The 57,671-nt window shown below is 29.6% G+C and carries 61 protein-coding genes and 1 pseudogene (2 of these 62 cut by a window edge); 13 read left to right on the top strand and 49 right to left on the bottom strand.

Going from position 1 to position 57,671, the window contains the following annotated elements; genetic code table 11:
* From atpD to B2694_RS06660, 8 genes are all read right to left on the bottom strand, one after another.
* Positions 1-658, bottom strand: the beginning of a protein-coding gene (gene atpD, locus B2694_RS06695) for a F0F1 ATP synthase subunit beta (RefSeq protein WP_150844164.1). It extends 734 nt beyond the left edge of the window; 658 of the gene's 1,392 nt are visible here — the first part of the coding sequence; it begins with the start codon at positions 656-658; its stop codon lies off the left edge, out of view.
* Positions 659-749: 91 nt separating this feature from the next.
* A complete protein-coding gene (gene atpG, locus B2694_RS06690; protein ID WP_346885085.1) occupies positions 750-1,613 on the bottom strand; it encodes an ATP synthase F1 subunit gamma in 864 nt (287 codons plus the stop codon).
* A gap of 32 nt (positions 1,614-1,645) precedes the next feature.
* A complete protein-coding gene (gene atpA, locus B2694_RS06685) occupies positions 1,646-3,160 on the bottom strand; it encodes a F0F1 ATP synthase subunit alpha (protein ID WP_346869179.1) in 1,515 nt (504 codons plus the stop codon).
* A 38-nt stretch (positions 3,161-3,198) separates the two neighbouring features.
* Positions 3,199-4,242 carry a F0F1 ATP synthase subunit delta gene (locus B2694_RS06680; protein ID WP_346885084.1) on the bottom strand — a complete coding sequence of 348 codons (1,044 nt, stop codon included), beginning with the start codon at positions 4,240-4,242 and terminating at the stop codon, positions 3,199-3,201.
* Positions 4,243-4,244: 2 nt separating this feature from the next.
* Positions 4,245-4,724, bottom strand: coding sequence for a F0F1 ATP synthase subunit B (locus B2694_RS06675; protein WP_346885083.1), 480 nt, complete (start codon positions 4,722-4,724; stop codon positions 4,245-4,247).
* A gap of 130 nt (positions 4,725-4,854) precedes the next feature.
* Positions 4,855-5,103, bottom strand: a complete 249-nt coding sequence (gene atpE, locus B2694_RS06670) for an ATP synthase F0 subunit C (RefSeq protein WP_035135390.1) — start codon at positions 5,101-5,103, stop codon at positions 4,855-4,857.
* Between the two features lie 83 nt (positions 5,104-5,186).
* On the bottom strand, positions 5,187-5,867 hold the full coding sequence (locus B2694_RS06665; protein ID WP_346885082.1) for a F0F1 ATP synthase subunit A: 681 nt from the start codon (positions 5,865-5,867) through the stop codon (positions 5,187-5,189).
* 4 nt (positions 5,868-5,871) lie between these two features.
* Entirely contained in the window at positions 5,872-6,246 is a 375-nt protein-coding gene (locus B2694_RS06660) for an ATP synthase subunit I (protein WP_346885081.1), read from the bottom strand.
* Between the two features lie 821 nt (positions 6,247-7,067).
* Between B2694_RS06660 and B2694_RS06655 the strand changes: the two genes are divergently transcribed.
* On the top strand, positions 7,068-7,616 hold the full coding sequence (locus tag B2694_RS06655; RefSeq protein ID WP_035135384.1) for an NADH peroxidase: 549 nt from the start codon (positions 7,068-7,070) through the stop codon (positions 7,614-7,616).
* Positions 7,617-7,789: 173 nt separating this feature from the next.
* On the opposite strand, the gene upp is transcribed toward B2694_RS06655, so the two are convergent.
* The 9 genes from upp to B2694_RS06610 form a co-directional block, all read right to left on the bottom strand.
* Positions 7,790-8,419, bottom strand: coding sequence for a uracil phosphoribosyltransferase (gene upp, locus B2694_RS06650; RefSeq protein ID WP_035135383.1), 630 nt, complete (start codon positions 8,417-8,419; stop codon positions 7,790-7,792).
* Positions 8,420-8,439: 20 nt separating this feature from the next.
* The gene (gene rpiB, locus B2694_RS06645; RefSeq protein ID WP_346885080.1) at positions 8,440-8,889 is read right to left on the bottom strand and encodes a ribose 5-phosphate isomerase B; all 450 of its coding nucleotides are present in this window, start codon (positions 8,887-8,889) and stop codon (positions 8,440-8,442) included.
* A 14-nt stretch (positions 8,890-8,903) separates the two neighbouring features.
* Positions 8,904-9,953, bottom strand: coding sequence for an L-threonylcarbamoyladenylate synthase (locus tag B2694_RS06640; RefSeq protein ID WP_346885079.1), 1,050 nt, complete (start codon positions 9,951-9,953; stop codon positions 8,904-8,906).
* A gap of 28 nt (positions 9,954-9,981) precedes the next feature.
* Positions 9,982-10,728: a ZIP family metal transporter gene (locus tag B2694_RS06635; protein ID WP_346885078.1), complete on the bottom strand. Its 747-nt coding sequence runs from the start codon at positions 10,726-10,728 to the stop codon at positions 9,982-9,984.
* Between the two features lie 45 nt (positions 10,729-10,773).
* The gene (locus tag B2694_RS06630; protein WP_346885077.1) at positions 10,774-11,358 is read right to left on the bottom strand and encodes a hypothetical protein; all 585 of its coding nucleotides are present in this window, start codon (positions 11,356-11,358) and stop codon (positions 10,774-10,776) included.
* A gap of 32 nt (positions 11,359-11,390) precedes the next feature.
* Positions 11,391-12,467, bottom strand: coding sequence for a peptide chain release factor 1 (gene prfA / locus B2694_RS06625; protein WP_035135375.1), 1,077 nt, complete (start codon positions 12,465-12,467; stop codon positions 11,391-11,393).
* A 74-nt stretch (positions 12,468-12,541) separates the two neighbouring features.
* Positions 12,542-13,393 (bottom strand): peptide chain release factor N(5)-glutamine methyltransferase, encoded by an 852-nt coding sequence (prmC, locus tag B2694_RS06620; RefSeq protein ID WP_346885076.1) that lies wholly within the window; start codon positions 13,391-13,393, stop codon positions 12,542-12,544.
* 22 nt (positions 13,394-13,415) lie between these two features.
* On the bottom strand, positions 13,416-14,327 hold the full coding sequence (locus tag B2694_RS06615) for a DUF1385 domain-containing protein (RefSeq protein ID WP_346885075.1): 912 nt from the start codon (positions 14,325-14,327) through the stop codon (positions 13,416-13,418).
* A 76-nt stretch (positions 14,328-14,403) separates the two neighbouring features.
* Positions 14,404-15,003 (bottom strand): thymidine kinase, encoded by a 600-nt coding sequence (locus B2694_RS06610; protein ID WP_035135373.1) that lies wholly within the window; start codon positions 15,001-15,003, stop codon positions 14,404-14,406.
* A 229-nt stretch (positions 15,004-15,232) separates the two neighbouring features.
* On the opposite strand from B2694_RS06610, the gene rpmE reads away from it, so the two are divergent.
* Positions 15,233-15,442: a 50S ribosomal protein L31 gene (rpmE, locus tag B2694_RS06605; protein ID WP_035135372.1), complete on the top strand. Its 210-nt coding sequence runs from the start codon at positions 15,233-15,235 to the stop codon at positions 15,440-15,442.
* Between the two features lie 94 nt (positions 15,443-15,536).
* On the opposite strand, the gene rho is transcribed toward rpmE, so the two are convergent.
* From rho to B2694_RS06530, 15 genes are all read right to left on the bottom strand, one after another.
* On the bottom strand, positions 15,537-17,042 hold the full coding sequence (gene rho / locus B2694_RS06600) for a transcription termination factor Rho (RefSeq protein ID WP_346885074.1): 1,506 nt from the start codon (positions 17,040-17,042) through the stop codon (positions 15,537-15,539).
* 383 nt (positions 17,043-17,425) lie between these two features.
* The gene (locus tag B2694_RS06595) at positions 17,426-18,364 is read right to left on the bottom strand and encodes a sigma-54 interaction domain-containing protein (protein WP_346885073.1); all 939 of its coding nucleotides are present in this window, start codon (positions 18,362-18,364) and stop codon (positions 17,426-17,428) included.
* Between the two features lie 75 nt (positions 18,365-18,439).
* On the bottom strand, positions 18,440-18,856 hold the full coding sequence (locus B2694_RS06590; protein ID WP_346846991.1) for a DUF1934 domain-containing protein: 417 nt from the start codon (positions 18,854-18,856) through the stop codon (positions 18,440-18,442).
* An 86-nt stretch (positions 18,857-18,942) separates the two neighbouring features.
* Positions 18,943-19,923, bottom strand: a complete 981-nt coding sequence (locus B2694_RS06585) for a tRNA 4-thiouridine(8) synthase ThiI (RefSeq protein ID WP_346885072.1) — start codon at positions 19,921-19,923, stop codon at positions 18,943-18,945.
* A 180-nt stretch (positions 19,924-20,103) separates the two neighbouring features.
* Positions 20,104-21,126, bottom strand: a complete 1,023-nt coding sequence (locus tag B2694_RS06580) for a D-alanine--D-alanine ligase family protein (RefSeq protein ID WP_346885071.1) — start codon at positions 21,124-21,126, stop codon at positions 20,104-20,106.
* Between the two features lie 120 nt (positions 21,127-21,246).
* Positions 21,247-21,978, bottom strand: a complete 732-nt coding sequence (gene spoIIR / locus B2694_RS06575; protein ID WP_346885070.1) for a stage II sporulation protein R — start codon at positions 21,976-21,978, stop codon at positions 21,247-21,249.
* Between the two features lie 113 nt (positions 21,979-22,091).
* Entirely contained in the window at positions 22,092-23,270 is a 1,179-nt protein-coding gene (locus B2694_RS06570; protein ID WP_346885069.1) for a Ger(x)C family spore germination protein, read from the bottom strand.
* A complete protein-coding gene (locus tag B2694_RS06565) occupies positions 23,260-24,360 on the bottom strand; it encodes an endospore germination permease (protein WP_346885068.1) in 1,101 nt (366 codons plus the stop codon). The genes B2694_RS06570 and B2694_RS06565 overlap by 11 nt, the downstream gene beginning before the upstream one ends.
* 28 nt (positions 24,361-24,388) lie before the next feature.
* Positions 24,389-25,873 carry a spore germination protein gene (locus B2694_RS06560; protein ID WP_346885067.1) on the bottom strand — a complete coding sequence of 495 codons (1,485 nt, stop codon included), beginning with the start codon at positions 25,871-25,873 and terminating at the stop codon, positions 24,389-24,391.
* A gap of 64 nt (positions 25,874-25,937) precedes the next feature.
* Positions 25,938-26,138, bottom strand: a complete 201-nt coding sequence (locus B2694_RS06555) for a CLC_0170 family protein (RefSeq protein ID WP_346846984.1) — start codon at positions 26,136-26,138, stop codon at positions 25,938-25,940.
* A 232-nt stretch (positions 26,139-26,370) separates the two neighbouring features.
* A complete protein-coding gene (ispE, locus tag B2694_RS06550) occupies positions 26,371-27,213 on the bottom strand; it encodes a 4-(cytidine 5'-diphospho)-2-C-methyl-D-erythritol kinase (protein WP_346885066.1) in 843 nt (280 codons plus the stop codon).
* Between the two features lie 176 nt (positions 27,214-27,389).
* The gene (locus B2694_RS06545; protein WP_346885065.1) at positions 27,390-28,952 is read right to left on the bottom strand and encodes a DUF3794 and LysM peptidoglycan-binding domain-containing protein; all 1,563 of its coding nucleotides are present in this window, start codon (positions 28,950-28,952) and stop codon (positions 27,390-27,392) included.
* Between the two features lie 310 nt (positions 28,953-29,262).
* On the bottom strand, positions 29,263-29,499 hold the full coding sequence (locus B2694_RS06540; RefSeq protein ID WP_035134339.1) for a Veg family protein: 237 nt from the start codon (positions 29,497-29,499) through the stop codon (positions 29,263-29,265).
* Between the two features lie 412 nt (positions 29,500-29,911).
* The gene (locus tag B2694_RS06535; protein WP_346885064.1) at positions 29,912-30,388 is read right to left on the bottom strand and encodes a hypothetical protein; all 477 of its coding nucleotides are present in this window, start codon (positions 30,386-30,388) and stop codon (positions 29,912-29,914) included.
* A gap of 4 nt (positions 30,389-30,392) precedes the next feature.
* The gene (locus B2694_RS06530; protein WP_346885063.1) at positions 30,393-30,812 is read right to left on the bottom strand and encodes a hypothetical protein; all 420 of its coding nucleotides are present in this window, start codon (positions 30,810-30,812) and stop codon (positions 30,393-30,395) included.
* A gap of 585 nt (positions 30,813-31,397) precedes the next feature.
* Here B2694_RS06530 and B2694_RS06525 point away from each other — a divergent pair.
* On the top strand, positions 31,398-32,003 hold the full coding sequence (locus B2694_RS06525) for a hypothetical protein (protein ID WP_346885062.1): 606 nt from the start codon (positions 31,398-31,400) through the stop codon (positions 32,001-32,003).
* 124 nt (positions 32,004-32,127) lie between these two features.
* Here B2694_RS06525 and B2694_RS06520 read toward each other — a convergent pair whose 3' ends face one another.
* On the bottom strand, positions 32,128-32,325 hold the full coding sequence (locus B2694_RS06520; protein ID WP_346885061.1) for a hypothetical protein: 198 nt from the start codon (positions 32,323-32,325) through the stop codon (positions 32,128-32,130).
* A gap of 33 nt (positions 32,326-32,358) precedes the next feature.
* Complete coding sequence (locus B2694_RS06515) at positions 32,359-32,508, bottom strand: hypothetical protein (RefSeq protein ID WP_346885060.1); 150 nt, start codon at positions 32,506-32,508, stop codon at positions 32,359-32,361.
* 90 nt (positions 32,509-32,598) lie between these two features.
* Between B2694_RS06515 and B2694_RS06510 the strand changes: the two genes are divergently transcribed.
* The 3 genes from B2694_RS06510 to B2694_RS06505 all read left to right on the top strand — a co-directional run bounded on the left by B2694_RS06510 (position 32,599) and on the right by B2694_RS06505 (position 33,450).
* Positions 32,599-32,748 (top strand): hypothetical protein, encoded by a 150-nt coding sequence (locus tag B2694_RS06510; protein ID WP_346885059.1) that lies wholly within the window; start codon positions 32,599-32,601, stop codon positions 32,746-32,748.
* Positions 32,749-32,859 (top strand): IS1/IS1595 family N-terminal zinc-binding domain-containing protein, encoded by a 111-nt coding sequence (locus B2694_RS17835; RefSeq protein WP_422653203.1) that lies wholly within the window; start codon positions 32,749-32,751, stop codon positions 32,857-32,859. It abuts the gene before it with no gap.
* Positions 32,860-32,994: 135 nt separating this feature from the next.
* Entirely contained in the window at positions 32,995-33,450 is a 456-nt protein-coding gene (locus B2694_RS06505; RefSeq protein ID WP_346885058.1) for a hypothetical protein, read from the top strand.
* A gap of 63 nt (positions 33,451-33,513) precedes the next feature.
* On the opposite strand, the gene B2694_RS06500 is transcribed toward B2694_RS06505, so the two are convergent.
* Together B2694_RS06500 and B2694_RS06495 are read right to left on the bottom strand one after the other, a co-directional pair.
* Positions 33,514-33,720, bottom strand: a complete 207-nt coding sequence (locus B2694_RS06500; protein WP_346885057.1) for a hypothetical protein — start codon at positions 33,718-33,720, stop codon at positions 33,514-33,516.
* Positions 33,721-33,768: 48 nt separating this feature from the next.
* A pseudogene (locus B2694_RS06495) lies at positions 33,769-33,984 on the bottom strand (sporulation peptidase YabG); the annotation flags it as partial.
* Positions 33,985-34,488: 504 nt separating this feature from the next.
* On the opposite strand from B2694_RS06495, the gene B2694_RS06490 reads away from it, so the two are divergent.
* A complete protein-coding gene (locus B2694_RS06490) occupies positions 34,489-34,959 on the top strand; it encodes a hypothetical protein (protein ID WP_346885056.1) in 471 nt (156 codons plus the stop codon).
* Between the two features lie 399 nt (positions 34,960-35,358).
* On the opposite strand, the gene yabG is transcribed toward B2694_RS06490, so the two are convergent.
* The gene (yabG, locus tag B2694_RS06485; RefSeq protein WP_346885055.1) at positions 35,359-36,267 is read right to left on the bottom strand and encodes a sporulation peptidase YabG; all 909 of its coding nucleotides are present in this window, start codon (positions 36,265-36,267) and stop codon (positions 35,359-35,361) included.
* A gap of 206 nt (positions 36,268-36,473) precedes the next feature.
* Between yabG and adhE the strand changes: the two genes are divergently transcribed.
* Complete coding sequence (adhE, locus tag B2694_RS06480; protein ID WP_346885054.1) at positions 36,474-39,110, top strand: bifunctional acetaldehyde-CoA/alcohol dehydrogenase; 2,637 nt, start codon at positions 36,474-36,476, stop codon at positions 39,108-39,110.
* Positions 39,111-39,190: 80 nt separating this feature from the next.
* Here adhE and B2694_RS06475 read toward each other — a convergent pair whose 3' ends face one another.
* The gene (locus tag B2694_RS06475; protein WP_346846977.1) at positions 39,191-40,192 is read right to left on the bottom strand and encodes a CotS family spore coat protein; all 1,002 of its coding nucleotides are present in this window, start codon (positions 40,190-40,192) and stop codon (positions 39,191-39,193) included.
* 118 nt (positions 40,193-40,310) lie between these two features.
* Here B2694_RS06475 and B2694_RS06470 point away from each other — a divergent pair, with 118 nt between their 5' ends.
* Positions 40,311-41,450, top strand: a complete 1,140-nt coding sequence (locus B2694_RS06470) for a glycosyltransferase family 1 protein (protein WP_346885053.1) — start codon at positions 40,311-40,313, stop codon at positions 41,448-41,450.
* Positions 41,451-41,484: 34 nt separating this feature from the next.
* Here the strand turns inward: B2694_RS06470 and B2694_RS06465 are convergent, their stop codons facing one another.
* The 4 genes from B2694_RS06465 to B2694_RS06450 are packed head-to-tail and all read right to left on the bottom strand — an operon-like array spanning position 41,485 to position 44,560.
* Entirely contained in the window at positions 41,485-42,522 is a 1,038-nt protein-coding gene (locus B2694_RS06465) for a CotS family spore coat protein (protein WP_346885052.1), read from the bottom strand.
* Between the two features lie 18 nt (positions 42,523-42,540).
* Positions 42,541-43,305 carry a hypothetical protein gene (locus B2694_RS06460; RefSeq protein ID WP_346885051.1) on the bottom strand — a complete coding sequence of 255 codons (765 nt, stop codon included), beginning with the start codon at positions 43,303-43,305 and terminating at the stop codon, positions 42,541-42,543.
* Positions 43,306-43,315: 10 nt separating this feature from the next.
* On the bottom strand, positions 43,316-43,534 hold the full coding sequence (locus tag B2694_RS06455; RefSeq protein ID WP_346846973.1) for a hypothetical protein: 219 nt from the start codon (positions 43,532-43,534) through the stop codon (positions 43,316-43,318).
* A gap of 12 nt (positions 43,535-43,546) precedes the next feature.
* Positions 43,547-44,560: a CotS family spore coat protein gene (locus B2694_RS06450; protein ID WP_346885050.1), complete on the bottom strand. Its 1,014-nt coding sequence runs from the start codon at positions 44,558-44,560 to the stop codon at positions 43,547-43,549.
* Between the two features lie 136 nt (positions 44,561-44,696).
* Between B2694_RS06450 and B2694_RS06445 the strand changes: the two genes are divergently transcribed.
* Positions 44,697-45,830: a glycosyltransferase family 1 protein gene (locus B2694_RS06445; RefSeq protein WP_346885049.1), complete on the top strand. Its 1,134-nt coding sequence runs from the start codon at positions 44,697-44,699 to the stop codon at positions 45,828-45,830.
* Between the two features lie 170 nt (positions 45,831-46,000).
* Here the strand turns inward: B2694_RS06445 and B2694_RS06440 are convergent, their stop codons facing one another.
* Positions 46,001-47,068, bottom strand: coding sequence for a mannose-1-phosphate guanylyltransferase (locus tag B2694_RS06440; protein ID WP_346885048.1), 1,068 nt, complete (start codon positions 47,066-47,068; stop codon positions 46,001-46,003).
* Positions 47,069-47,299: 231 nt separating this feature from the next.
* Here B2694_RS06440 and B2694_RS06435 point away from each other — a divergent pair, with 231 nt between their 5' ends.
* From B2694_RS06435 to B2694_RS06425, 3 genes are all read left to right on the top strand, one after another.
* Entirely contained in the window at positions 47,300-48,427 is a 1,128-nt protein-coding gene (locus tag B2694_RS06435; RefSeq protein WP_346885047.1) for an LCP family protein, read from the top strand.
* A 155-nt stretch (positions 48,428-48,582) separates the two neighbouring features.
* Positions 48,583-49,746 carry an LCP family protein gene (locus B2694_RS06430; RefSeq protein ID WP_346885046.1) on the top strand — a complete coding sequence of 388 codons (1,164 nt, stop codon included), beginning with the start codon at positions 48,583-48,585 and terminating at the stop codon, positions 49,744-49,746.
* A 14-nt stretch (positions 49,747-49,760) separates the two neighbouring features.
* Complete coding sequence (locus B2694_RS06425) at positions 49,761-50,723, top strand: LCP family protein (protein WP_346885045.1); 963 nt, start codon at positions 49,761-49,763, stop codon at positions 50,721-50,723.
* A gap of 39 nt (positions 50,724-50,762) precedes the next feature.
* Here the strand turns inward: B2694_RS06425 and B2694_RS06420 are convergent, their stop codons facing one another.
* From B2694_RS06420 to dltA, 6 genes are all read right to left on the bottom strand, one after another.
* Positions 50,763-52,496, bottom strand: a complete 1,734-nt coding sequence (locus B2694_RS06420; protein ID WP_346885044.1) for a phospho-sugar mutase — start codon at positions 52,494-52,496, stop codon at positions 50,763-50,765.
* Between the two features lie 33 nt (positions 52,497-52,529).
* Positions 52,530-53,996: a lipopolysaccharide biosynthesis protein gene (locus tag B2694_RS06415; RefSeq protein ID WP_346885043.1), complete on the bottom strand. Its 1,467-nt coding sequence runs from the start codon at positions 53,994-53,996 to the stop codon at positions 52,530-52,532.
* Positions 53,997-54,007: 11 nt separating this feature from the next.
* A complete protein-coding gene (locus tag B2694_RS06410) occupies positions 54,008-54,748 on the bottom strand; it encodes an N-acetyltransferase (RefSeq protein ID WP_346885042.1) in 741 nt (246 codons plus the stop codon).
* Between the two features lie 258 nt (positions 54,749-55,006).
* A complete protein-coding gene (gene dltC, locus B2694_RS06405) occupies positions 55,007-55,237 on the bottom strand; it encodes a D-alanine--poly(phosphoribitol) ligase subunit DltC (RefSeq protein ID WP_346846963.1) in 231 nt (76 codons plus the stop codon).
* Between the two features lie 87 nt (positions 55,238-55,324).
* A complete protein-coding gene (gene dltB / locus B2694_RS06400) occupies positions 55,325-56,485 on the bottom strand; it encodes a D-alanyl-lipoteichoic acid biosynthesis protein DltB (protein WP_346885087.1) in 1,161 nt (386 codons plus the stop codon).
* Positions 56,485-57,671: the 3' portion of a D-alanine--poly(phosphoribitol) ligase subunit DltA gene (gene dltA / locus B2694_RS06395; protein WP_346885041.1), read on the bottom strand. The gene runs 331 nt beyond the window's last position; 1,187 of the gene's 1,518 nt are visible here — the last part of the coding sequence; its start codon lies beyond the right edge, outside the window; its stop codon occupies positions 56,485-56,487. Before dltA ends, dltB begins: the two co-directional genes overlap by 1 nt.

Here is a 57,671-nt window from a genome sequence, read left to right as displayed (position 1 = left end):
TTCTAGCTCCTGGTGACTCATTCATTTGTCCAAATACTAAAGCTGTCTTATTTATAACCCCTGAATCTAGCATTTCATTGTATAAGTCATTTCCTTCTCTTGTACGCTCTCCTACACCAGTGAATACTGATAATCCACCATGTTCTCTAGCTATATTGTTAATTAATTCTTGTATAAGTACAGTTTTACCAACTCCTGCACCACCAAAAAGTCCTATCTTTCCACCCTTTTGATATGGTGCTATTAAATCTATAACCTTTATACCAGTTTCAAACATTTCTGGTTCCACAGATTGCTCAGCAAAGCTTGGAGCTGGTCTATGAATTGTATAATAATTATTAGTATCAAGAGGACCTTTTCCATCTTTAGTTTGACCTAATACATTGAACAACCTTCCAAGGACCTGTTCTCCTACAGGCACTTCAATAGGTCTTCCTGTATCTATAGCCTTAACTCCACGCTTAAGTCCTTCTGTTGATTCCATAGATATAGTTCTAACTATATCATCACCTATATGTTGTTCAACCTCAGCAACTATAACTCTACCATCCATCTTAATTTGGATTGCATTATAAATGTTAGGCAATGAGTCTGTGTCAAATTTTATATCTATTACTGGTCCAATAATTTGAACTACTTTACCAATACGTTGTGCCATATTAATTCGCTACATCTAACTTATTAACATATAAGTTAAATATAACTCCTCCTATCTATACTTTTTATATAGGTTACGATATAATGGCTTATTAACTTTGTGCTTGAGCTCCACCAATAATTTCTGAAATCTCTTGAGTGATAGCCCCTTGTCTAACCCTATTATATTTTAACCTTAAAGAAGCTATTAATTCATCTGCATTTTGAGTCGCACTGTTCATTGTCTCCATTCTATTTCCCTGTTCTGAAGCCTTAGAATTTATCATTGCATTAAGTATCATTGCATTACAATAGGATGGTACTATTGACTCTATAAGCTCTTCTTTGTTACCTTCTATATCAAATTCATCTTCACCAATATGGTCTTCTTCGCTTTCTTCAAAAGTAAGAGGCAATAATCTACACTCTTTTGGTTCTTTTACTATTGGATTTTTAAACCAAGTATAAAGTATACTTACTTCTCCTACTTTTTCTTCACTAAACATATTGAAGCTATACTCAAAGATACTATTAGCTTCAGTAGCTGTAGGCACATCAGAGATAGTTTGATTATGTTTATCTAATGTCTTAATTCTATGTCTCTTAGCTAAGCTTTTACCTTTTTCACCAATAACTGCTATTAAATAATCCTCTTCATGGCCTTTAGTTATTTCTTTAAGCTTATCCATAACATTGTTATTATAGGCACCGCACATTCCCATATCTGAAGTTATAACAATGATTAATTTCTTTTTACTTCCATTGGATTGCATATATCTATTTTCTTTTGGCAGTGATGGAATTACTTCATTCATAACTTCTCTATAGCTTTTAAAATACGTGTTATTTGTATATAAGGATACCCTTACCTTTTTTAGTTTAGATGTTGCTACTAAGGCCATAGCCTTAGTAAGCTTTTTTGTATTCTCTATAGATTTTATTCTCTTTTTTAAAATAACTAATCCTGCAACGCCCATATTTTCACCTCCTAAAAATTTAGGTGATATCTCTAAATTTCAGTTAAAAATACTTTTTTAAATTCAGTTATGGCCATATTAAGTCTTTCTTTTATTTCTGAATCTAATTCTTGTTTTTCTTTTATAGAACTTGGGATATCTCTATAATGAGTACCTATATATTCTAAAAATTCCTTTTCAAAAGCTTTAACCTTATGAACTGGAATATCACTTAAGAAATCATTCACTCCGCAATATATTATTATTATTTGCTTTTCTACATCCATAGGAGCATATTGTCCCTGCTTTAATATTTCTATAAGTCTTTTACCCTTTTCAAGTCTCTTAACAGTTTCTTTATCTAAATCTGATCCAAATTGAGTAAAGTTCACAAGTTCTCTATATTGAGCAAGTTCTATTCTAAGGGTTGATGATACTTGTTTCATAGCTTTAATTTGTGCATTTCCTCCAACCCTAGATACTGATATACCTGCATTTACCGCTGGTCTTTGACCTGCATGGAACAAGTCAGATTCTAAGAAAATTTGACCATCTGTTATAGATATTACATTTGTAGGAATATATGCTGTAACATCTCCTGCTAAAGTTTCTATTATTGGAAGAGCAGTTAATGATCCTCCTCCTAAGTCATCAGAAAGTTTTGCAGCTCTTTCTAAAAGTCTTGAGTGAAGATAGAATACATCTCCTGGATAAGCTTCTCTTCCTGGTGGTCTACGAAGTAATAATGACATAGTTCTATAAGCAACAGCGTGCTTAGACAAATCATCATATACTATAAGTGCATCTCCACCTTTATACATAAAATATTCAGCCATTGAACATCCTGAGAAAGGTGCTAAATATTGAAGAGATGCAGATTGTGATGCCGTTGCAGCTACAACTATTGTATAGTCCATAGCCCCTTCAGCCTTAAGTGTATTAACTATATTAGCAACAGTTGACTGTTTTTGACCTATAGCTACATAAACACAAGTTACATTTTTGCCCTTTTGATTTATGATAGCATCTATTGCTAATGCACTTTTTCCAGTCTGTCTATCTCCTACAATTAACTCTCTTTGACCTTTTCCAATTGGAATCATAGAGTCTATAGCCTTTATACCTGTTTGCATAGGGCTTTTTACTGATTGTCTCTCTATAACTCCTGGTGCTTCTACTTCTACAGCTCTGTATTCTGAAGTTACTATCATTCCGTTACCATCGATAGGATTTCCTAGAGAATCTACAACTCTTCCTACAAGAGCTTCACCAACAGGTACTTCTACTACTCTACCCGTTCTTTTTACTATATCGCCTTCTCTGATACCTTCTTCAGAACCTAATAATACGCATCCAACATTGTCTTGCTCTAAGTTAAGGGCAATTCCGTATACGTTATTAGGAAATTCTAATAGCTCTCCTTCTAAACAATTATCTAATCCATATATTCTAGCTATACCATCTCCAATTTGGATTATAGTTCCAGAATCTATAGTGTTAATGTGACTTTCATATCTATCTAATTCTCTTTTTATAATAGATGTTATCTCACCTGGTTTAATATGCATGATTCCACCTCTATTCTCACCACGATTTAAAGCCTGTATTACATGTCATCTCTAACATATCTAAGCTTACTTTTTACTGTTCCATCAGTAATATCATTTCCTATTTTAACTAATACTCCACCAACTATACTCTCATCTATTTCTTCATGGATTACTATTTTTCTACTATAGAACTTCTCAAGTCCTTTAGTTAACTTAATTCTCTCTTCATCAGTTAGTGGAATTACAGTCCTAACTGTGGCATTAAGAATTTTACCTTTTTCATCTAAATCTATAATACACTCTTGAGATTTAGCCTTACCAATCTTACATTTTTCACTATTAACTATCTCATCAATTGTAGCTTTAGTAGTTACATCTTCACCTATAATAACTTTGATATCATCTTTGTAAGACTCATCTACTATATTATTTATGACAATTTCTCTACTATAGAAATCCATTAACCAACCTCTTAATTTTTTTGTTTCTTCTTCATTTAGAGGTTTATTTGTTATAATATCTGCTAATAATTCTTTATTAAGCTCACTAAAGTTATATCTACCTACGTTACCTTCTGATATATTCTTAAGATCCATAAGTTTAGTCTTAATAGTTCCATCTATGGTTTCATCTCCTACAGAGATTAACATTCCACCTAATAGAGATTTATCTATTTCTTCCTCTATTATTACTGTCTTTTCATAACGTTTTTCCAACTTACTTTTAATAGTTTCTCGTTCATTATGATTTAATGGAATTACAGACTTAATTTTAGCTACAACGGTATTATTATTTTTAAGGTATACTAATCTAAACTGATTATACTTTTCTCTCAGATAAAGTATCCTTCCTTTGTCAATAAGTAATAGTAAAAAACTTAAAAGTTCATCCTCTATCTTACCCTTAAATAATTCCTCAAATATTCTCTTTTTATTGTGCTTATTAATTTGAGGATTTCTGATAATCTTTATAAGTCCTTCATTATTATCCATTTCCTCAACTACTTCACCTAGTTCTTCCAAAACAGTTTCTATATTACCTGCTTCTTTACACATTTCATAAAGAGCTAGGGCATACCGCCTATCTAAAAATTCATACATTTTTAAATACCTACCTTAGCTATAAATTTATCAATTAACTCTCTGTGACTTTCTTCATTGATTTCTTTCTCTAAAGTTTTCTCAGCAAGTTTCATGGATAAATCAATAATTTCTTGCTTAATTTCTTTACTAGCTTTTTCTCTTTCCCTTTTTATTTCTTTAGTAGCTCGTTCTTTTATGTTAGCTACTTCTCTTTGTGAGTCTTCAACTATCTCAGCATATACTTTATCAGCTTTTTGCTTATAACTCTCTACTAATTTCAAGCCATCATTTCTATATCTTTTAACATCTTCATCATACTTTTGTTTTAATAACTTCGCTCTTTCTTCTTCATCCCTAGCCTTTTTGAAAGCACTTTCCACTTCTTCTTTTCTAGTATTGATAACTGCTAAAGTCTTATTAAACACAAATTTTCTTAGTATTAAATAAAATATAAAGAAATTGATGGTTGATGGTACTATAATACTCCAATGAATATTCATAAGCTACGTTCCACATCATCCTCTTAATTTAATCACAAATATATACTACACTACCTACTTTATCTTCTTAAAAATGCAACTAATTAAGATATGGAACTACACCCTCCTTCTCAATATTTTTACTAAGATATTAACCTTTTACTCCGAATAATATTAATAATAATCCAAGTAAAAATCCATATATAGCTGTTGCCTCTGATAAAGCTCCCCCTACTATTAAAGCACTCATTATTTTACTACTAGCCTCTGGTTGTTTTGCTATACTCTCTACTGCTTTACCAGTAGCATTTCCTGTTCCTAATCCTCCACCAATAACTGCAAGTGCTGCTATACCTGCTCCTAATGCTGACATTCCTGCTATAAAAGCTGCTGAATCCATTTATAATTCCTCCTCAAAAATAAATATTTTTTATATTTATAGTAATTTACTATTAATAATTTTTATTTAGTTAAATTTAGTTTTTAATGTTCTGCTGTAATCTTAATATTAATCATTGTTAACATTACAAAAATAATCATTTGTATGGTTCCATCAAATATATCAAAATAGAAATGGAACGGTATAGGTAATCCTATTGCTGCAATAAAATTTAATCCTGTAAGAGCTCCGTATAGAAGTTCCATAATCATTGTTGCTGCAAAGATATTTCCAAAAAGTCTTAGACTTAATGATATTGGAAGCATAATTCTCTCCATTATATTTATTGGTAACAATAATGGAACAGGAGATGCATATCCTTTAAAGTAACCCCAAAGACCTAACTTTTTAATAGTATGCCCTTGAATTACAAAAAAAGTAGTAAGTGCAATTCCTAAGCTTACACTAAAATCTGATGTAGGAGGCTTTATTCCAAATAACCCTACCATATTTAATAAAAATAAATAAATTCCTAAGGATCCTATGTAAGGAATAAAAGGACTTGAGCCTGGTCCCATGTTATCTTTAACTACATTAGATAAAAATTCTATTCCAACTTCTACAATACTTTGTACCTTACCTGGAACTTTTTTAACCTTTCTACTATATAGAATGGATAAACCCAAAGCTAATGCAATAAATACCCATTGTATAAAAACACTTGACATAACTTCATATTTATATCCAAAAATATTAATTGCAAACAAAGGTGCCATTTCTTCCATAACATCATACTCCTTTCTGGCTCTTCAAGCTAAAACCATAACATAATATAGCTAATAGCTGAGCCGTATATCCTGCAATAAAAATAAAAAAGCTCACCTCACTTTTCTTAATTATAGCGAGAGATATTCCACAAACAAGTCCTATTCTAACTATATAGGATAAAAGTATTAATAAACCTTTAAATCTCTTATCCTTCATAATAATCATTTCAGTTGTCAGTGAGTTAATAATAAAATTCACAAAACTACAAATTATCCCCAATAAAAAAAACCAGGATATCCAGTTAAAGAATAACATTAAAATTAATGAAACTATAATTCCTATAATAGAATCAAGTAAGCCAACAAGCTTAATAACCTCTGAGCACTCTTTATTCATTGGATTGGACCACCTCGCTTTTGCATATATGATATTATACATCTAGGTTCAAATCTTCTAAAACCTAAATTTTCACCAAATTAGGTCAAATTAGTTCTAAAGAAGTAAATAATCAATAATAGTACAAGTTCTCTCTGCTTTGCTACATTTTTTGAGGTTTTACAATAAAAGGATTATTTCAAAAGACTTTTATTCATTTGTCTGTTAAAACTGAAAATTTACAATAAGTAGTCAAAAGAATTTAAAATATCAATTATTTTCTGAATTAAAAGAATTCTTACTAAAATATTCCCCAATAAACTCTAATAAATCAATTTAAACCTCTACATTACACTTTATATATAAAAAAGTATATAATTGTATATTCATTGTATGCAATTTTTTATGCATTGTATTCATTAAAAAAACGGATGCTCCGTTTAATTTTACTTAATATTGATTAAATATTTATTAACTTATTCAAAATTCTAACTAATAAGGGCTACTCTTCTCTATAGAAACATTGTTTTTAGGCTTATTGCTTTACTTTTATCCTTTAAAGTTATTTTTATTGTATCTTATCGGTACTATTTCTATACTAAACTAAATTATAAATATTTGAACTTTATATCAAAATACAGAATATTATATAATCTTAACCTTATTAAGTAATATAATAAAGTTATAGTATTTTTTTATTACCTAAAAAAAATAATAAAAAATAATAATTTTCTCTTGATAATTATTATTTAATAGTATATAATAAGTTCATAAGATAAATACATCGAGAAAATCTAAAAACAAAAACTATTATAATATGAAGATTTAAGGAGGAAATATTTATGAAAAAATTTGTATGTACAGTATGTGGTTATATTCACGAGGGAGATTCAGCTCCAGAGTTTTGTCCAGTATGTAAGGCAGGTGCTGATAAATTTGTAGAAAAATCAGAAGGCAACCTAGCTTGGGCTGATGAACACAGAATAGGAATTGCAGCAGAAGTTGATCAAGAAGTAATTGAAGGATTAAGAGCTAACTTTACTGGAGAATGTACAGAAGTTGGAATGTACTTAGCAATGAGTCGTCAAGCAGATAGAGAAGGATATCCTGAAGTAGCTGAAGCTTATAAGAGAATAGCATTTGAGGAAGCTGAACACGCAGCTAAATTTGCTGAATTATTAGGAGAAGTAGTTGTAGCAGATACAAAAACTAATTTACAAATGAGAGTTGATGCTGAGCATGGTGCTTGCCAAGGTAAAAAAGACCTTGCTACATTAGCTAAAAAATTAAACCTAGATGCAATTCATGATACAGTTCATGAAATGTGCAAAGATGAAGCTAGACACGGTGCTGCTTTCAACGGTTTATTACAAAGATATTTTGGTAAATAACCCCCATTCCCCTAATTTAATAAAATTTACCTAAATAATATATGGAGCTCTAGTATTAACTAGGGCTCCTTTTTTTGTATACAATTTAATATGTTAATATTATTTTTATTAGAAAAATACCCTGATTAGAAATCTAAATCTAATCAGGGCAATGTTACAACTGTAATAATATACTACTTAGTTCCGAATAAACGATCTCCAGCATCACCTAAACCTGGAACAATATATCCATGTTCATTTAATTTCTCATCTATTGAAGCTAAATATATATCCACATCTGGATGTGCTTCCATAACCGCTTTTATTCCTTCAGGAGCTCCAACAAGACACATAAGTCTTATATTTTTAGCCCCTCTTTTCTTAAGAGCATTTATTGCATCTATAGCTGAGCCTCCAGTTGCAAGCATTGGGTCAGTTACTATAATATCTCTATCTTCTATATCTTGAGGTAACTTACAGAAGTATTCTACCGGCATTAAAGTTTCTTCATCTCTATACATACCTATATGTCCAACTTTAGCTGCAGGTATAAGCTTAAGCATTCCATCAACCATTCCAAGTCCAGCTCTTAATATAGGTACTATTGCCATTTTCTTTCCCGCAAGAACTTTACACTTTGTAATTCCTATAGGTGTTTCAATTTCCACTTCTTCTAGTTGCATATCTCTAGTAACCTCATAAGCCATAAGCATAGCAACCTCTTCTACTAATTCTCTAAAGTCCTTAGACCCCGTATTTATATCTCTCATGAATGCTAATTTATGTAGTATTAATGGATGGTCTATTTGTGTAACTTTACTCATATGTTCTTATCCTCCTAAAATTATTTATTATATTTTTTTTCTATCTCCATTATCTTGTTAACCCTATTCTCATGTCTTCCACCTTCAAAGGTTGATCCAAGAAATGCATCAACTATATCTAAAGCAAGTCCGGTTCCTACAACTCTTTCTCCCATTGCTAATATATTAGCATTATTATGTTCTCTAGTCGCATGTGCACTAAAAGTATCACTGCATAGCGCTGCTCTTATTCCTGGTATTTTATTAGCTGATATACTTATTCCAATTCCTGTACCGCATATTAAAATTCCATAATCATATTCTTTAGCAACTACTGATTCAGCCACTTTTTCAGCAAAATCTGGATAGTCACAAGAATCTTCTGTATATGTGCCATAATCCCTAACTTCTATGTTCTTTTTCTCTAAGTGCTTAATTACTTCTTTTTTTAATCTTAAACCACCATGATCACTACCTATTGCTATTTTCATATTTATCCCTCCAATTATACTTTTAATATGTTAAAGCCAGCACTTTTTTTAAGTCTATTCATTACTGCAGTACCTACTCCACTCTCTTCAAATGCTTCACAAAGAATTATATCAATGTCTATACTATCAAAACTTCTTAAAACTCTAAATAAATTTTTACCTATATCTTCCATATCACATCTTGCTCCAATAGAAATAACAGTTCCTTTATTATATAAAGATTTTGTTTCATCAGTTGCAATAATTCCAACTTTTTTACCTTGTTTAATATAATTTAATACTATTTCATTAATTTTTGCAACAACTTTATCTATATCACCGTCTACTATCTTCACAGGAGCCTTCGGTGCATAATGTCTATATTTCATTCCTGGTGCCTTAGGCTTAAAATCTTCTGTAGGCTTTGATAATACAGATGGATCTATATAAACCTGATTATCTATTTCCCTTAACATCTCTAAGGTTATAGCGCCTGGTCTTAAAATACATATAGGGGAAACTGTACAATCTACTATAGTTGATTCTACACCCACAATACTATTTTCTCCTCCTAATATATAGTCTACCTTTCCCTCTAAATCTTCAACACAACTTTCCATGTCTGTAGGACTAGGTCTACCGGATATATTAGCTGAAGGTGCTGCTATAGGTACTCCAGCGGCTTTTATTAAACCTATAGCGATATTATTTTGTGGCATTCTAATTCCCACAGTAGGCAACTTTGCACTAGTAACCTGTGGAACTAGTTCAGTCTTCTCAAGTATTATGGTTATTGGTCCTGGCCAAAACTTTTTTATTATTTCTCTTGCTACAATTGGTACATTTTTAACATAGGGCTCTATATTATAATCCCCTACATGAATAATCAGAGGATTATCTTGCGGCCTACCCTTTGCCATAAAAATTTTAGCTACTGCTTCACTATCTAACGCATTAGCACCTAATCCATATACGGTTTCCGTAGGGAAGGCTACAAGTCCACCATCTTTTATAACTTTTCCTGCTTCTTTTATCACACTTTCATCCGGAGTCTTCTCACTTAACATCACAACTTTTGTTTTCATACCTATTAACACCCACTTCAATAATCCATTAAAATAAATTTATCATTACAAACCCAAATATAATTCCAAATATAATCCACATTGCATTTGTATAACTACTATGCAATTCATTGCTTTCCGGAAGCATTTGCCCAAAAGCTACATAAAGCATAATTCCACTGGCAAAGGCAATACTATAGCCTAAAAATGAAGATGATATGGAATTAATTAACATACCTATCCAGGCTCCTATAACAGTTGGAAATGCTACTAAAAAACTATACCATAAAATTTTAAATGGTTTCTTGCCAGCAGCTATTAACGGTGTTGCCATGGCAATTCCTTCTGGTATATCATGAATGGATATTAATATACTCATCTTTATACCTAATCCCGAACCTTTAACAAATCCAAAACCCATTATAATGCCTTCTGGAAAGTTGTGCATCATTAACCCTAAAGCCATTAATATTGCAACTTTTGTATGATTTATCATATTTGGATTTCTATCATTACTGTGGCTACTTGCTTTAATTAAACAATCTATAAAATATATAACTATTACTCCAATAATTATAACTATGAGAGTTCTAATAAAGCCGATCTTATCAATTGATTCTGGTATAAGTTCTAGGAAAATTATTGATATAATTATCCCTGTAGCAACTGCCAATAAAACTCCTAATAACTTGTCAGTAGGATTTTTTAAGGATACTCCAATTAATGCACCAACCATAGTTCCTATTAGAGATACTATAGCAGAAAAAATTCCTATTATAAATATAGTACTATTCATAATTTCTCCTTGAAAATTAGTATTAGTAAAATATATTTATAAATTCTATGTTTTATTCTGTTTTCTATATTCTTTTATATTAGCTATAGCATCCTCAGTAAATACAGCAGTTACACAATACTTAAAAAGTAGATCTAATAGCATATATTTCTTTACTCCACCTCGTTTTACTACAAAGTAATAATAGTCATCATCCTTAGGCATTTTTACTTTAACATAATATTTCCCTATACCACTGAATCTCTCTAGCACTTTATTCGTAACCAATCTCAATCTTTTATTTCTAAACTTAGACTTTGTTATTATCAATATATCAAAGTACTTTTCTTGAGGTATTGTATGAATAATTGCTACTTTACTATAGTGAATTTTATATTTTATTCTACCACCTAAAATAGATATCAGTATTTTATCTTCATATAATTGAAACTTTAAATATTCTTCATTGTATCTCATTAGTACAGAAAATAATATTAAACTTTCAATAACACAAAGATATATAATAAAAAATATATTTATTTGTTTAGCTATAAGCAACACTATAGGCAATATTATAAAAATAAAGCCCATAGATAGCATAAACCTTTTGTAAGATTTTCTTTGCTTCTTTAGGACTTTATCTATATCCATTAAGTAATCCTCCACCTTACAAAATTTAATACCTAAATACCATTTCCCATTGCCTTCATTTTTTCGGCTTGGTCAGCAGTTATTAACCCATCTAACATCTCATCTATATCTCCATCTAGGAAAGCTTCAAGTTTATAAAGAGTTAATCCTATTCTGTGATCTGAAACCCTTCCTTGAGGATAGTTATAGGTTCTAATTCTTTCACTTCTATCTCCAGTTCCAACTTGACTCTTTCTATCATCTGCAATTCCTTTAGCTCTTTCTGCTTCTGCTGCTTCATATAGTCTAGCTCTTAATATTTTCATAGCCTTTTCCTTGTTTTTAAGCTGGGATTTTTCATCTTGGCATGAAACTACAAGTCCTGTTGGTAAGTGAGTCATTCTTACTGCTGAATCTGTTGTATTAACGCACTGTCCACCATTTCCTGAAGCTCTAAATACGTCTATTTTTATATCATTCATATTTATGTCGATATCTACGTCTTCAACTTCTGGAAGTACTGCAACAGTGGCTGTAGATGTATGGATTCTACCACTTGATTCCGTGTCAGGTACCCTTTGAACTCTATGCACTCCACTTTCATATTTCAGTTTACTATAAGCCTTATCACCTTTAACCATGAATACTACTTCTTTAAATCCACCGATATCAGTTTCATTAGCACTCATTATTTCTACTTTCCATCTGTTACGCTCTGCATATCTTGTATACATTCTAAATAAATTGGCTGCAAATAAAGCTGCTTCATCTCCGCCAGCTCCACCTCTAATTTCTATAAATACGTTTTTATCATCATTAGGGTCTTTAGGTAATAATAATATTCTTATTTCTTCCTTAGACTTCTCGCATTGTTCCGTTAATGCCTTTATATCTTCTTGAATCATCTCTCTCATTTCTCTATCTGATTCTTCATTTAGCATTTCTTTATTTTCAGCTAATGCATTTTCAGCATCTCTGTATTCTCTATACCTTCCTACTATTATCTCTAATTCTGCATGCTCTTTACAAAGTTTTTGCCACTCCTTTTGATTAGCCATAATACTAGGATCACTAATCATATTTGATAATTCATCATATTTGTTTTCTAAAAAACCTAATCTCTCTAACATATATTAACACTCTCCGTAATTTAATCATAAATCTTAATTTTTTACATCATTACATTATATCATAAAAATATTATTTATGGTAACTTTCCTATGACAACTCGATGATTTCCACTCAAATCCCTTAAACTATATATATCACTAAATCCTTCAGTTTTCATGATAGATTTTACTTCCATTTCCTGATCATGTCCTATTTCAAAACATAAATATCCATCAGAGGAAAGTACCTCTTTTCCTTCTTTGCATATCCTTCTATAGAAATCAAGTCCATCTTGACCTCCTGAAAGAGCTAGGTGAGGTTCAAAGTCTTTAACATCTTCCATAAGGGTAGGAATTACTTCCTCCTTAATATATGGTGGATTTGACACTATCATATTAAATTTTAAACCTTCTTTTATAGGTAATTGAAATAAATCACTTTTATTTACATTGGTCTTTTCTCCTAAATTTAAGTTTGAAATATTTTTTTTAGTTACATTTAATGCTATATCACTTACGTCATATAACCACACTTTGCTATTTTTTACATAATGGCCTATGGAAATTCCAATAGCTCCACTTCCACAGCACATATCACATATTAAACTTATATTATTTTTCTTTATTATAGAAATACACTCTTCTACTAAAATCTCTGTATCTGGTCTTGGTATCAACACTCCCTCTTCTACGAAAAAGTTAATACCCATAAACTCAACTTGCCCTAGAATATATGCCATAGGTTTTTTACAACTTCTTAAATTTATAAGTTTAAAAAACTCTTGCTCTTTATCTAAAGTTAATATTTCTGACCTGTTCATAATTATATACAACTTTTCTACATTTAAAACCCTACATAATAGAAGCTGTGCATCTATTATGTATGATTCAATATCACTGCTTTTTAATATATCATATGCCTTTATTAACGCTTCATTTATATTCATATTGTTCCTCATTCACTATAATTCATTCTAACCCCTCTGCAGCTTTTAATGAAGTTATTGCAACTTCAAGCATAGATTCATCGGGTTCTTGTGTTGTTATCTTTTGCAAAAGTAACCCTGGCCATGCAATAATTTTTGATATTTTACTATCACTCTTTCCTAGCCATTTTATAACCTCATAAGTTACTCCAGATACTACTGGTAGTAATAAAACTCTAGAAATCACTCTCTGACCTATAGATTGCCATCCCGTGAAGGAAAATATAATTATACTAATAACCATAACTAAGAATAAAAAATTAGTTCCACACCTTGGATGGAGTCTTCCAAACTTCTTAGCATTTTCTGGTGTTAAATCTATACCACTTTCATAGCAAAATATAGTTTTATGCTCAGCTCCATGATATTGATATACTCTTTTTATGTCTTCTAGTTTTCCAACAATAAATATATATCCTATAAATATTATAACTCTTATTATCCCTTCTATAATATTTAAAACTACCACATTAGATGTTATTGTTTTTTTCACCAAACTAGTCAATGCCGTTGGTAAAATAAAAAAGAGTAATATAGAAAAAGCTAGGGAAAGAACTAATGATATACCCATTAGTACACTATTTCCTTTCTCCTTAAAAACTTTATCAAACCATTTATCAAATTTAGATTCTGACTCTTCCTCATCATCCTCAAAGAAGGAAGCTGAATACTCTAAGCTTTTTATGCCTATAATTAAAGATTCTATAAGAGATATAAATCCTCTTATTATAGGAAATCCAAAAAATTTATTTTTCTTAGTCAAGCTTTCACTTGATTCTTTTTTAACTTCAATACTACCATTAGGAAGCCTTACAGCAGTTGCAAGCCCCTTAGTTCCCCTCATCATTACACCCTCTATAACTGCCTGTCCCCCGACTGTTGTCTTCTTTTCCATTTTAACACCTGCCTTCTATTTCTTATTTCTAACTTCATAATATTATCTTAATATAAGCATCCTATTATTTTAGCTATTATCTACTATTTGCCGCTTCCTCTTCATACTTAATATAACATTCTGCACAAAGAGACTCGTACTCTACATTATCTTCATTATCAATGGCAACTTGATTACCTTCAAAAACAAATTTACCATTAATCTTTCTTCCATTTAATATAGCTTTCTTACCACATTTACAAATTGTTTTTAGCTCCTCTAAACTATGAGCTACTAGTAAAAGTCTTTCACTACCTTCAAAGCCCTCCATCTGAAAATCTGTTCTTAAACCATAGCATATTACTGGAATATTTAATTTAACAGCTATCATAAACATTTCATCAACTTGAGCTTTTGTAAAAAACTGAACTTCATCTGCTAGTATGCAGTGAATTTGTCCATTTTTCTTTATATAATCTTCTACAGTAGTAAAAATATTCTCTCCTTTAGAAAAACTTAAATCTACTTCTTTTGTAACTCCAAGCCTAGATACAATTTTATTTCCTCCCTTTGTATCAGTCTTGGGTTTAATTATTATTACTTTCATTCCTCTTTCTTCATAATTATAAGCTACTTGAAGAAGATTTGTAGACTTTCCACAATTCATTGCTCCATATCTAAAATATAGTTTACTCATAGTAATATTCCTCCAAAGTCCATCAATTAATCACATAATATTATTTTAGTAGAAAAAACTCCATTAATCAAATTAATATTATAAGTACATTTTTAAAAATAAATATTTTTATATACACTAATACTATATAATACAATTAATAATCATATTGACCTTATTTTATCTCTATGTTATAATCTAATAGTTGATAATACGGGTATGTATGTTATATCGAAAGAGGTGAAATGAAATGCAAGAAGGAATACATCCAAACTATAACGACGAAGCTGTTGTTAAGTGTGCTTGTGGTAATACTTTTGTAACAGGTTCTGTTAAATCAGAATTAAAAGTTGATATTTGTTCAAAATGTCATCCGTTCTTTACTGGTAAGCAAAAGAATGTAGACGTTGGTGGAAGAGTTGACAAGTTTATGAAAAAATTCAACCTTAAAAGCGAATAATCATATATATTTTTATGTAGGAGAAGAATACTTCTCCTATTTTTTATGTCCAAAAGCCATAGGTATAAACTCTACCTATGGCTTTTCATATAATCTATTTTAATATATCTTGGTTTTTAGATACAATTTCAAAAAATTCTTCATTATTGTTAGTTTTTGATAAAATTCCTATAAGTTTTTCAGTAACAGCTTGAGGGTTCCCTGTCTTATACATAATCTTTCTTATGTTATAACTAACTTCAAGCTGTGATTTTGTAAGAAGCAAATCCTCTCTACGAGTTCCTGACTTATAAATATCTATAGCTGGGAAGATTCTACGTTCTTGTAGCTGTCTATCAAGGTGTACTTCCATGTTACCAGTACCCTTAAACTCTTCAAAGATCATATCATCCATCCTACTTCCAGTCTCAACCAAAGCTGTAGCAAGAATAGTTAAACTTCCTCCTTCTTCAACATTTCTAGCTGCACCAAAAAACTTTTTAGGCATAAGTAAAGCTCCTGTATCTAATCCACCTGATAGAGTTCTACCCGTTCTAGTTATTGTTAAGTTGTAAGCTCTAGCTAATCTTGTTAAACTATCTAAAAGAATTATTACATCTTGTCCTTGTTCTACCATCCTTTTTGCTCTTTCAAGTACCATATAAGCTACCTTCGCATGATGTTCTGGCTCTTCATCAAATGTTGAGTAAATTACATCTCCCTTAATAGATCTTTGCATGTCTGTAACCTCTTCTGGTCTTTCATCGATAAGAAGTACTATAACTTTAACTTCTGGATGATTAACTGCTATACTATGAGCAATTTTCTTTAAGATAGAAGTCTTTCCCGCTTTAGGTGGAGCAACTATTACACCTCTTTGACCTTTCCCTATAGGTGATAATATGTCCATTAATCTAGTTGATAAATCTTTAGAATCTTCAGTTTCTAATTTCAATCTCTCTGTAGGATATATAGGAGTTAGTCTCTCAAAAGATGTTCTCCCAACAGCTCTCTCTGGATTTTCACCATTTATTTTTGTTACTTGTAGAAGAGCTTGATATTTTTCTCCTTCTTTAGAGCTTCTTACTTTACCTTCTACTTCATCACCATTCCTAAGATTAAATCTTCTAACTTGGGATATTGAAACATATATATCGTTATTTCCACTTAAATAGTTATTCATTCTAAGTAATCCAAAATTAGCATTGTCACTTAATTCGAATATTCCTTTTGATGTTTCTGATTCACTTATTAAACTCTTTAATCTTTCACGCTTTTCTTCTATACTATCAACCTTTTCTTCCACTACAGTTTCCTTTGATTCTTCAATGTCCAAACCTTTACTAATAACTTCATCTTTACTATTATCCTCTTCTACATCTTTCTTAGTAAGTTTCTCCTTAAGAATTATACCTTCTTTTTTTATTTGAGCAGGTTGTATTTTTTCATCATCCTTATGGGAATCTTCTTCATTTTTAATCTCAACAGATTTTAAAGATACTCTTTCAATTTCTTCAATTAATTCATTCTTTTTAAACTTAGTAATATTTTTTATTCCTAATTCCTTTGCAATACTCTTTAATTCTATAACACTCATGCTATGTAAATTTTCACTATTCAAAGGATCACCTCCTAATTGTATATTTCATTTAAATGTAACTTTGGAAAATAATATTTATATGATTAATATAATTCGATATTATTTATAAATGATAGAAGTTTGAAGCTTACTTTTAAAATGTATTAAAATTTTGTATTGTTTATTTTATTTGTTTAATCTATTCATATAATTATATATAACTAAACTTGCTGTAGTATAGATTTTACTATATAAGTATACACTATATTTTCAAAAAATCTATTACCAAGTAAAATATTTATTGCTATATCAATAAATATTTTACTTTAAATTGAAAAATCTAAGAACTCTGTTTATCATTTTAACCAAATATTTCTATACATATACAGAACTAAGCTATTTAAATAATCTATTATAATTTAAAACTACTTATCCTTATCTATCAAATCCATTATATTATACTTAGTTATTTTATATTGAAGTGTTTGCCTTGGTATATTAAGAAATTTACTTGCTTTACTTACATTATTACTATGAATAATTAAAGCTTCCTTTATATATTTAATTTCCATATTCACAAGTTTATCTTTAAGGGACAAACTTTCAATAATATTTCCTAATTGCAAATCAGATATTTCAATAATTCCATGCCTTTTATAATTTAAAGCACCTTCGATTATATGTTCTAATTCTCTCACATTTCCATCATAGTCTTTTTTCATTAAAACTTCTAATGCATAACTATCTATTCCATTAACATTAGTACCTAATCTTTTATTATGCTTTTCTATAAACATTGATACAAGTATAGGTATGTCTTCTTTTCTAGAATTTAATTCAGGCATGTTAATTCTTATAACATTAAGTCTATAGTATAAATCTTTTCTTAATTTATTGCTCTTAACTAAAAAATCAGGATTCTCATTTACTGATGCTATTATTCTTATATCTGTTTTTCTAGTGTTAGTCTCACCGATTCTTCTAAATTCTCCTTCTTGAAGAACCCTTAAGAACTTTCCTTGAAACATTATATCCATAGAATTTAACTCATCTAAATACAAAGTACCACCATTGGCTATATCAAATAACCCTTCTGACTCTATAGCTCCAGTAAAACCACCTTTTCCTACTCCAAAAAAAATACTCTCTAATAAATTGTCTGGAATTGCAGCACAGTTCTGTGCTATAAAGGGCTTTTTTCTTCTTATTGAACTATTATGTATAGCTTGTACTATCAATTCTTTTCCTGTACCAGTATCACCATAAACGAAAATTGGAGATTTTGAATTACATACCTTCATAGCTAATTCTTTAACATTTCTAATTTCTTTACTATTCCCAATTATATCTTCAAACCTATACAAAATTCACAACCCCTTTAATAATAGAAGCTATGCATTATATAATTCTGCATAGCTTCTAAGTAAAACATTTTTGTACTATTTAACATTTATGGTAGCTACAAGCTTAGTATTAATAATTTGGTCTTTGGCTATTATTACATCATAGTCAACTTTTACTTTTCCACCAGCTTCATTAATATCTATGTTTACATCATTAGTTTTAATTTTAATAGATAATCCACCATGAGGAGTATTATAAAGAATAGACGAACTACTCCCATTTTTAAACTCCATATTAGTATTTACGTCCCCTTCTCTTATAAGATTAAAATAATTTTCACCTATTCTAAAAGTAGTTAATGTATCCCCTAAACCCGAAAGTTCTGTTTCTTCATATGTAGCAACATACTCATCATCTTCTTTAAAAAATGATCCTGGACTAACAATTTCAATGCATTCATCCTCATCATTATTCTGTATACTACTTACTCTAATTATAGCATCCTTATCCATAATATTTACCTCTATTCTTCCTAAGAATCTTATTTAAAATATATTCAAACTCTAAGGCTATTTTATTTACTCTTCTAAAAACTTTTCTATATAAGATAAGAATTTATTTCCTCATCAGTTGCACAAATCTCTTCTACAGTCCTGTGATCCTTACTTCCAAACTCTGAATATCTAACAGTGGCCTTTGGTTCATCTTTACCTTTACTATATCTTATAGCAATCTTAGCTGCAATAGATATTACTTCTTCTGTAGCTTCACCTATAATTACTATCATAGAACCATTAAAGTCCTGAACTAACAGTATTGTATCACCTTCCTTAAGAAGACTTTTTATCATTTCTCCTTCTTCTTGAGTTCTTGTAGATATAACTTTAGCCTTAGGTGTAACTCTAAAATGACGACCTATTCTAAGTAATTCAAGCTCTCGTTCCTCTGGATTTTGGTTATGAGATAAAAGTTCTTTTAACCTAACAGAATAATTTGGCTCTGTTAATTTGCATCCTCCCGCTGGTGATGGATATTCCTTTATACCCCACTTATCAGCAAGCTCCATTTGAATCTTTCTTCCTCTACCTTGAATATTCAAAAGTCTTTCCCTATCTACAAGTCCATTCTCTTCCATCTCTGTAGGTTTAAGATTTTTAGCACAAAGAGGACGAAGAATTTTGCTTCCTATTCCACTTTCATTTTTAACTTTATCTAATGCACTTCTATTTTGAGACATAGGTCTTTGATTTAAAACCTCTCCAGTTATAATAAAATCTGCATCTAATTTTTCTAAGAGTTGTCCACAGTACTTCATCATCATAGCATGACAATCAATACAAGGATTCATATTTTTCCCATATCCATTTTTGGGATTTTTAACCATATTAAAATGTTCTTCCTTAAAATCTACTACTTCTAAAGGAATATCTATTTGTTTTACCATTCTTCTTGCATTTTCTTCGTTAAAAAAATAAGATTTAAAGCATATTCCAATAACCTCAATTCCTTGATCTTTAATTAACTTTGCTGCAAGAATACTATCTAAACCGCCTGAAACCATAGCTAATGCTCTTGTCATTTTTTTCTTCACCTAACTCTCTTAGTTTCTTTATATTGTATCTTTTACTCTAATCTGTAGTATATTAATCTCTTTATATCATATTAACTTATAGAAATATTAAAAATAACACATATAATAATATTACTATTTTCTTTTATTACTAGCAACTTGAAAGTAATGGTTAGTAAATTTTATTTACTAACCTCTTTCAACTGCCAATTCAATTAATCTATCTATAAGATTACTATAGGATAACCCTGTAGCTTCCCACATCTTAGGGTACATGCTTATACTTGTGAAGCCTGGTATAGTGTTTACTTCATTTAAATATATTTCTCCACTTTCCTTATCTACTAAAAAGTCCACCCTAGCCATACCTGCACAATCTAACTTCTTATAAACTTTAAGGGATAAATTTCTTATAGTAGCCATTTCTTCATCATTTAAATTAGCTGGAATTAAAAGTTTAGATTCTGCATTAGAATACTTAGCTTCATAATCATAAAATTCCTTATCTGGAATTATCTCCCCTGGAACTGAAGCTTTAGGGTCATCATTTCCAAGTACAGAAACTTCTATTTCCCTAGCATTTAATCCTTCCTCCACAAGAATCTTTCTATCATGTTTTAAAGCTTCTATTAATCCATTTTCAAGACTTTCTCTATCATGAGCTTTAGTTATTCCTACCGAAGAACCACTGTTAGCTGGTTTTACAAAACAAGGATATCCTAGGTTATGTTCAATTTTATTTATAAATTTCTCACTATCATTTCCATAATCAAAGGCATTTACCACTACATAGTCTGCTTGTTTTATACCTTCATGTTCTAAAAGATATTTCGTATAAACCTTATCCATACATACAGCTGAACTCATAACTGAAGGACCTACACATGGTAATTTCATAAGTTTACATAGCCCTTGAATAGTACCATCCTCACCATACATACCATGAAGTACAGGAAAAACTACATCTACCTCTTTATTTAATAACAATTTAATTCCATCTTCAACTTGATTTTTATAGTCTTCTTCCCATTTTCCATTTCCTATATTCTCTATATCACCTTTATAAAGAAACCATTTTCCCTCTTTAGTTATACCTACTGGAAATATACTATATTTTTCTTTATCTATATGATTTAGAACAGATGTTGCCGATACCCTAGACACCTCATGTTCTGTTGATTGTCCTCCAAATAGTATTGCTACCTTCTTCATATTTATCACTCCTAACAATAATTTTATCCTTGGTACAATCTATTCACTGTAAAATTAAATAGTGAACATAAATAAATTATACTCCTTATATTTTATATATGTTCACTACCATATTCAATATTATTTAAACAGATTTTTCAATATATCTTCTATTTTAAATTTTATTACTATATTATCATCTTCCGTATTATCCGCTAAAGCATCACTAACTTCTTTAATCTCTTCTATTTTTTCACTACTAACATTTTCTGAATTAGTGTTATCCACCATATTGAATTCTTCATCATCTAAAACTTTTTTCATTTCCTCTTCAGTCTCTTCATAGGCAACTTCACCTTTTGTTATATCTACAAAACATATAGGAGGAAACATAACACACCACCAATTTTGGCCTTCACCAGTTCCAATTATTATTCTATATGCTTCATATTCTCCTTGAGGCAAAGTAATATTACCATAAGTCTTAACAGGAAAATTCTCTTTATCTAGGGTAGATTCTACAGAATAGTCATAACCATTTTCTTTTATAATTTCTCTAGCTATCTCAAGAACTTTTTCGTTTTCTCTATTTAAAATCTCTCTTGATTCTTCTATATTCTTACTGTCTTTTAAAAGTGGTTGTACATATTCTAAAACTTTATCTCTAACTTTAAGCTTTAGATTTTGATCTTTCTCACTATCACTATTAGCAATAACGTGAAACCTAATTAACTTTCCTGATATATCTTCTATTGAAACATTATCAGACATCTTATTTTCAGAAATAAAATTAGCTGCTTCAACTCCCTGTACCTTAACTAAAAGTATAACTATAAAAAATATGGTAACAACTATAGATATAATTTTTTTCATCGTTTCTTCCTCCTAAAACTTAAAATCATATCTTAATTGTTACCACATGGACAAGTTATATTCACTTTTAATAATATTTTTATTAATATTTTAGAACATCATACTTTTAATATTTAATTTGATAACCCTATATTTCTTATATCATTGTTCACTTCAATAGATATTTCTGCATTTTCAAGAGCCTGTGGCCAGTTATCTTTTACTTCATTCCAAATTCCTTTATGAAACCTTCTTATATCACTTCCAATATCTAATACATCTACCTTTAAATTATTTCTAGTAAAATCTATAAGCTCTTGGAAGTCCTTTTTCATAGACTCATTAAATTGTTGTTCAATCTCCTTTATAACCTCACTATCTAAAGATTCTGCTTTAGCATAATACCCCTTTAAAGTACCTTCTGTATCAATGGTGTACTTAAGCTTTAATTTATTATCTTTATAGTCTATATGTAAATCTCTATCTACATTTTTTATATAGTAATCTATATTATGCCCTTCTTTATTTATAGCCTTTCTACAAGAACCAATATCTCCTCTAAGTATTTGAATATCTGTCATCTGATTATTATCTAAATAATCCTTTATAGTAAAATCTTCTATAACAGCCATACCTGTAAGCTGTATATCTTTTTCATTTTCAAGAGAAAAGACCGGCAACGCACTAGAATTGTAAGATTTAACCATGTCTATGTATTTTGTTAAATTTACAGGTGCTACTGTCCCACTTTTACTACTGTTACCCATAAGACTAGTAATATAATTATCAATATTTTCTTCAGTTACAGGCTTAACTTCCACATAATCCTTGGCCTTTCCTTTAACTATAGTCATCATAATTGTTCTATTTAAACTTGGTTCTCTTTCAATATAATCCATTACTTCTTGTAAAACTTCAGGATACTTAAATAAGTCTTCACTTAAAAGTAATAGTTTACTATGTCCAAAGTGAAGAGTTCTACTACTCTTTGCAAGGGCTTTAAAGTATGTATCCGTCATTGAATACCCTTCTACCGTTATAGAAAGTTCTGAAGCAGTCCCCTTTTTAGAATCCATATTTCTAATGTCTGGAAATCCATAAGTAACTCTTAATGTATTATTTTTTTCAATATTCTCTTCTGATGTATTTTCCTTAGAATTTATTATTTCACTTCTAACTTTAATATCTTCACCTACATCTATTGCTATAGTAGATACAAAGGCTTTTCTATCAATCTCTACACTATCCCAACATCCAGTAAGAAGTAAAGATATCATCATTATAGGAATAAGTTTTATTATCTTATTCTTCACTTTGCATCCTCCTTTTCTTTATATAGCTTAATAATAGAGTTATTCCTATTACAACTATAATTATTGTAATGAAACCAATTCTTAAATAGCCAAACTTAAAATTTCTTACTTCTATAATACTTTTAGGTATCATAGCTGCTAAATATACTATAGGAACATATATCATAGATGACGTTCTAATATCATCTAAATTAAGACTCTCTTTTAATATGGAAGAAGCAAAGTAATATATATTGGCAAAGGATGTGAAATAAAATATTACCCACAAGGACATAACTAAACCATCCCATTTTTCCAAAAATCCACTTCTTGAACTTATAGATTGCAGCATTGTTATGGTTGGGAATATACTTTCAGCAGTTTGTACTGATGATAAAGTAGCAGACACTAAAATAAATATTATTACATAGAATAGAGCTACAAAAAGACTACTTCTTCTCAAAATAGGACCAATCTTTCCTTTTTTTCTTACATAGGGTATCAAAATAAAAGCAATAGAAAAGCCATTAAATAGAAATAGCATTTCAAAACTAGATATAAAATAGTTTTGAATGGGTGAAGCACCTATTGGTAAAAGATTTTTAAAATTTGCTTCAGGTAAAGTTAACAATAAAATTATTGCTAAAGGTAAAAACATAACCCAGAAGGCTATTTCATTAAAATGTACCACATTAGCAAGGCCTCCACGACTTAAATACATACCTATAAATATAAATGTTATTATTATTACTTCAGTAGGTGTATTAACTAAAAGATACATGGTTATAACCTCAGAAAATACCCTAAGAGAAAATGCTAATACAATTATTATTACCAATGAATATATTAAAGATATAATTGTTCCTAAAACCCCTCCATAGGTATCTTTTAATATTGGTGTAATATCCTTATATTTATTTATTTTAACTATTTCATATATACAAAAAAGAATTAAACAAATTGCAATTCCTGCTATTATTGCAGATATCCAACTATCCGCTCCTACATATTTAGCTACAATAGCGGGAGCATAAAAAACACCTACCCCTATCATGGATACTGATAAGCTAGCAAAGAGTGCAAATTCTTCAATGAATCCTTTATTTTTCATATTTCAACCTCCCAGCTATGGTAACACCTTATTTAGTACCACCTTGTCTTTTAGTTTTCTGCCTCACTTCATCTCGTGGCTTTAAGAAATGTGGTCTATCCTTAAAGACTTTAAGCGGCATTCTTACATATAGGTCTTTTAAATCACTCCAAATTAAATCTACTGCTGGAGCAAGGTAAGGTATTCCAAAACTTTTTATTCTCGTTAAATGAATTATTAAGAATATAATACCTAGCATTATTCCATACAAACCAAAAACTGCTGCTAGAATAATAATCATTATTCTAAAATAAGTAAAGGCCGAAGTTACTGTATAGTTAGGTATTAAAAATGTTGTTATTGCTGTAAGTCCTAAAACTATAACCATTATAGGACTAACGAGTCCTGCCTCTACAGCTGATTGACCTATTATAAGTCCTCCAACTATACCAATAGTAGAACCAACTGGTTTCGGTAATTTTATAATAGCTTCAACTAAAAAGGCTAAACTAGCTTCCATGAGTAATACCTCTACATAGGCAGCAAAGGGTACTCCCTCTCTAGATGAAGCTATAGCATATGCTAGTTTTGTAGGAATTAAGTCTGTGTGAAATGTGGTTACAGCTACATACAAAGCAGGTAAAACTAAAGATACCAGTATTCCTACAATTCTGATGAACCTTACCACACTTCCACTTATCCAACTTGTATAGTAATCATCTGGTGATTGAAAGAAATCCACTAACACCGCTGGAACAATTAATGCAAAAGGTGAACCATCTACAATTATTCCTATTCTTCCTTCATATAAAGCAGCAGCTACCACATCCGGTCTTTCAGTACTTTGTACTTGAGGAAATGGAGTTCTATCATTATCTTCAATAAATTGCTCAACATAACCACTATCTAAAATTGCATCAATATCAATTCTATCTAATCTTTCCTTCAATTCTTCTAATACATCAGTATTTACTATGTCATCTATGTATACTATAGCCATATCGGTTTTAGATCTAACACCACATTGTCTTCCCTCAATTTTAAGGCCTACATCCCTAATTCTTCTTCTAAGAAGTGCTGTATTAAACCTAATGGTTTCTGTAAAACCTTCTCTAGATCCACGTATTGCAGTTTCTCCTGAAGGTTCACCAACTCCACGATTAGGCCAAGCTCTATTAGCTACCACTAATGCTCCTTGTAGGTTATCAATTAAAACCAAACTTTCACCTGATAATATTGCAGTAATTCCATCACTTAACTTATTAACTTCTCTCATATCAGATATAGCTATAATCCTATCTTTTATTTCATTAGAATCAGTTACATCTCCACTCATCTTCATCATAGGTTCAAGTAAAAAATCATTTAATAATTCCTTATCCGCCATACCATCTATATATATGACTCCACAAAGAATGTCTCCAAACTTAAATTCCCTAAATACCATGTCGGACGTATCTTTAAATAATTTCTTAAGATAATCCATATTCTCTCTTGTGCTATTAGAAATATGTTCACGAATTTGATCCTTCATATAGATATCTCCTTCCCTTCAGTGCCACAAAATTAAAAATCTAATTTCTTCTGTATCTATTATTTTAGATAACGATTCCTCTCAGAATAAACATTCCAACCACAACTAACATCATAGCTATCCCGATTACTAAACTTTGTTTTTTAGCTTTTTGCTTATCCTCTCTTGAAAAATACCTTACATCGCTACCTACCATCATATACCCAGATACTAATATTAGTATTACTAGGTATATGTCAAATCTTTCAATTAAAAGTCTCATCATAAATTATCATCCTTCAAAGTTATATTTTAATTTATCAGCTATCTGGAACCTTAACAATTTCCTGCAAACCTAGTTTTACCTTAATACAAAGTTTATATTCATAAACAGAATTCTTAGCATAAACCTTTAACCTTCTTAAAATCTAATTTAACGAAAAAAATAAGAGTGCAATTCTCCTTGAATCACGCTCTTATCCCTAATTATATTATGGCTATTATTTTCTAAAGAAATTCTAGATGGTTCTTGTAACAAAAACCTCTTTATACTGTTCCCGTAACCTATCTGCACACTGATTTGCTTTATTAATGTCATTAAAAAAGCCAAAAACAGTAGGTCCACTTCCACTCATCATTGCTCCTAGTGCGCCTTCTTTGCACATAAAGTCCTTTATATCCTCAATTTCCTTATGCTCCTTTATTGTTACAAGTTCTAGTAAATTCATCATATTATCAGCTACATATTTAACATCATCCCTAGCCATAGCTTTTATAACACCTTCCACATCTGGATGAACCTTTACCTCATTAAGCTTAAAACCCTTATAAGTATCCACTGTAGATACCCCAAAGTTAGGCTTAACAACTACCATTAGTTTATTTTTAAAATCCTTAAGGGGAGTTATAACTTCTCCAATCCCTTCACAAAGAGCCGTTCCCCCATCTATACAATATGGTACATCTGCTCCTAGTTTAACTCCAAGTAATCTAAGCTCTTCATTACTAACATTAGGTTTATATATATCCCTCATAGCTCTTAAAGCTGCTGCTGCATCAGTACTTCCTCCTGCCATGCCAGCTTCTACAGGAATATTCTTTTCAATATGAACTTCCATCTCTCTTTTTATGCCATAAGTATGGCAAAATAATTCTATTGCCTTATACACAAGGTTTTTATTATCTGTAGGGACAAACTCCTTATTACTTGTAATATGTATTCCTTCTGCTCCTTTATTAAAAGTTAATTCATCATATATATTAACAGTTTGCATAATCATCCTTAAAAGATGATATCCATCTTCTCTTTTTCCAATAATATCAAGGACTATATTTACTTTACCATAAGCTTTTACCTTCATCTATTCATACACCTCACTACAAATGAGAATAATCCTTTTTACCCTTTACGTCAAGAACTCTGTTTATAAGTGTGATACTCAGCTTAGTAAAATAAAATGCCATGAAGTATAGAGCTAATGCTACCCTTCATGGCATTTCTACTTAATAAATATTAAATATATCTAATTTAAAATCTTTAAACTGTAGCTCTTCCTGGTATAATTAATTTCTGAGATGGCTTAACTTCTTCCCCTTCAGCTAATTCATTAATATTCATAATTTCATCAACTGTAGTCAAGTATTTCTTAGCTATGCTCCAAAGAGTATCCTCTGGCTGAACTACATATATTATTATACTTGCTTTTTTCTCTGGAACTTCACCATCATTAATTGCCATGTTAACAACAAATTTATTTTTAATATTGTAATATGCCTTACAATGAACTTTAACAATGGCTCTAATAGATACATTTCCAGCTTCTAAACTTCCCTCTATCATCTCTAGAGATATATTAGCATTTGCTTGCATATTTGGATTTGTTCCAGCTATATCAACCTTGCAACTAAAAGGAATCTCATCCTCTACAGTAACTAAATACTGCTCTTCATCCTCAGTTGAATATAAAACATCAACTTTTAATAATCCTTCAATTTCTATCTTATCATTTTTAATATTTTTATCAGTAATAGATACATTTCCTGTAGTCATTATAACTTTAATTGGTTTTAAATCATCATTTTTTACGTCAATATCTCCTTTAACCAAACTTTCAGTATATCCATGACCTTGTATCACATTAATATTATTTTCTTTAATATCCATGTTTAATAGTTTTGTAGGGCAATATACATCTTGTATAACTTCTACTTCTTCCTTATACATTACATGAGTAATAGCTTTAACTACAAATTCTACATCAATTACTCTGTTTTCACCCATATCATCTTGTCTAACATCATATTCAAAGGATTGAACTTCAAATTCAGTGAAGTATTCCATATTGGGTTTTAACTCATCAACGGTAACTTCTTTATATAAAGGTACACTTTCTGAAACGCAGAACAAATCTCTTCCATTCTTGCCTTTATATAATATAGCTACATTGGCCATAGCCTCTATCTTGAGTCCACCATCATATATTCTTACATCCTTCTTCCCAATAGTAACGTCATATTTTATAACCTTTAGACACTCATTTTTATCCATATCAATTTTAACTTCTGCTTTTCCAACTAATTCAGTTTCTATAGGTTCCATAACCTTATCTACAGTCATAGGATTCTTTAAAAACTGAATATCCTTTCCTTCATGTACATCTTTAACTATCTCAAAGGAATTTATATTATATCCATTGCACTTACATATAATAAATCCTTGAATAGCTATCTTTCTTTCATTAATAATAACACAATCCATATGTTCAATGTTTAGCTCTATATCGCAATACATATTTGATTGGGCACCAATCATGTCAATAGACTCAAAAATGTTACCATTATATACTACTGAATGAGCTTCAGTAGCTCCTGCATCTTTAGCCATATAAAGGATAGTATACTGAAGTTGCCCCTCTAAATTTACCTTATCAGTTCCAACCTCTTTATTTGTTATCATAGGCTTTACATCTAACATTAGTATATTATCCACATCTGGTAGCGTATCAGGTATAACATATTCTTCCTTTATGAACATCTTTGTGTCATTTTCAGCTATTGATTGCTCATATTCTATATAGTCTTTTATCAAATCCAAATCCATAACTTTCCCTCCTAAAATACCTACTAATAATGTATATATGAGAATGTTATGAAATATAACTACTTATATTAAATTTTCTTAAAAGAATAATTATTTATCCGATGACTACCAGCTCTAATACTCCCATCTTTTTCAAAGCGGGAGTAAAGAGCTGCTATGTCCCTGGATAACGATTTCCCCTAAAGGACAACGAATTCTAAGTATCAAAAATACTGATACTAAGAATTCTGTTAGTAAAGCTTCGAAGAAGCTAAGAACTCTGTTTATACGCAAAATAAAAGAGGCATTCTTAAAAGAACACCTCTTCATTTTACCCTGCAAACACTAGCTGAACAGTTTTTGTTAGTACATCACTATAGCTATAACTAACAGTACGTTGCACATTATTATCAAGTCTAATTGTAAATATACTGTCATATGTTTTTTCCAAAACACCATCATTTACTACTACTTTACGTCTTCCTCCATTTGCCTTCAATGTCACTTTTTCGCCAACATGACTTTCGATATCTTTTTTTATCGTAGTCAATACATTTCCCATCTTCACAGTAGACACCCTCTTTCTAATATTTCCATAAAGGCTTCCAACTTTATTATAACAGTTACCTCTACCTATGTCAAGCAAACTAAATATTTTACAACATTTTAATAATACTTGTCAATGTTAAATATTCGTTAAATTTTTATGTATTATTTTGTTTTTTTAATCCTATGTCATTTATTCAGCTATAATGGCCAGAAACCAACTTGACATTATTATGTGTAGAATTTTTTAGAATATTCACATATAACTATATAAATCTATATTTTCAGATGAAAATGTAAAGGAGTTTTAAAAAAATCTGTGGTATAAATTAAAACTATGCACTTTCTACTATCAACCCATATTGGACGTACCAAAAAAATCACCTAGAAACTCTCTAGGTGATTTTAAAACATTCAAAATATTATGTCATTTTTTATTCTGAAAATAATAAGAATATATCTTTACTTAAAAGATCAATTTTATTATTAGAATTAATTCTCCACTTTCCATTCTCTTCTGAAAGATGAATTGTATTTTTGCATTCTCTTTCTTTATTCGAATCCTTATCTATCAAAGTTAATTTTACTTCATAACTATGAGTATCTGAATCTGATTTTGATATATTCTCAACATTCATGTCTTTTATTTCTGTATTAAACTTATTATTTAATTTATCTGGAACTCTTGAAATGATATATCCATCAGTTTTAAAATACTCAAATGCTTCTTCAGTAAAATATTCTTTATATATGTCTACATCTTCACTTGTATTAGTAAAAAAGTTTTCGATAAATCCTTTTACAATATTCTCTTCATTATCTTCTTTTTTAGAACATCCTACACATAAAGTTAAAGTCACCAAGAGCGAAATTACAAAAAATCTAAATAATATTTTTTTATTTTCTTTCATATTTCTACATTCCTTCACTTTCAATACTTAATGGATTATTAGAACTAAAAAATTCCCATGTAGGTAATGAATTTGTATAATCCATTTTTGTCATATAGAAAGAATATGTCCCATTAGTATAATTTTCTTTAAATGATTGTGTGTAGAATTTAACTGCTGGATCATGTAGTAAATGTGGATTCCCCGTTGTTACAACTCTACTTCCACATTTACATAAATAATAATGTCCATAATGTTCAAATATCTTATTCGTACTTTCATACCTTACTATTCCTATCCCTTGTAACACCCCCTTGTGTTTAGTGCCATATGGACAAGAACTTGCGATTGCTCTTGGCCCAACTTCAGTTTCAGCAAACACAGTTGATCCTGTACTAGTAAGTAATGCTAACAATGTCAATAGTAAACATAAAACTTTTTTCATATTTTCCCCCTTAAACTTACATTAGTGCAACTATATACTAACATAGTTCAATTGCCTCATCAACTATCTTTATAATTTTATAAATACTTTTATTATCCAAACAAGAATCACCTATAGACTCAATTGTATTCAGACTTACCCCACTTGTCTTTGAAACTTAGAACTCGTTATCCAAGGGTGTAGCAGCTCTTTACTCCTACTTTAAAAAAATATGAGTATTAGAGCTGGTAGTCATCGTATAAAAAACACCTAATCACGAGTAATTTTCTTACTCCTATAATTAAGTGTTTTATATTTTATAAATTTGCCCTGTTTTTATCAGCATTTTCTTAAATGTATATAACTTCTTATATGTATATGAAACTAAAAGAAGTAGGAGCCTTATAATTAAATTATGCTTCTACTTTTTTAATATTTTTTAGTCTATCTTCAATTCTTAAATGTCTAGATAAATCTTTATATACCTATTCACTTAGTCTATTTATATACCCTTACACCGTAATTGTAGAAATTAACTAATAATCATGATAACATGTTTATTATAGAATACTTATTATAATTATTATAAAGGAGTAGAAATAATTTATGAATGAAGAAAAATTTTTATTTAAATGTAATTCTAATGGTATAACTCCTAAGGAGTTCTATGAAGCTATGTCATGTGTAAAGAAAAAAGCTTTTAATCGCTTAAAAATAGGATGGATTTCAGCTGTGATTTTAATAGCTATATTTCATATTTGGGATTTAGTTTATAATGATAATTTATTTTTAATTGAATCTATTGGCATCATTCTTTCAGATAAGCTATTTATCTTAACCGTTATTTTGTGTACACTTATTGTATGGAATACGCAACGTGCAGAGATTTTGCTTACACTTAAAATAGCTAATATAACAAGAAAAAATATAGAAAGCCCCGATACTTATATTTACTTTTATCAAACATTTTATGAAATCACGCTCTTTAGTATAAAAACAAGATCTTATCATAAAATAAGAATAAATTACTCTGATATATCAGATTCAAATTTTTATACTTCTGAAAACATGTATATTATCCATATCCCTAAGCCTAAACCTTTAAGAAACATTACAATGGTACGAAAGAATTCTTTTATTACAGGAACAGAGCAAGAATTTATAAAATTTATTAACTCTAAAATAGCTAGCAATCATATAGAGAGTAAATAATTTTTTTATCTGTATAGATTTTTATATTTTTATCAAAAAAACAAAAGAACGTAAAACATTATAGATTTACAGTTCTTTTGTTATTAATTATTTAGGATATTCTTAAACTTTCACTATTTCTTATTTAAATACCAGTCAACAAGCGAGCAGACAAGGCTGCTCCTTCATATGCTACAATAGCTGGAGCTGCTAGGCATAGTGCGAGAAGTAATACTAAAGCTCCAGCACATTGATATACAAGTTTCTTATCACTAGTGTAGCTTGTTACAACTGGTATAGTTACCCTTGCAAGAGCATATTCATATGGTCGCATATTAGTCATAGATATCCTTAATGATTGATAAACTTTAACTCCTCACCCAATGTCAGCAAGATCTTCCATCTCAATTGTCATACTAGTAGGTGTAGTTATAACTGATACTTTTACATTTTTATCAATATTAGCAGTTGCAGTAACTGAATTGAATGTTGCAGATAAATTACCCACTGATAACTTACCATCCAATGATACTCCTGCATTTAATAATTGACTTCTTATTGTAGTTGCTAACGCATTAGGAACACTTATATCTACAGTTGAACCTCCAAGATGTTAATGGGATCAGATGCTGTAATAAAACATCTATCTACCTTAAATGAATATGAGCAACAAAAGGTGTTTAATTTCCTCGAGGAAATGTTGATTACTAGTTCATTATCAAACGAAATCAAAGAGGATGTTAAGGAAAATAGATTTTCATCATGAATAGTATGCCCGAGCCAAGAGGTATCCCGTAATGGCAAATATAATAACAAACAAATATACATATGTAAGTCATGCAGAAAAACATTTAATGAAAATATTTATTATATTTAATGGGGGTTAAAATGAAAAAGAACAATCAAATAATAAAAAATATATCTCTTACTCTTTTATTGGTTATGCCAATTATAATTATAGTTTTAAGTAGTAATGGAATCACTCTTATGAATAATACTTATGTATATATATATGGCTATTTATATAGGGATTTCAGTAGCATATGTTTTGGTAACTAATAAAACTTGCAATTGGTTAGGTATATTTGTAGTTGTTTATCTGATTTATGTATTTTTTAGTTATTCTGGTTCATATGTATTATATAAATCACCAAACAATAAAAATACATTAATAGTGAATAATGAAACCGTGTTTCTTAATTCGACAAAGTTAAAAATCAGCAAAGGAACTTGTGTTATATTTAAAAAAGAACTATTCCAAACCCCTAGTACTGGCTCACAAGGGTGGGACGTATTCTGGAGAGATGATAGTTCAATAATATTAACTGGCCCCGCTGTAGCAGGATTTAAAGATCTTTATAAGCATGGTGCTCTTGATAATCATTATATAAACATGATAAAAGAAAACAAAATTGAAATACTTCCTGATGAACTTTCTGCTGAAGGAATTCTGATAAAAATAGAATAAGGCAGATATGTGAGGTACATCCACTATTTTACTATTCTTATCTTGCATAAATAATTGATCAGATTATCCATAACTATAGTATCTATTATATAATTCTAGATTGTGGTTTTTCACATAGCTGATGAAAATAGGATTAATTCCACTAAGCGCAAAATGCCATTTTAAATCTCCGTAGTGTGGCATTCTACAGAATGCTGCTATAAATGTAGCTCTGCTTGCTGCACTTAAAGAGCCATCATATGATTTCACTAGTGAGTCAAAAGTTTTCATATCATTTAATTAAAATAAAAAACACCTAATCACGAGTAATTTTCTCATTTACTTTACATACTGATATTTAGGATATCCTTCTTTATATTTAGCTCTTGTCTGTAATCCTCCTCCCCCTTTAATACCTGTGATTGTATTTTTAATTACATCTTCAATATTTACTATATCATCGATATTAGTGTAAGCCACCTTCTCACAAATTAATACTGGATCTAAACAATGGATGAGCACCCTACTGGGTGAAGATGCAAAATTAGCACCTGCACATTGTACCAAAATGATGCATGGAAAACTATTTTAAAACCTTATACTTATAATATATATAAATGTTTATATAGTAGTCTTCCTGAAGAAACATTTGCAGAAAAAATATTAAAACTATATGTGATAAATTCAACCTTCCTTTATCTTCCTTTGGAGATTATTACTTTACTTATTATAATGGTCCTGGTGAAAAAATAAGACAATGGAAAGATAAAAAATAATTATACCTATACTCAATGCAGTAATATATTAAACATATCTTACTCTTGCTTTGGAAGACTAATTAGTGGGAAATTTAATCTTTCATATGATATGTATATAAATTTAAAAGAAAATGGAATCTTATAAAGTAAACTCCTGAATTAGATAAATTGTTATCGATAACACGAACTGTCTATTATCTATCCTAAAAGTAACTTGTACATCTATAAATATGATATAATTTAAGCAGTGTTATATTTATCTAAAATTTACGTTATATTCTATATTTGAATGGAGGCACCTATGGATACATTATTAAGTTACAAATTACTAACTATGTTATTACTACTTGCAAATTCTGCGATTATTAAAAAAATGACTGATTTAGATAAATCTAAATACAAATCTATTTTTAATAATGTTATTGTTTTAGCTTTTGCATATTTGTTTATTATTTCTTTAATATATAATGATACATTAAATATAGCTATTAGCCCTAAACATATAATTTCAGTATTTATAATAAGTTTAATACTTCCTATTTTTATCTATAAATTATTAGATATAGATAATTTTTCAAAGTTTACTTATAAACTCTCAAGTATTCTAATTAACCATTTTGGATTTACATTTATCGTTCTATTAATATGTTTTATAATTGGATTATTTTTAAATTTAAATTTTTTAAAAAATTACTTTCTTACAATTGCAATTTCATTTTTTATTTTAAACTATATTATTGTTGTAATTAGGGAAAAAAATAGTATTGATTAATACTACTTTTTCTTTTAATAATAATTTTATTTTAATAACTTTTTATTGAAAAATGAGTTAATTTATACTTTTCAAAAGTATATCTAATTCCTTGTTTAATTCTCATTTGTAAACCTAACTTGAAAAGTAGTAATTTTCTTACTATTATAATTAAGTGTTTTATATTTTATAAATTTGTCCTGTTTTTATCAGTATTTTCATATATAAATATTTATATATGAAAATAGGTATATATGAACCTATATAACTTTATACCTATATACCTATTTAACTTCATTACTATTTGCCTATATAACTATATAACTAGTTAACTATTTGTTCTATTCATGCGGGTTTGAGAGTTTTCACCCTATACATACTATAGTTAAAATTGTATAAATCACAACTCATTTTCTCATTTCACTTTACATACTGAGATTTAGGATATCCTTCTCTGTATTTACCTCTTGTTTGTAATCCTCCTACCCCTTTAATCCCTGTGATTGTATTTTTAATTACATCTTCAATGTTTACTATATCATCGATATTAGTATAAGCTACCTTCTCACAAATTAATACTGGATCTAAACAATGGATGAGGACCCTACTGGGGGAAGATGCAAAATTAGCACCTGCATCAAGCAATGCTTCGTAGTTTGATTGACAGGCACCTGCAAAAATAACCAAATCATCATAATTAGAATTATAACTTCTTAATAAAGAAACACATTCTACAAAGTATTTTGAGTTCCTATAGTTTCCAAGATCCATATAATCTGATATATTCTTGCTCATTCCATCATGACCCGTAATTACAACTATATCTGGGTTTATTTCCTTTACTAAATCTAGTATCTGGGAGGGCTGATCCTTTTCTGCTATGACTTTACCTACAGCCTCAATGGATAATTGCTTATATGTTTTTAAACAAATATCTAGGTATTGAGGATCACCATCAATATGAAGAATTTTACCTGGTCTTCCAAAGAATAATTCACTATTTTTAAAAGATGTACCTTTCTTTTCTTTTCTGTTTATCTCAGTGTCTATAACTCTTAATGCAGCGGAAGCCCCTCTTGTATATGACCTTGATAGCAAAACTTTCTTTAGAGCAGTATTTACTTTTTTATTAAATACTTTATCCTTCTCCCCAACTCCCTCACTGTCAATAACCTCTAAATCATCTTCTATGCTATCTGCTTCAATTCTTATATTTAACCCCTTTAATAAATATTTTTTAACACCCTCATCATCAATTTCTATATCTATTATTTTAAATACTATATCTTTATTATAAGATTTTCTTACTACTCTATCACCTATATTCACCTATATCTCTCCTCATGATTTCCTCTTTATATCATATGAACTTTACTTAATAATTGTGAGATATTAAAACTATGGAACTCATTAAACAAATATAAAAATATAGTAAAGGATTGATAAAAATTTAACTAAATATCTTGAAATATTATTTTCATGGGTTATAATATAATTAGTTAAATAAATAACAAAGTTTAGGGGGTATATACTAAATGTCTACTGAAAAAATTGATGTAAAATCTGTTAAGGAGTCTAAGAATGATTCCATTTCAAGCTCTAGCAATTCAGCTGATAAAGCCATATCATCTGTAGATTCTGAAATTAATAACCTTGTTAAAAACGCTCGTGATGCCTACGAGGAATTTTTAACCTTTGATCAAAATTCCATAGATAATATAGTTAAAAAAATGACAATCTCTGCCCTAAGTAAACACCGTGAACTAGCTAAAATGGCTATAGATGAGACGGAAATGGGTGTATATGAAGATAAAATAACTAAAAATATATTTGCCTCTGAGTATGTATACAACAGTATAAAAGATTTAAAAACTGTGGGTATTGTAAATGAAGAAGAAGATTATATGGAAGTTGCAGAACCTATAGGCGTAGTAGCAGGAGTTACTCCAACTACAAATCCTACTTCCACTACAATATTTAAATCCTTAATAGCTATAAAAACTAAAAATCCTATAATATTTAGCTTTCATCCTAGGGCTCAAAAATGTAGTATAGCTACTGCTAAGTTGCTTTTGGATGCAGCTATTGAAGCAGGTGCTCCTAAGAATTGTATTCAATGGATTAGTAGTCCTTCCATTGAAGGTTCACAAAAACTTATGCTTCATCCTGGAGTAGATATTATTCTTGCAACCGGTGGTCCTGGTATGGTTAAATCAGCTTACTCTACTGGAAAGCCAGCTCTTGGTGTTGGTGCGGGAAATGTTCCTTGCTATATAGAAAAAACAGCCAATATTAAAAGATCTGTTAATGACTTAGTACTATCAAAATCCTTTGATAATGGTACCATTTGTGCCTCAGAACAGGCAGTTATTATCGATAGAGAAATTAGTGATGAAGTAATTTCTCTCTTAAAAGAACGTAATTGTTACTTTCTTAATAAAGAAGAAATGTTAAAACTTCAAAAGGTTGCTATAGATGAAAAAAGGCAATCTATGAATCCAAACATAGTAGGTCAAGGAGCTACAAAAATCGCAGAAATGGCTGATATTAAAATTCCAAAGGACACAAAAGTTCTGGTATGTGAACCTGGTGGAATCGGTGCAGATTATCCTCTTTCAAGAGAAAAGCTTAGTCCTATCCTTTCAATGTTTATAGTTGATAGTACTGAAGATGGAATAAAAGCCTCTGAAGATATGATTGCTTTTGGTGGTCTAGGTCACTCTGCTGTTCTTCATTCTACCAATGACCAGGTTATTGAAGAATTCTCTAGAAGAGTTAAGGTTGGTAGAATAATAATAAACTCCCCTTCTTCTCAAGGTGCTATAGGAGATATTTATAATGTAAATATTCCTTCATTAACTTTGGGTTGCGGAACCATGGGTAGAAATTCAACAACTCAAAATGTTAGTGCAAATAACTTAATAAATATTAAACGTGTAGCTAAAAGGAGAGTTAATATGCAATGGTTTAGAGTTCCTGAAAGAATTTTCTTTGAACCTGGGTCCCTTTCATACCTTGAAAAACTTAAGGGTAAAAGAGCCTTCATCGTAGCAGATAAATTCATGGATAGACTTGGATATGTATCTAAAGTAATGGGACATCTTAAAAAAGCTAACTTTGATGTAAATGTATTTTTAGACGTAGAGCCAGATCCATCTACAGAAACTGTTATGAGAGGAACTGCTCAAATGAATAGCTTTGAGCCTGATGTTATAATAGCTCTTGGTGGAGGGTCAGCAATGGATGCTGCTAAAGGTATGTGGCTTTTCTACGAAAATCCTGATATAGATTTTAATGGTCTTAAACTTAGATTTATGGATATAAGAAAAAGAGCTTTTAAGTTTCCTTCTCTAGGTAAAAAATCTAGATTAGTTGCTATTCCAACAACCTCTGGAACTGGGTCTGAGGTTACAGCCTTTGCTGTTATAACTGATAAAGAAAATAATATAAAATATCCATTAGCAGATTATGAGCTAACCCCTGATATTGCTATAATAGATCCGGAGTTAGTTATGACTGTACCACCATCAGTTACAGCTGATACTGGGTTAGATGTTTTAACTCACGCTATAGAAGCTTATGTATCTGTAATGGCTTCTGATTACACTGATGCCTTAGCTCTTAAAGCTATAGAGATTGTTTTTAAATATCTACCTATTGCATATAAAGATGGAAGTAATGCTCTTGCTAGAGAAAAGATGCATAATGCTTCTTGTATTGCAGGTATGGCATTTACCAATGCATTTTTAGGAGTTAATCATAGTATAGCTCATAAATTAGGTTCAGAATTCCATATACCTCACGGAAGAGCAAATGCTATCATGCTTCCACATGTTATAAAATATAATGGAAGTAATCCAAGTAAGCTAGTAGCCTTCCCTAAATATGAATACTATAAAGCTCCTGAAAAGTTTATGGAAATAGCAAAGTTTTTAGGCTTAGCTCACTCTACCTGCGAAGAAGCTGTAAATAATTTAGTGGAAGCTATCAGAAATCTTATGCTGGAACTAAATGTTCCAACTACCCTTAGTCAATGTGGTGTTACTAAGGATCATCTAGATTCTGTACTATATTCATTAGCCGATGAAGCTTTTGAAGATCAATGTACTACCTCAAACCCTAGACTACCTCTAGTTTCTGAAATTGCAGAACTGATTAAGGATGCTTTTTAATAAGGATTTAATTTAAAAAATAAAAAGTTGTGGTATATCACATATTCCACAACTTTTTTATCTTCTCAAGGATAATCTCCTTAAATATTATAGAATTCTTTAAATTGTCTCATAAAACTTTCAAATTTTTCTCTTTCTTGTATAAGCTCCTCCATTTTCTTATTAAAAGTGTTTTGTACCCAATTTACTTCATTATAATAATACCTATTACATATTCTCCAATATCTTTGAGGAAACATCAAGAATGCATATAGCACCATATATTCATCATCTTCTATTGGAGATATTTCATTATAATTATCAATTATAAGCTTTGCTAACTCAAAATCCCATTCTCGTCTCTTTAAAACTTTAATCATAAAATTAGATAAATCAAAAGCTCTGACCTCTCTTTTACAGTAATCAAAATCTATTATACTTACTTCATTTTTTTCGTCTACTATTATATTGTGATAAGTAAAGTCATGATGACAAAAACTTTTTTCTTCCTCCGATATCCTACAAATATTATAATAATTAGATTGATTTAGAACCTCTAGGGCCTTTTGCCCTAAAACTTTATAATAATCCATTGATTTTATATAATTTAAATCGAACTCCGTCTTATGATTCCTTTTCTTTCTAACCATTTCTTTCATCTTATCAAAGGATTTTATCCTTTTTTCCATTAAATGAGGCCATCTTCCTAAGTCAGATTTTAATTTACTATTCTCAGATGGTTCATATCCCTTTGACGCTAAATGAAAATTAGCTAGAGCTCTAGATGCCAATATTAAATCATCATCACTATGGAAATCACATTCTCTCCCTTCTATCCATTGAGATAAAGTATAAATATCTTCGTTTACTAAAGCATATGGTTTCTCCTCTGTATTAAGATAATATCTATCTATGTTCTTAAACCCATTATTGTATAGATGTTCTTTAGCTCCATATACAAAGAATAATTTTTGAGTACCATAGCTTATTTTCTTTAAGCACCTGACACCTTTATTAGTTTTTAATTGATATACACCCTTATTAGGTTTAATATTTTCAATTTTAATATCAAATTGACGTTCAATTTCAAACTCTCTCATCATAATTTCGCACCCCCTCTATAATTTATATGTATCACCAGCATAATTTAGAATAGCCATAACATATTTGAGTTTAAGTGAATAGTATGGATTATAATACCTATTGTAAAGGAGCATTTATATGAATATTGGTATAGACATTAGAGCTGCCAAGTGGTACAGGGGTACAGGTATAGGAACTTATTCCTATCAGCTCATAAACGCTATTAATAAAATTGATACCTTAAATGAATACACCCTCTTTAGTGATTGTAATTCTACACCCATAAATTTTAACTCTAATTTTAAAATTTGCTCTACTCCTAATATAAATACTAATAATTTTTGGGAAAGTGTAAGTCTTCCTATAAATTTAAACAATGAAGATTTAAACATATATCATGTACCTCAAAATGGTATCGGCTTACCTTTGGATCATACTCTTCCTTTTGTTATCACTCTCCATGATACAATTCCAGCACATATGCCAGAAACAGTTGGTGATAAATATCTTAGTCTTTTTAACAGTTCTATGGAGAATATAGTAAATAGATGTGATGGTATAATTACTGTTTCTAATTTTTCTAAGGAAGATATTTCAAAGGATTTTAATTTCCCAAAAGAAAAAATATATGTTACCTATTTAGCTAGTGAAGATATCTATAAACCCCTTGATAAAATTCTATGCAGTACTATAATAAAAAAATACTATTCTTTACCTAAAAATTATATTTTGTATACAGGTGGTTTCAGTCCTCGAAAGAATATTTCTGGCCTCATAGAAGCTTTTAGTAAAATCCATGGTAAACTACCTAATGAAATGAAATTAGTCATAGCAGGAACTAAGGGTAAATCCTATTGTATTTATAAGAATCTTTGTGAAAAGTTAAAAATTACTGACAAAGTCATATTTCCTGGGTTTATAGCAATGGAACATATGCCTTATCTATACAATAATGCATCCCTTCTAGTTTATCCTTCCTTTTATGAAGGCTTTGGACTTCCTCCTCTAGAGGCTATGGCATGCGGTATTCCTGTAGTTGCATCCAATGTAACTTCTATACCTGAAATCTTAGGTGATAGTGCACTGCTATGCTCTCCCTATTCTATAGAGGAACTGGGAGAAAGTATTTTAAAGGCACTACTAGATAATGTATTGAGAAATGATTTAATTAATAAGGGTTTTATGAAAGTAAACTCTCTATCCTGGGAGAGAACCGCAATACAAACTCTAGATAGCTATAAAAAAATAACTTCATCAGATAAAAAGGAAGATACATAGAGTATCTTCCTTTTATGCTACACCCTAGGGGGGGCTAGGGTGTAGCCAACATATAAATTTTTTTGAATGTTTCTACCATATCTTGTCTTTCCTCTATATCTTGCACTTTTTTTTGTATTTTATACAGGTAACTATTAAATTTCCAAAGTTTTTTTCTATAAAAATAATCTCTAGATATAGAGTAAAATCCTTCTGGGAATAATAACATTCCATGAAGCACTTCGTACTCTTCCTTTGATATAGGTGATATTGAATTATATTCTTTTATAATTTGTTTCAACATATTGAAGTCATAGCAACTATTCTTTGTGGTCTTATTTATAAAATTACATATATCATGAACTCTTAAATCTATTATGGAATAATCAAAATCTATAAAATATCCTTTATTATCCTTTATTAAGATATTGTGATAAGCTAAATCATGATGACAAAGAATAAAATTATTTTTAACCTTACATAGCTCCATATAAGGTGACTTTTCTAATGCTTCTATACTCTTTTTCATTCTTTCAAGGAAATAATCTACGTGAGTAAGAAATATTTCATGAAACTCATTTTTATTCTTATAACTTAGAGCCATAGTCTTCATATTTTCTAAATCCTGAAGCTTTTCCTTATAACTATTTATAAGTTTAAAACCCTTAAATCTGCTACAATCCTTAGAAAATCCTATGTCTCTTGATGCTTCATGCATCTCTGCTAGACTCCTAACTGCTATATTAATATCTAAAGGATTATTGTATTCACACTCTCTGCCTTCTATCAAATCCATAACTACATAGGTACTGTCCTTCCACACTGTGGTGATATGTCCCATATTATTTCGATAAAAATTTATGATTCTATCAAATCCATTGTTTGTTAGATAATCTATACCGTATACTATAAAATATAAATCTTCCTTGGCATAATCTATTTTCTTTAATATTTTATTTCCCTTATCTGTTACCAGAATAAATACCTTTCTTAATGGAATTACATCCATTACTAAAAAATCATAACTATTAAAAAGTTTTATATCTAAGTTGTATTTACTAAGCCATTCCTTATAAGAAAATCTATTTTCCATAATATTTCAGTCACCTCCTTATATTAAAGACATTTCATCCTCTTTAATACCATTTAATAACCTTCTTATATACTCCTCTTCATTCCAACTTTTTTTATTCTTCTTATATTTCTCATATATCTTAATAAATTCATAGGGATAAGATAACAGTGCTCTAATGAATACTTTACTACTTTCACCCAATCCTTCTAACTTACAAAATTCATCTATACACTTATTAAAATCTACCTTAAATCCCTTTCTCTTAAGCTTTACTAAAAAATAATAGCAATCCATCTCTACCATGTTATATGCTATGTCATCGAAATTTACAATTTCTATGGTTTCACTTTTTCCTAGATTATCAAAATCTACATTAGTTAAACATATCTCTACATTATCCATACTTCTTGCAACTAACTCCATATAGTCATTATTCATTATGGTATCAATAACCTTTTCACCCCTAGCTAAAACTCTGTCTCCTCTTTCTAAAACTATCTCTTCTACTCTATCTATTGGTCCATTATCTTTAATTTTTTCTAGGCTACGCCTAAATTTTTTAAGCTGAATTTTATCATCTTCAATCAGTTTACAAGTGTGATTATTTATTCTTTTTCTTAAATATCCATTAAAGCCACAAGATAGCTTATGGACTTCATTTATAATGTTAATTTGGTTTATTACTTTTTCCTCTAATATGCGTCTACTTAAGGTCTCATTGCTTTTCAGCATAAAATTTACTTTTTTAACACCCTTAGTACATAAATATTGCTGAAAGCTATCATAAAAAAATCTATTCATTTTAACACCTCTACTTACGTTTATTTTTTTCTACTTTATTTATCTTCTTCAGTATTTCTTCTTTCTCCATTTCAAGCTCCATCATCTTCTTTTTTCTTTTTTTTATCTTTTTTAATTCTTTAACGTAAGCTTCCATATCCTCTAATCTTTTATCATAATCCTCTATGGTTTTTAGTTCTTCCAGCTCTTCAATAAATTCATCATAATTTTTGTTTTCATTCTTACTCACATAACCCCCTCCTTAAAGATTATCTAACTTAAATTCTCTAAAGCTATTTATAAATTCCTGTCTTTCTTCTCTGTCATCGTCATAGGCTTTTAATTTTCTTAAAAAGAAATCCTCTCCCCACATTTTTTTCTCCCAATAATATTGAATACCTCGTTGCCAATAATCTTGAGGAAATTCCATAAATGCAGCCATGATTTTAATATCATCTTGTTCTAACCTATGGGTTGATTTATAAGCTTTTAATATAATTTTTACTCTTTCTTCATTCCATCTTCCATATTTCATAGCCCTAATTAAAAGGCTAGATAAGTCATGTAAATGTGTATCTAAAATACAATAGTCAAAATCAATGATATTAACCTTATTATCCTTGCCTATTAATACATTGTGGTTGGCATAATCATGATGACAAAACCCCCCTATCCTTATCTCATCAAGGATCTTATTTTCATAATTTGTATCACAAAGATTATTAATTGCTCTGTCACATCTCTGAAGCTCCTCTTTCATCATACTTAAATAGTACAAGTCCACATCGGTCTTTTTGTCTCTTCTATCTATAATATCTTTGAAGCTCAATATTTCTCCCTTTCTTGTCCTATACACTTCTATCCACTTAAACCAACCAACTCTAGGTTTCATATCTCTACTTACTATAAATCCTTCACTACATTTATGAAGCTGTCCTAATTTTTTAGCAGCTATAGAAAGTTCAATGGGATTTTCATAAGAACTCTCCCGCCCATTAAGCCATGGCGTTACATAGGCAAAGTTCTCATGGAATTTTATATAATCCATCCCTCTCGTTGTTGTTATTATGTTTGGTACATACTGAAATCCTTTGCTATCTAGATGTTTCATAGCTCCTAATATGAATAAAAAATGTGGAAGTTCATATTTTACTACCTTTAGACAATATATCTGTTTACCTGCCTCTACTCTATAAACGCTTTTTATTTTTTCTATAGAAGTTAATCCAATGTTATATTCTTTTTTTAATATTTCTGATATCTCTAAATCTTTCAAAAAAACCTCCTCCATAAACCTTCTATAGGTAATATATGATAACTCCAATAAATGTGTGTTTAGATTTCAAGTATTTGTAACACTTATTTATTCCCTGATTAATATGTAATATATGGTTTTAAAAGGAGTGAAATTTATGAAGTTAGCCATAGATGGTAGAGGCATAAACTGGTATAACGGAAGTGGTATAGGAACATATACAGAAAATCTTTTGAAAAACTTACTTAACATAGATAGAAATAATTTTTATCAAATTTATTGGTCTGGTGAAAACTATGAAAGTTATCAAAAGGAAAATACTAATTTAGTTATGTGCTCAAAAAAATATCAAAGATTCTTTCAGGATAGTTTTTTCCCTGAAGACTTAAAAAGAGAAAATATAGATTTATATCATATTCCACAAAATGGTATAGGGTTGACTCCTGAAGTTCATTGCAAAACAGTAGTTACAATTCACGATTTAATTCCCTATATAATGCCTGAAACTGTAGGCAGGGGCTATTTACTAAAATTTTTGAAAGAGATGCCTTATATCGCAGAAGCTAGTAACGGAATTATTACAGTATCGGAATACTCAAAACAAGATATATTAAGATTTTTCCCAATTGATGAGAGTAAAGTATTTGTTACTCCCTTAGCTGCCGATAAAAAATATATGCCCTTAGACAAAGAGCTGTGCAAAAATATAATAAAAGAAAAATATGATATAGATAAACCTTTCATTCTTTATGTTGGAGGTTTTAGTAAAAGAAAAAATGTATATTCCCTTATAAGCACCTTTAGTAAGTTAATAAACCATATGGATAAAGAATATAATTTAGTAATTGTAGGCTCCTATAGGGATGAATCTCAAGAGCTAGTAAAATTAGTTGATAAACTTAATATGAAACGATATATAAAATTTACAGGTTTTGCACCTGATGAAGATTTGCCTATTTATTACAATGCCTGTGAATGCTTTGCATATCCTTCATTATATGAAGGCTTTGGATTACCACCACTTGAAGCAATGAGTTGCGGTACCCCAGTAATTTCTTCAAATACAACCTCTATCCCAGAAGTAGTTGGACATAGCGGTATTCTAATTGATCCACATAGTGATAAAGCTCTTTTAGATGCCCTGGAACTTATGCTTGGTAGTGAAACCCTTCGAAATGAATTTAGCAAGATATCACTTTTAAGAGCAAAGGAATTTTCTTGGGAAAATACAGCTAAGAAAACTTTAGATATCTATAATGAAATCTATAAGAGAGTCCTGGAAGAAAGGTGATACTCTTCTAGATGACTTTATTTTAAATATATATTTTCTGTTCTCATTGAAACATATAAAACCCTACAGTCAATATACACTGTAGGGTTTTATATGTTTGAAAAAATTTAATTATTAAGCTTAGTTTTAGTAAGATATTATTCCCCTCTAAAACTAAGCTTAAATTCATATTACAAGAACTCTTCTAACTCCTTTTCTTCCTTCATTTCATTAATCAGATGCTTTAACTCTTGATCCTTATTTTTATCCATTACTAAAATAACATCCCCTGCATCTACAATAACTAAGTCTTTAATTCCAAAACCTATAATTAGATTTTTCTGTCCAAATACTGCACAGTTCTCACTGGAATTTAAGTATGCAGAACCAACTATCCTATTACCATTGTGTTCATCTAAAAATCTAGTTAAGGATGCAAAACTTCCAATATCATCCCACTGAAATTCACTTTTTATTACATATCCTTTTCTAGTTTTCTGCATTATTCCAAAATCAACTGATATACCATCGATTATCTTATATTCTCTCTCTATAACTTCTTCTTCATCCTCTTCTCCAACATGTTTATAAATTTCACTTACAGAGCTATACATCTTTGGTAAGTACTTTTGCATTTCTCTTAGAAATACATCAGCTCTCCATACAAACATTCCAGAGTTCCATAGATAGGTACCTTTTAAAATAAAATCCTTAGCCACATCTATATTGGGCTTTTCTGTAAATCTAGCTACCTTATAAGTTTTCATAGAGCTTACCACTGGGTCTCCCATTTCAATATATCCATAACCTGTTTCTGGCCTACTAGGCTCAATGCCTATAGTTATAAGCCCTCTTCTTTTTTCTGCAAGCTCTACTGCATTCCTCAAGGTATCTATAAATTCCTTTTCTCCCTCTATATAATGGTCAGATGGTAACACTACCATAACAGCATCCTTATCTCTCTTTAACAGCTTGACTGCTGCAAGACCTATGCAAGTAGCGGTCTCTTTATTGCTAGGCTCTATAAATATATTTTCTTTATTTAGTTGAGATAATTCTCCATGAATTTTTTCAATATATTCTTTATTAGTAACTACAAATATATTTTCTTTATTTATTAAAGGTTCTATCCTTTTTACTGTATTAGTCAAAAAGCTATCTTCATTAAAAACTTTTAAAAACTGCTTAGGATTATTAGAGCGAGACAGTGGATACAACCTTGTACCTTTGCCTCCTGCCAAAATTAACGCGTATAACACAAGTATCACCTTTTATATTGCTTATTTTCATAATATGAACTTTAAAAGAAATTTGTGAAGAATAAAAAACTTCTTTTAATATACCATTATAAGAAATTTTATCGTATAATTATAGAATAGTTTATGGAATAAATTTAATTTTGTAATACTTTTGTAATCTATACATATACCATAGTTGTTAATATATAATTGACATCTAGTATAAAAAATACTTAGAAAGGGTGGTTTACATTGGGTGATGATAAGACTTCTATTAATAGAAGAACCACTGTCAATAAAACAGCATCTATAGATGCTAAAAAAAATAGCTTAAAGAAAAAAAGAGCAAAGCAACGTAAACGACGAAGAATTATATCCATTACAATAATCTCATTAATTATATTACTTATTATATTCTTAGTAAGTATAAATTCTACTCTAGGTAGAATGAAACGTACTACAATCAATGATGACAATTTAGAAATTAGTGATAAATTTAAAACTAATGATACTTATACAAAAGAATATAGTGATGTTGTAAACATTGCTTTCTTTGGATTAGATGAGAAAGTTGATAATATACAACGTTCTGATGCCATAATGATTGGCACCCTTGATCCAATTAATAATAAAATTAAGATCACCTCTTTAATGAGAGATTCCTATGTTAATATTCCTGACTATGGATATGATAAGCTTAATCATGCCTACGCTTACGGAGGACCAGAACTGTCTATAAGAACTATAAACAAGAATTTTGATCTTAATATTACTGATTATGTTTCTGTTGATTTTTCAAAACTTGAAAGTATTATTGATGCTATGGGTGGAATTGACATGGAAATGTCTGAGACTGAATTAGAACATGTAAACAACTATCTAGATGTTGTATACACTGCTGCAGGTAAAACTCCAAAACATGTACACTTTAAAGAAAATGGTACGGTTCATATGACTGGATATGAAGCTCTTGGATATACGAGGATTCGTGGAACCTTAGGTGGTGACTTTGATAGAACCGAAAGGCAAAGAAAAGTAATGAATGAAATATTTAATAACATTTCAAATTCTGGGGTTGGTAAATTAGCTATTACAATGAATAAACTTCTTCCATTTGTAGAAACTAGCCTATCTAACTCTGAAATACTCTCTCTTGGTACTCAAGTTCTATCTATGAATAACACACAATTAGAGCAAGCTAGATTTCCTAGAAATGAGTATAGTGAAGATTCTATGATTAATGATATTTTTTATTTTACTTTTGATGAAAATATAGCAAGAGAAGAGATTCATGACTACATATTTAAAGATAAGAAATTATGGGAAAGTGAAGTTTCTGATGATAGTGATTCTTCTGAAGGTGAGTCTGATAACAACTAACTTATAAATATATTGTAATATTTATGTAAATATTATTAACTTATATACTTTATTATTATATGTAATATTATAATAGTAAAGTATATGTTTCGTTATTATTATATTTAAAAAAAATCATTTTGTTAGAAAAAATTTAATTTTAGGATGTGATAACATTGGAAGACTTAAACAAAAAAAACTTAAATAGAAGAAAAAAATCTCGAAATAAAAAGATAATTATTTCCTGTATTGCTATATTTATAATTATAATTGGTACTGGACTTTTTTATGGAAATAATCTACTTTCAAAAATAAAAAGATCAAAAATTGATGAAAGTGATTTAGGTATTAAGGAAGATGTAGAAGAAAAAATACAAACTAGTGAAATTAAAGATATAGTAAATATAGCAATTTTAGGTGTAGATGAAGCTGAAGATGATGTAGGTCGTTCAGATGCTCTTATGATAGCAACCTTTGACCCTGTTCATAAAAAATTAAAGATTACATCTATAATGAGAGATACCTATGTAGACATACCTGAAAATGGTAAAGATAAAATCAACCATGCCTTTGCATATGGTGGTCCTCAACTTTCAATAAAAACTTTAAATCAAAATTTTGGACTTAACATTAAAGATTATGTGAAAATTAATTTTAAAGAACTTGAAGGACTTGTAGATTCAATTGGTGGTATAGATATGGAACTATCTGATGAAGAAATTATTGAAGTAGATGATTATATTGTACGAGTTTCTGAAGCACTAAATATACCTACTGAAAGGTTAATTAAAGATAACACAACAACTAAAATTCATCTAAATGGTTTTCAAACTTTAGGTTATTGTAGGATTAGAAGTACTGCCAATGGTGACTTTGATAGAACGGAAAGACATCGTAAAATTATGACTGAAATGTTTAATAAAATCTCTAAAGCCGGTACTGCAGAACTTGCTTCCATGGCAACCAAACTATTGCCTTATGTAGAAACCAGTCTATCTAACAAAGAAATAATTAATCTAGCAGGAAATGTACTTAACCTAGGAACTAAAAATATAGAACAAGAACGATTCCCTAGAGATGACTACGCTAAAAACTCTAATATTAATGGTTTCTTCTACCTATGTTACGATGAAGCTTATACAGAAGAGCAAATCCATGAGTATATTTTTAATGATAGAAAAATGTGGCTAGAGCCTAACCCAAAAGTATATAATCATGATGCTGAACACTCACATAGTAATGGCTCCAATAATGTGGATAACTCTGAAGGTGAAGAGACATCTACAGATATCCCAGTCGAACCACCTACAGACGGTACTGACCAAACAACTAATCCTTAATGGGAGGAAAATTTATGAATAAAGATAAAAAAATAAAACCAAAAAAAAAATCTAAAGGATTAACCACCGGCAAAAAGGTACTTATTATAATAGCAACTATCTTAATATTTTCCTTATCAGCTTTAGGTAGCTATTTACTATCTATGGTTGGTAAATTAAACAATGTTGGTTTAAATGATTCAAACTTAGGAATAGAAAAATCTAAGAATACATCCTCTAAAATTAAAAATATAGTTTTATTTGGTATTGACCAAACTGAGGGAGATATTGGACGTTCAGATGCAATAATAATTGCTACTGTTGATTCTCTTCATAAAAAATTAAAGTTAACCTCTATATCAAGAGATAGTTATGTTAATATAGAGGGTCATGGATATGATAAATTAAACCATGCTTATGCTTATGGTCAAGAAGAACTTGCTATAAAAACTATTAATCAAACCTTTGGTTTAGATATTGCAGACTATGCAAAAGTTAATTTTAACAATCTTAAAGATATTATAGATACTTTAGGTGGCATAGATATTACTGTAGAAGATTCTGAACTAGGGGATTTAAACGGAGTAATTTCAACTTCTGGTAGACAACATGTAAATGGAACTCAAGCCTTAGCATATTCTAGAATAAGAAAAAATAGTGGTGGTGATGATAGTAGAACTGAAAGACAAAGAATGTTACTTACAGAAATATTTAATAAAGTATCTACTGTAGGCATTCTTAAATTACCTTCAGTGGTTAACGATATATTACCTCATGTTCAAACTAGTCTTTCAACTTCTGAAGTTTTAAGTCTAGGAACTAAGGTATTAACCTCTGGAATCACTGATATAGAACAACTAAGATTTCCACTTGCAGAACATAGTAAAGGTGATAAAATAGATGGTATATATTATACTACCTTTGATGAAGAAATTACAAAAGAACAAATACAAAAATATATATATGAAGATATAAAGCCAGAAACATCTTCTAATTAATAGGAGCTACATGGATTAAATTCCATGTAGCTCTTGCTTTTATTGTGGTAAAAACTCTTTTATACTATTTAAAACAGCATCTTCTAATTTTAATAAATTCCTATCTGAAACTTCATTGTTCTCCCCAGTTACACCTAAGTATATTTTCATCTTAGGTTCTGTTCCCGAAGGTCTTACTACAAAATAACATCCATTACAGAAGATAAATTTAATAACATTTGACTTTGGTAAATTTATAACTTCTTTACTAGAATCTTCAACATTAATCCTATAACTTAGTTTATAGTCTTCCTTAACAGATATTTTATAATCTCCAAAACTTCTTATATTCTCACTTCTGAAATACTCAATTATCTCTTTAATTTTTTCTTGACCATCCTTACCTTTTAGCTCTATGGATATTAACTTTTCTTTATAATATCCATAACTTTCATATAGTTCTATTAATCCTTCATATAAAGTCTTACCTATGGATTTGTAATAAAGAGTCATTTCGCATATTAAAGCTGCTGCTATAACTGCATCCTTATCTCTAACAAAATCCCCTGCTAAATATCCATAACTTTCTTCAAAACCTAATAGAAACTTATCATTACCTGGAGCTTTTTCAAAGTTTCCTATAAGCTCGCCTATATACTTAAACCCTGTTAGAACTTCCTTAATTTGTACATCAAATTTCTTGCATATAGGTTTTATCATATCTGTGGAAACTATAGTTTTAATTATAGTACCCTTAGTATCTAATTTTCCTGTTTCTCTTAAGGATGATATTATATAATTAGTTAATAATACTCCTACTTGATTACCCGTAAGAACTCTATACTCTCCGTTATTATCCTTCACCACAGCCCCTATTCTATCACAATCAGGGTCTGTACCAAGGATTATATCAGGAGCAAAATCCCTTGCCATTTCTAAAGCCAGCTTAAATACTTTACTATCCTCTGGATTTGGATATGGTGCTGTTGGAAAAGCTCCATCAGGTAGTTCTTGTTCCTTAACTACTGCTACATTCTTATAAAAAAGTTCATCTAATACTCTTCTTACAGGAATATTGCCAGTACCATGAATAGGAGTATATATTATTTTGAGATCCTTACCATGATTTTTTACTAGCTCTTTTCTTATGGTAAGCTCCTTTACTCTTTCTATATATGAAGTATATATTTCTTCCCCTATATAGTTAACTAAATTTTTTTCAACCGCTTCCTTAATATCCATTACTGTAACCTGGGCAAAGGAATCAATATTATTTACAAAGGTTATAATTTCATTAGCTGATACATCTGTAACTTGACATCCATCATCACCATAGACTTTATATCCATTATACTCTTTTGGATTATGTGAAGCTGTTAATACTATACCACCTTGGCAGGTTAACTCTCTTACAGCATAAGAAAGCATCGGTGTAGGGGTAAGCCTATCATATAAGTATACTTTTATTCCATTACCAGCTAAAACCCTAGCAGCATATTCTGAAAACTCCTTAGACATATGACGAGAATCATAAGCTATTGCAACCTTTGGAGAAGTATATTTATTATTTAAATAATTAGCAAATCCTTGTGTTGCCTTTCCCACAGTATATATATTTAACCTATTACTCCCAGCTCCAATTATTCCTCTTAATCCTCCTGTTCCAAACTCTAGGTCTTTATAAAATCTATCTTCTAGTTCAGTTTCATCAATAATATTTTTTAATTCTGCTTTAGTGACCTCATCAATTTCAGGTGAATTAACCCATAAATTATATTTATCTCTATAATTCAATTATGCCCCTCCCTATTTATATATTTTATCTTTTTAAATTTTTATTTTTTTGTCTTTAAATATCATATCTTTCATACTTTTAATAGTATTTCTATATAAGAATAAAACTATTACTATAACTATAATGCCAATAATTACTGTAATAATAGAAAATTCCATAAAACTTGTGTATAAAGCAAGAATAGATATAGCTAAAATAGCTACTGTAGTCCTTCCTATACTATAATCTACTTTATAGAGTCTTCTAGATATTAAAGTTCTGGCATAATAAAATACTATATAAGCTAGCCCTGTAGAAATACCAGCACCTTTAGCCCCTAAGGTTGGTACCAAAATACTATTTCCTATAACATTAAATAGGCAAGCTATTGAAGCTATTACTATGTGATATTTAGGTTTCTTTTTGAAATTTATACCCCCAACTGATACCTCTGACATGGTATATAATACAGGCATAAATACTAAAAACGGCATTATGTAAGATGCAGTTCTATACTTAGGGCCTAAAATTAACACAATTACATCTTTAAACAATATTATACCAATTCCTATTCCAAACATAAAAAAACTAACTATATCATTAATATTTGAAAAAAACTTTGTATCCTCTGGAGCTTTTTCGTACTTTTCAAAAGCCACAGGTATCCAAAAAGTTGCAAATGATGTCTGTAATATGTTTAATATGGCTATTATACTATTAGCTGAGCTATATATTCCAACTTCATAATCACCACAAAAAGCTTTTATTGCCATCTTATCAGCAGATTGGAATAACCATGTAACCAATACTGTAAAAATTAATGGTATTCCGTATTTTAAGATATCTAATTGAGAATTTTTAAGTTTTTTATCTTTAATGTTCTTAAAGTTCCAACTATCTCTCTCAGTAAATATGGATATACCTGCTACTACAACATTAGAAATTAAGGTTGCATAAGCAAGAGTTAAGAAACTATTATTATATATCATAAAGAACAATGCTATAGACATAAGATAACTAAGCTTTTGCATTACCTGTAGCATAGAATATAGTCTTCCCTTTTGCTTCATTCTTACTGTCAAAAGTGAAAATCTACTTATAGAAGCTAAAGTTATATTTAATATAAGTAATATTATAAAATTTGGATTATATTCAGATATTATATACTTTGATATAGGAACTTTAAATATAATGATTATAATTGATATTATTATATTTAATATCAACGGAATTTTTATACTTTCAAATAATAATTTGTTTCTATTAACTTCATCCTCTTCATAAAAAAACCTTACATAAGATTGGTCTAATCCACAGGTTATAATTAACATAAGTATACTAGCATATAAATTAAACATTCCAAACTTACCATATTCCACAGGCTCTATTATCCTAGTTATAATTGGAGATGATATAAGTCCTATGATTAATACTAGCCAATTCCCTACAGAAAAAGATAGAAACTTGCCAAATAAAGAATTCTTTTTTATACTACTTAATTTGGAGTTTAAATTACTCATAATCTTTACACCTACTGATTCTCTAAAAGTTGATCTTCTGGTACATCTCTTAATACTTTTGCTGGACTTCCTATTACTACTTTTCTCACTGGTATATCTTTTGTAACTAAAGACCCTGCCGCTGCAAATCCTTCCTCTTCTATAACCTTACCTGGAAGTACTACTACTCCTGCTCCAAGTCTACCACCATTTTTAATTGTAATACCTTTAAACTTTCCAAATCTCTCCTTTGAACGGGCTGCATAATTATCATTCGAAGTTACAACACAAGGTGCTATAAATACATAATCCTCCACAGTAGAATATGCAGTTAAATATACATTAGTTTGAATCTTACAATTTGATCCCACAACGCAGAAGTTTTCTACAGTTGAGCCTCTTCCTATAACTGTTTTTTCTCCTATAGTTACATTTTCTCTTATAGTTGCCATGTCTGCAATTAATGTTTTATCTCCTATGATTGCTCCTCTATAAATTATAGTAGTAGCACCGATTAAACACCCTTCTCCTATGGTGCAGTTTGGTAACTTCTCTTCATCTTTAAATATACTGTTTATTCCCCTCATCGGAGTTTTACCTATAACAGTATTATCATCTATCCTAACATTATCTTTTATTATAGTATCTTCATGAATAACTACATTATGACCAATAATGCAGTTATCTCCTATAGTAATGTTATCTTCAATAACTGTAAATTTTCCTACCTTAACATTGGTACCAATGGTGGCTTTTTCCGATATATAATTCATAAATTACACTTCCTTTTTTTCTTTTAATTGATTTATATTGTCTTATGAATCATAAGCTTTGATACAAATCCATATATAACCTATTATGCACTCTATTTCTTATTCCTATCTAACAGATATATTATATACTATTTCACAATTATGTTCTATAAAAATAAAACTCATCTCTATTTATATAAATAGAGAATGCTAAGATATTTTAATATACATTAACATTCTCTACTTATAAAACCTTTATATTTATGTTGATATTTTATATTAAACTCTACTACTTAGAAATGCACTCAAATTATTAGTAGTAGCCATATCTTTTCTTTCTAAATCTGTTGGTTGAAGCTTAATACCAAATACCTCTTCTATTTTTAGTAACACTTCTATAATTCCTAATGAATCTAATAATCCAGCCTCAAATAAATCTAAGTCTAAATCCTCTCTTATTTCATCAGTTCCAGTTACTTCCTCAAATATATCTAATACCTTTTCTTTCATTTAATTTTCCTCCTAAAACTTAATTTATCTAATTTTATTATACATTCTATATATTATATATTTATCAATACTATTAAATTTTTATCTTTATTTATGAGTAAATAAGTACCCTGAGAATAACAATAATCCAAAAGAAGCTACATGGAAATTAATTAAAACCTGAACTCTTTGAAACCATTTCTCTTTTTTATGTTTTTTATAAAACTTAGATTTTCTTTGTAATATATCTGTAAGTACCAAAACACCACCTTGGTATATTCCATATATTATATAGAATACTTCTAATCCATGCCAAACTCCCATTGCAAGCATAGTTATCATTTGAGCAAAATGAGACGCCCTAAATCTATCTTTAAATCTTTTCTTTCTCATAGAGTTTAAAAGAATTCTAGAGTATAGATAATCTCCAAACCACCTTGAAAGAGATATATGCCATCTTGTCCAAAACTCCTTCATATCCTTACTAAGAAATGGTTTGTCAAAATTCTCTGGTGTTTTAATACCAATAATATAGCTTGTACCCACTGCGAAAGAGCTATATCCCGCAAAATCAAAGAATAAATATAAACTATAAGCATACATATAGTTCAAACTATTTAAGAATGTTATATCCGTTGGAATTTTACTCATCCATAGAGTATTTATAATATACGCTATTACAAACTTATATCCTACCCCCCTAATTATTCTTTTCAATCCTTCAAATAGATAATTATTTATGTAATCATCTTTCAGAATTTGAGTATTTAAATTTTCTTCAAACCTTCTATATCTATCAATTGGACCTGAACTTAACGTTGGAAAAAACATGATGAAATATACTAAAGTTGAAAATTTAATTTCTTTTATAGCTCCATCATATATTTCTATAATCATCTGTATAGCTTTAAAATTCAAATAAGATAATCCAATAAATCCTATAGGTCCAAAACTTACTTTGACTGATACCTTCGTTATTATTATCGGTAACATAGATAGAAAAAGTGCTAAGTAATATATAAATTTATTATCTGTTCTATCACGTATTTCTAAGTATGAATTGATTAATATGATTTCTCCTAGTAAAAACATTATAAATAATACAATTCCTACTGACTTTACCCCTATAATCACTCCTACCATAAATATGGATAATAATATACCATAGGGTTTTATATTTTTGCCCTTTATGCCCAAGACTATAGCTGGAATAAGTGATAATAATAGTATATACAGATAGAAATAATCTCCATACTGTGTTAATTTTATCATTTTATTTCCTCCATAAGTCTTCTTCTATCTATCTTCCCATTTGCATTTAAAGGAAACTCACTTATTACCTTAATATTTCGTGGAATCATATACTTTGGTATATACTTTTTAAGTTCGTTCTTTATCATCAATGTATTCTTTAATGGACTTAGTTTATTATTAGTTTTTAAAGTAACAAACGCAACTAAATGAGCTATTTTACCTTCTTTGTAACATGGCAATACAACTGCATTTTTAATATTATCTAATTTTCTTATATTGTTCTCTATATCCTCAAGTTCTATCCTAAACCCATTAAGTTTTATTTGGAAATCCTTTCTCCCACTAAAATATAAGATATCCTCTTTAAAGTATCCTATGTCTCCCGATTTATATCCTCTAAGAATCTCTCCATCCATATCTTTATAGAAAAATACTTTGTTAGTTATATCATCATTTTTATAGTATCCTTTACTAACACTTCTACCTATTATTACAATTTCCCCTTTTTCTCCATCTCTTAAATTCATTCCATTTTCATTAACAATTTTTATATAAGCACCCTCCATTACCTTTCCTATTGGCAATTCTTTGTTTTCATATAATACTTCATCTGTTATATCTATTCCTGTAACTGCTACAGTTGCTTCTGTTGGTCCATAACTATTTATTATCCTTATATTAGGAAACCTTAATTTTAACTCATTAACCAACATAGGTGGTAATACTTCTCCTATAAAGTACATTGTCTTTAAATTAGGCATTAATTCATGTGTAAAGGTATCATCCTGTACACATAATGTGGCAAATGCTGGAGTAGAAATCCATAATTGCATATCAGATTTTTTTAGTTCTTCAAATGTATATTTTGTATTTTCAAGAGTATTATATGATAAGCTAAATAATATTTTTCCATTAGTCAAACCCAAATATATAGGCATAACAGATAAATCAAATGAATACGAAGGCTGGTTAAGTATCGCATTATTATCATTATCAACATTCAGAAACTTAGAAAACCATTTTACAAATGAGTCAATATTATTCTTACTTATTTGCACACCTTTAGGTTGTCCTGTACTCCCTGATGTAAATAAAATATAACAATTATCATCACCTTTTACCCAAAATTTCTCTTCAATTCCTTCTGTACTATATGATCCATATACTTTTTCCAGCTCTATATAAGATATACTATATGGAA

The organism is Clostridium sp. UBA4395 (assembly GCF_002390995.1).
GTDB classification, from domain to species: domain Bacteria; phylum Bacillota; class Clostridia; order Clostridiales; family Clostridiaceae; genus Clostridium_J; species Clostridium_J sulfidigenes.
Note: the sequence above shows the minus strand (reverse complement) of the source record. Positions and strands in the feature narration are given on the sequence as shown.

Coding starts and splice junctions, on each gene's coding strand:
- atpG (WP_346885085.1), bottom strand. CDS start 1,613: ATGGGCGTTGCAGGATTAGTTATTTTAAAAAAGAGAATAAAATCTATA.
- atpA (WP_346869179.1), bottom strand. CDS start 3,160: ATGCATATTAAACCAGGTGAGATAACATCTATTATAAAAAGAGAATTA.
- B2694_RS06680 (WP_346885084.1), bottom strand. CDS start 4,242: ATGTATGAATTTTTAGATAGGCGGTATGCCCTAGCTCTTTATGAAATG.
- B2694_RS06675 (WP_346885083.1), bottom strand. CDS start 4,724: ATGAATATTCATTGGAGTATTATAGTACCATCAACCATCAATTTCTTT.
- atpE (WP_035135390.1), bottom strand. CDS start 5,103: ATGGATTCAGCAGCTTTTATAGCAGGAATGTCAGCATTAGGAGCAGGT.
- B2694_RS06665 (WP_346885082.1), bottom strand. CDS start 5,867: ATGGAAGAAATGGCACCTTTGTTTGCAATTAATATTTTTGGATATAAA.
- B2694_RS06660 (WP_346885081.1), bottom strand. CDS start 6,246: ATGAATAAAGAGTGCTCAGAGGTTATTAAGCTTGTTGGCTTACTTGAT.
- B2694_RS06655 (WP_035135384.1), top strand. CDS start 7,068: ATGAAAAAATTTGTATGTACAGTATGTGGTTATATTCACGAGGGAGAT.
- upp (WP_035135383.1), bottom strand. CDS start 8,419: ATGAGTAAAGTTACACAAATAGACCATCCATTAATACTACATAAATTA.
- rpiB (WP_346885080.1), bottom strand. CDS start 8,889: ATGAAAATAGCAATAGGTAGTGATCATGGTGGTTTAAGATTAAAAAAA.
- B2694_RS06640 (WP_346885079.1), bottom strand. CDS start 9,953: ATGAAAACAAAAGTTGTGATGTTAAGTGAGAAGACTCCGGATGAAAGT.
- B2694_RS06635 (WP_346885078.1), bottom strand. CDS start 10,728: ATGAATAGTACTATATTTATAATAGGAATTTTTTCTGCTATAGTATCT.
- B2694_RS06630 (WP_346885077.1), bottom strand. CDS start 11,358: ATGGATATAGATAAAGTCCTAAAGAAGCAAAGAAAATCTTACAAAAGG.
- prfA (WP_035135375.1), bottom strand. CDS start 12,467: ATGTTAGAGAGATTAGGTTTTTTAGAAAACAAATATGATGAATTATCA.
- prmC (WP_346885076.1), bottom strand. CDS start 13,393: ATGAATATAAATGAAGCGTTAATAAAGGCATATGATATATTAAAAAGC.
- B2694_RS06615 (WP_346885075.1), bottom strand. CDS start 14,327: ATGGAAAAGAAGACAACAGTCGGGGGACAGGCAGTTATAGAGGGTGTA.
- B2694_RS06610 (WP_035135373.1), bottom strand. CDS start 15,003: ATGAGTAAACTATATTTTAGATATGGAGCAATGAATTGTGGAAAGTCT.
- rpmE (WP_035135372.1), top strand. CDS start 15,233: ATGCAAGAAGGAATACATCCAAACTATAACGACGAAGCTGTTGTTAAG.
- B2694_RS06590 (WP_346846991.1), bottom strand. CDS start 18,856: ATGGATAAGGATGCTATAATTAGAGTAAGTAGTATACAGAATAATGAT.
- B2694_RS06585 (WP_346885072.1), bottom strand. CDS start 19,923: ATGACAAGAGCATTAGCTATGGTTTCAGGCGGTTTAGATAGTATTCTT.
- B2694_RS06580 (WP_346885071.1), bottom strand. CDS start 21,126: ATGAAGAAGGTAGCAATACTATTTGGAGGACAATCAACAGAACATGAG.
- spoIIR (WP_346885070.1), bottom strand. CDS start 21,978: ATGAAAAAAATTATATCTATAGTTGTTACCATATTTTTTATAGTTATA.
- B2694_RS06565 (WP_346885068.1), bottom strand. CDS start 24,360: ATGAAAAATAAAGGATTCATTGAAGAATTTGCACTCTTTGCTAGCTTA.
- B2694_RS06560 (WP_346885067.1), bottom strand. CDS start 25,873: ATGAAGGATCAAATTCGTGAACATATTTCTAATAGCACAAGAGAGAAT.
- B2694_RS06555 (WP_346846984.1), bottom strand. CDS start 26,138: ATGATGAGACTTTTAATTGAAAGATTTGACATATACCTAGTAATACTA.
- ispE (WP_346885066.1), bottom strand. CDS start 27,213: ATGAAGGTAAAAGCTTATGGTAAAGTAAATATAGTCCTTGATATTATT.
- B2694_RS06545 (WP_346885065.1), bottom strand. CDS start 28,952: ATGGATTTGGATTTGATAAAAGACTATATAGAATATGAGCAATCAATA.
- B2694_RS06535 (WP_346885064.1), bottom strand. CDS start 30,388: ATGAAAGAAAATAAAAAAATATTATTTAGATTTTTTGTAATTTCGCTC.
- B2694_RS06530 (WP_346885063.1), bottom strand. CDS start 30,812: ATGAAAAAAGTTTTATGTTTACTATTGACATTGTTAGCATTACTTACT.
- B2694_RS06525 (WP_346885062.1), top strand. CDS start 31,398: ATGAATGAAGAAAAATTTTTATTTAAATGTAATTCTAATGGTATAACT.
- B2694_RS06520 (WP_346885061.1), bottom strand. CDS start 32,325: ATGACTAATATGCGACCATATGAATATGCTCTTGCAAGGGTAACTATA.
- B2694_RS06510 (WP_346885059.1), top strand. CDS start 32,599: ATGGGATCAGATGCTGTAATAAAACATCTATCTACCTTAAATGAATAT.
- B2694_RS06505 (WP_346885058.1), top strand. CDS start 32,995: ATGGCTATTTATATAGGGATTTCAGTAGCATATGTTTTGGTAACTAAT.
- B2694_RS06500 (WP_346885057.1), bottom strand. CDS start 33,720: ATGAAAACTTTTGACTCACTAGTGAAATCATATGATGGCTCTTTAAGT.
- B2694_RS06490 (WP_346885056.1), top strand. CDS start 34,489: ATGGATACATTATTAAGTTACAAATTACTAACTATGTTATTACTACTT.
- adhE (WP_346885054.1), top strand. CDS start 36,474: ATGTCTACTGAAAAAATTGATGTAAAATCTGTTAAGGAGTCTAAGAAT.
- B2694_RS06475 (WP_346846977.1), bottom strand. CDS start 40,192: ATGATGAGAGAGTTTGAAATTGAACGTCAATTTGATATTAAAATTGAA.
- B2694_RS06470 (WP_346885053.1), top strand. CDS start 40,311: ATGAATATTGGTATAGACATTAGAGCTGCCAAGTGGTACAGGGGTACA.
- B2694_RS06465 (WP_346885052.1), bottom strand. CDS start 42,522: ATGGAAAATAGATTTTCTTATAAGGAATGGCTTAGTAAATACAACTTA.
- B2694_RS06460 (WP_346885051.1), bottom strand. CDS start 43,305: ATGAATAGATTTTTTTATGATAGCTTTCAGCAATATTTATGTACTAAG.
- B2694_RS06445 (WP_346885049.1), top strand. CDS start 44,697: ATGAAGTTAGCCATAGATGGTAGAGGCATAAACTGGTATAACGGAAGT.
- B2694_RS06425 (WP_346885045.1), top strand. CDS start 49,761: ATGAATAAAGATAAAAAAATAAAACCAAAAAAAAAATCTAAAGGATTA.
- B2694_RS06415 (WP_346885043.1), bottom strand. CDS start 53,996: ATGAGTAATTTAAACTCCAAATTAAGTAGTATAAAAAAGAATTCTTTA.
- B2694_RS06410 (WP_346885042.1), bottom strand. CDS start 54,748: ATGAATTATATATCGGAAAAAGCCACCATTGGTACCAATGTTAAGGTA.
- dltC (WP_346846963.1), bottom strand. CDS start 55,237: ATGAAAGAAAAGGTATTAGATATATTTGAGGAAGTAACTGGAACTGAT.